Annotated in this window: 55 protein-coding genes and 3 pseudogenes (2 of these 58 running past the window's edge); 18 read left to right on the top strand and 40 right to left on the bottom strand. The window is 40.7% G+C overall.

Going from position 1 to position 57,671, the window contains the following annotated elements:
• The 4 genes in view from NQ550_RS08250 to NQ550_RS08235 are tightly spaced (at most 27 nt apart) and all read right to left on the bottom strand, a layout consistent with a single transcriptional unit that may run on beyond the window.
• Positions 1 to 684, bottom strand: the 5' portion of a protein-coding gene (locus tag NQ550_RS08250; protein WP_008704466.1) for a sodium ion-translocating decarboxylase subunit beta. It extends 465 nt beyond the left edge of the window; the window shows 684 of its 1,149 coding nt (coding positions 1–684); the start codon lies at positions 682 to 684; its stop codon lies off the left edge, out of view.
• Between the two features lie 16 nt (positions 685 to 700).
• A complete protein-coding gene (locus tag NQ550_RS08245) occupies positions 701 to 1,069 on the bottom strand; it encodes a biotin/lipoyl-binding carrier protein (RefSeq protein ID WP_008704467.1) in 369 nt (122 codons plus the stop codon).
• A 27-nt stretch (positions 1,070 to 1,096) separates the two neighbouring features.
• Entirely contained in the window at positions 1,097 to 1,849 is a 753-nt protein-coding gene (locus NQ550_RS08240) for an OadG family transporter subunit (RefSeq protein ID WP_029676920.1), read from the bottom strand.
• A gap of 14 nt (positions 1,850 to 1,863) precedes the next feature.
• Positions 1,864 to 3,300, bottom strand: a complete 1,437-nt coding sequence (locus NQ550_RS08235) for an acyl-CoA carboxylase subunit beta (protein WP_025578371.1) — start codon at positions 3,298 to 3,300, stop codon at positions 1,864 to 1,866.
• 663 nt (positions 3,301 to 3,963) lie between these two features.
• Here NQ550_RS08235 and NQ550_RS08230 point away from each other — a divergent pair.
• The 3 genes from NQ550_RS08230 to aroD all read left to right on the top strand — a co-directional run bounded on the left by NQ550_RS08230 (position 3,964) and on the right by aroD (position 7,909).
• Complete coding sequence (locus NQ550_RS08230; protein WP_025578373.1) at positions 3,964 to 5,961, top strand: oxidoreductase; 1,998 nt, start codon at positions 3,964 to 3,966, stop codon at positions 5,959 to 5,961.
• Between the two features lie 39 nt (positions 5,962 to 6,000).
• Positions 6,001 to 6,879, top strand: coding sequence for a shikimate dehydrogenase (locus NQ550_RS08225; protein WP_025578375.1), 879 nt, complete (start codon positions 6,001 to 6,003; stop codon positions 6,877 to 6,879).
• Positions 6,880 to 7,147: 268 nt separating this feature from the next.
• A complete protein-coding gene (gene aroD / locus NQ550_RS08220) occupies positions 7,148 to 7,909 on the top strand; it encodes a type I 3-dehydroquinate dehydratase (protein ID WP_025578377.1) in 762 nt (253 codons plus the stop codon).
• 201 nt (positions 7,910 to 8,110) lie between these two features.
• Here aroD and NQ550_RS08215 read toward each other — a convergent pair whose 3' ends face one another.
• The 8 genes from NQ550_RS08215 to NQ550_RS08180 form a co-directional block, all read right to left on the bottom strand.
• Complete coding sequence (locus NQ550_RS08215; protein ID WP_025578379.1) at positions 8,111 to 9,430, bottom strand: L-cysteine desulfidase family protein; 1,320 nt, start codon at positions 9,428 to 9,430, stop codon at positions 8,111 to 8,113.
• Positions 9,431 to 9,500: 70 nt separating this feature from the next.
• The gene (locus tag NQ550_RS08210; RefSeq protein ID WP_025578380.1) at positions 9,501 to 10,418 is read right to left on the bottom strand and encodes an aldo/keto reductase; all 918 of its coding nucleotides are present in this window, start codon (positions 10,416 to 10,418) and stop codon (positions 9,501 to 9,503) included.
• Positions 10,419 to 10,478: 60 nt separating this feature from the next.
• Entirely contained in the window at positions 10,479 to 11,882 is a 1,404-nt protein-coding gene (locus tag NQ550_RS08205) for a Sapep family Mn(2+)-dependent dipeptidase (protein WP_025578382.1), read from the bottom strand.
• Positions 11,863 to 13,410 carry a response regulator transcription factor gene (locus tag NQ550_RS08200; protein ID WP_025578384.1) on the bottom strand — a complete coding sequence of 516 codons (1,548 nt, stop codon included), beginning with the start codon at positions 13,408 to 13,410 and terminating at the stop codon, positions 11,863 to 11,865. The genes NQ550_RS08205 and NQ550_RS08200 overlap by 20 nt, the downstream gene beginning before the upstream one ends.
• 45 nt (positions 13,411 to 13,455) lie before the next feature.
• Positions 13,456 to 14,301: a carbohydrate ABC transporter permease gene (locus NQ550_RS08195; RefSeq protein WP_029676922.1), complete on the bottom strand. Its 846-nt coding sequence runs from the start codon at positions 14,299 to 14,301 to the stop codon at positions 13,456 to 13,458.
• Positions 14,301 to 15,185: a carbohydrate ABC transporter permease gene (locus tag NQ550_RS08190; protein WP_025578387.1), complete on the bottom strand. Its 885-nt coding sequence runs from the start codon at positions 15,183 to 15,185 to the stop codon at positions 14,301 to 14,303. Before NQ550_RS08190 ends, NQ550_RS08195 begins: the two co-directional genes overlap by 1 nt.
• Before the next feature lie 140 nt (positions 15,186 to 15,325).
• Positions 15,326 to 16,576: an ABC transporter substrate-binding protein gene (locus tag NQ550_RS08185; RefSeq protein ID WP_025578388.1), complete on the bottom strand. Its 1,251-nt coding sequence runs from the start codon at positions 16,574 to 16,576 to the stop codon at positions 15,326 to 15,328.
• Between the two features lie 22 nt (positions 16,577 to 16,598).
• Complete coding sequence (locus NQ550_RS08180; RefSeq protein ID WP_025578390.1) at positions 16,599 to 17,546, bottom strand: uroporphyrinogen decarboxylase family protein; 948 nt, start codon at positions 17,544 to 17,546, stop codon at positions 16,599 to 16,601.
• A 206-nt stretch (positions 17,547 to 17,752) separates the two neighbouring features.
• Between NQ550_RS08180 and NQ550_RS08175 the strand changes: the two genes are divergently transcribed.
• The gene (locus NQ550_RS08175; protein ID WP_259839748.1) at positions 17,753 to 19,594 is read left to right on the top strand and encodes a sensor histidine kinase; all 1,842 of its coding nucleotides are present in this window, start codon (positions 17,753 to 17,755) and stop codon (positions 19,592 to 19,594) included.
• Positions 19,595 to 19,658: 64 nt separating this feature from the next.
• Here NQ550_RS08175 and NQ550_RS08170 read toward each other — a convergent pair.
• Both NQ550_RS08170 and NQ550_RS08165 read right to left on the bottom strand, forming a co-directional pair.
• Positions 19,659 to 20,473, bottom strand: a pseudogene (locus NQ550_RS08170) (tyrosine-type recombinase/integrase).
• An 87-nt stretch (positions 20,474 to 20,560) separates the two neighbouring features.
• Positions 20,561 to 20,791 (bottom strand): MerR family transcriptional regulator, encoded by a 231-nt coding sequence (locus NQ550_RS08165; RefSeq protein WP_025581166.1) that lies wholly within the window; start codon positions 20,789 to 20,791, stop codon positions 20,561 to 20,563.
• An 815-nt stretch (positions 20,792 to 21,606) separates the two neighbouring features.
• Here NQ550_RS08165 and NQ550_RS08160 point away from each other — a divergent pair.
• The 6 genes from NQ550_RS08160 to NQ550_RS08135 all read left to right on the top strand — a co-directional run bounded on the left by NQ550_RS08160 (position 21,607) and on the right by NQ550_RS08135 (position 25,296).
• Positions 21,607 to 22,341 (top strand): AAA family ATPase, encoded by a 735-nt coding sequence (locus tag NQ550_RS08160; RefSeq protein ID WP_226840168.1) that lies wholly within the window; start codon positions 21,607 to 21,609, stop codon positions 22,339 to 22,341.
• Positions 22,338 to 22,925: a DUF6652 family protein gene (locus tag NQ550_RS08155; RefSeq protein ID WP_025581169.1), complete on the top strand. Its 588-nt coding sequence runs from the start codon at positions 22,338 to 22,340 to the stop codon at positions 22,923 to 22,925. The genes NQ550_RS08160 and NQ550_RS08155 overlap by 4 nt, the downstream gene beginning before the upstream one ends.
• A 74-nt stretch (positions 22,926 to 22,999) precedes the next feature.
• Positions 23,000 to 24,112 (top strand): hypothetical protein, encoded by a 1,113-nt coding sequence (locus NQ550_RS08150; RefSeq protein WP_025581170.1) that lies wholly within the window; start codon positions 23,000 to 23,002, stop codon positions 24,110 to 24,112.
• Between the two features lie 80 nt (positions 24,113 to 24,192).
• Positions 24,193 to 24,651 (top strand): hypothetical protein, encoded by a 459-nt coding sequence (locus NQ550_RS08145; RefSeq protein WP_004613373.1) that lies wholly within the window; start codon positions 24,193 to 24,195, stop codon positions 24,649 to 24,651.
• Positions 24,652 to 24,699: 48 nt separating this feature from the next.
• Positions 24,700 to 25,044, top strand: a complete 345-nt coding sequence (locus NQ550_RS08140; protein WP_025581171.1) for a DUF2185 domain-containing protein — start codon at positions 24,700 to 24,702, stop codon at positions 25,042 to 25,044.
• 27 nt (positions 25,045 to 25,071) lie between these two features.
• The gene (locus tag NQ550_RS08135) at positions 25,072 to 25,296 is read left to right on the top strand and encodes a hypothetical protein (protein WP_025581172.1); all 225 of its coding nucleotides are present in this window, start codon (positions 25,072 to 25,074) and stop codon (positions 25,294 to 25,296) included.
• 170 nt (positions 25,297 to 25,466) lie between these two features.
• Here NQ550_RS08135 and NQ550_RS08130 read toward each other — a convergent pair whose 3' ends face one another.
• Both NQ550_RS08130 and tnpA (NQ550_RS08125) read right to left on the bottom strand, forming a co-directional pair.
• Positions 25,467 to 26,795, bottom strand: a complete 1,329-nt coding sequence (locus NQ550_RS08130) for an IS200/IS605 family accessory protein TnpB-related protein (protein WP_259839744.1) — start codon at positions 26,793 to 26,795, stop codon at positions 25,467 to 25,469.
• A gap of 81 nt (positions 26,796 to 26,876) precedes the next feature.
• Complete coding sequence (gene tnpA, locus NQ550_RS08125; protein WP_259839742.1) at positions 26,877 to 27,203, bottom strand: IS200/IS605 family transposase; 327 nt, start codon at positions 27,201 to 27,203, stop codon at positions 26,877 to 26,879.
• Between the two features lie 142 nt (positions 27,204 to 27,345).
• Between tnpA (NQ550_RS08125) and NQ550_RS22810 the strand changes: the two are divergent.
• Positions 27,346 to 28,684, top strand: a pseudogene (locus tag NQ550_RS22810) (IS30 family transposase).
• 407 nt (positions 28,685 to 29,091) lie between these two features.
• Here the strand turns inward: NQ550_RS22810 and ltrA are convergent.
• The 8 genes from ltrA to NQ550_RS08075 all read right to left on the bottom strand — a co-directional run bounded on the left by ltrA (position 29,092) and on the right by NQ550_RS08075 (position 35,990).
• Positions 29,092 to 30,480: a group II intron reverse transcriptase/maturase gene (gene ltrA, locus NQ550_RS08110; protein ID WP_259839739.1), complete on the bottom strand. Its 1,389-nt coding sequence runs from the start codon at positions 30,478 to 30,480 to the stop codon at positions 29,092 to 29,094.
• Positions 30,481 to 31,049: 569 nt separating this feature from the next.
• Positions 31,050 to 31,298, bottom strand: a complete 249-nt coding sequence (locus NQ550_RS08105; protein ID WP_025581352.1) for a response regulator — start codon at positions 31,296 to 31,298, stop codon at positions 31,050 to 31,052.
• A gap of 13 nt (positions 31,299 to 31,311) precedes the next feature.
• The gene (locus NQ550_RS08100; RefSeq protein WP_025581351.1) at positions 31,312 to 31,779 is read right to left on the bottom strand and encodes a hypothetical protein; all 468 of its coding nucleotides are present in this window, start codon (positions 31,777 to 31,779) and stop codon (positions 31,312 to 31,314) included.
• A gap of 326 nt (positions 31,780 to 32,105) precedes the next feature.
• Complete coding sequence (locus NQ550_RS08095; protein WP_259839737.1) at positions 32,106 to 33,386, bottom strand: IS4 family transposase; 1,281 nt, start codon at positions 33,384 to 33,386, stop codon at positions 32,106 to 32,108.
• Positions 33,387 to 33,539: 153 nt separating this feature from the next.
• Positions 33,540 to 33,719 carry a hypothetical protein gene (locus NQ550_RS08090; protein WP_044997019.1) on the bottom strand — a complete coding sequence of 60 codons (180 nt, stop codon included), beginning with the start codon at positions 33,717 to 33,719 and terminating at the stop codon, positions 33,540 to 33,542.
• Positions 33,720 to 33,723: 4 nt separating this feature from the next.
• Positions 33,724 to 34,488 carry an ABC transporter permease gene (locus tag NQ550_RS08085; protein WP_025581308.1) on the bottom strand — a complete coding sequence of 255 codons (765 nt, stop codon included), beginning with the start codon at positions 34,486 to 34,488 and terminating at the stop codon, positions 33,724 to 33,726.
• Between the two features lie 15 nt (positions 34,489 to 34,503).
• Entirely contained in the window at positions 34,504 to 35,229 is a 726-nt protein-coding gene (locus NQ550_RS08080) for an ABC transporter permease (RefSeq protein WP_025581307.1), read from the bottom strand.
• A complete protein-coding gene (locus tag NQ550_RS08075; protein ID WP_024739067.1) occupies positions 35,226 to 35,990 on the bottom strand; it encodes an ABC transporter ATP-binding protein in 765 nt (254 codons plus the stop codon). The genes NQ550_RS08080 and NQ550_RS08075 overlap by 4 nt, the downstream gene beginning before the upstream one ends.
• A gap of 169 nt (positions 35,991 to 36,159) precedes the next feature.
• Between NQ550_RS08075 and NQ550_RS08070 the strand changes: the two are divergent.
• From NQ550_RS08070 to NQ550_RS08060, 3 genes and pseudogenes are all read left to right on the top strand, one after another.
• Positions 36,160 to 37,522 (top strand): annotated as a pseudogene (locus NQ550_RS08070) (transposase); the annotation flags it as partial.
• A 389-nt stretch (positions 37,523 to 37,911) separates the two neighbouring features.
• Complete coding sequence (locus tag NQ550_RS08065) at positions 37,912 to 38,613, top strand: response regulator transcription factor (protein ID WP_025580856.1); 702 nt, start codon at positions 37,912 to 37,914, stop codon at positions 38,611 to 38,613.
• 4 nt (positions 38,614 to 38,617) lie between these two features.
• Entirely contained in the window at positions 38,618 to 40,006 is a 1,389-nt protein-coding gene (locus tag NQ550_RS08060; protein WP_025580854.1) for a HAMP domain-containing sensor histidine kinase, read from the top strand.
• 183 nt (positions 40,007 to 40,189) lie between these two features.
• Here the strand turns inward: NQ550_RS08060 and NQ550_RS08055 are convergent, their stop codons facing one another.
• The 5 genes from NQ550_RS08055 to NQ550_RS08035 form a co-directional block, all read right to left on the bottom strand.
• Complete coding sequence (locus tag NQ550_RS08055; protein ID WP_025580852.1) at positions 40,190 to 40,603, bottom strand: sigma factor-like helix-turn-helix DNA-binding protein; 414 nt, start codon at positions 40,601 to 40,603, stop codon at positions 40,190 to 40,192.
• Positions 40,604 to 40,874: 271 nt separating this feature from the next.
• Complete coding sequence (locus tag NQ550_RS08050) at positions 40,875 to 41,582, bottom strand: hypothetical protein (protein ID WP_025580849.1); 708 nt, start codon at positions 41,580 to 41,582, stop codon at positions 40,875 to 40,877.
• Positions 41,575 to 42,498 (bottom strand): ABC transporter ATP-binding protein, encoded by a 924-nt coding sequence (locus NQ550_RS08045; RefSeq protein WP_025580848.1) that lies wholly within the window; start codon positions 42,496 to 42,498, stop codon positions 41,575 to 41,577. Before NQ550_RS08045 ends, NQ550_RS08050 begins: the two co-directional genes overlap by 8 nt.
• A 98-nt stretch (positions 42,499 to 42,596) precedes the next feature.
• Entirely contained in the window at positions 42,597 to 43,538 is a 942-nt protein-coding gene (locus tag NQ550_RS08040; protein WP_025580847.1) for a HAMP domain-containing histidine kinase, read from the bottom strand.
• Positions 43,535 to 44,224, bottom strand: a complete 690-nt coding sequence (locus NQ550_RS08035) for a response regulator transcription factor (protein ID WP_025580846.1) — start codon at positions 44,222 to 44,224, stop codon at positions 43,535 to 43,537. The genes NQ550_RS08040 and NQ550_RS08035 overlap by 4 nt, the downstream gene beginning before the upstream one ends.
• Before the next feature lie 609 nt (positions 44,225 to 44,833).
• Here NQ550_RS08035 and NQ550_RS08030 point away from each other — a divergent pair.
• Positions 44,834 to 45,091, top strand: a complete 258-nt coding sequence (locus NQ550_RS08030; protein WP_025580844.1) for a DUF6061 family protein — start codon at positions 44,834 to 44,836, stop codon at positions 45,089 to 45,091.
• A gap of 194 nt (positions 45,092 to 45,285) precedes the next feature.
• On the opposite strand, the gene NQ550_RS08025 is transcribed toward NQ550_RS08030, so the two are convergent.
• The 3 genes from NQ550_RS08025 to NQ550_RS08015 all read right to left on the bottom strand — a co-directional run bounded on the left by NQ550_RS08025 (position 45,286) and on the right by NQ550_RS08015 (position 47,771).
• Positions 45,286 to 46,479, bottom strand: coding sequence for a site-specific integrase (locus NQ550_RS08025; RefSeq protein ID WP_025580843.1), 1,194 nt, complete (start codon positions 46,477 to 46,479; stop codon positions 45,286 to 45,288).
• 78 nt (positions 46,480 to 46,557) lie between these two features.
• Complete coding sequence (locus NQ550_RS08020) at positions 46,558 to 46,761, bottom strand: excisionase (RefSeq protein WP_002607397.1); 204 nt, start codon at positions 46,759 to 46,761, stop codon at positions 46,558 to 46,560.
• Positions 46,761 to 47,771, bottom strand: coding sequence for a replication initiation factor domain-containing protein (locus NQ550_RS08015; protein WP_025580842.1), 1,011 nt, complete (start codon positions 47,769 to 47,771; stop codon positions 46,761 to 46,763). Before NQ550_RS08015 ends, NQ550_RS08020 begins: the two co-directional genes overlap by 1 nt.
• 546 nt (positions 47,772 to 48,317) lie before the next feature.
• Between NQ550_RS08015 and NQ550_RS08010 the strand changes: the two genes are divergently transcribed.
• From NQ550_RS08010 to dfrF, 3 genes are all read left to right on the top strand, one after another.
• Entirely contained in the window at positions 48,318 to 48,989 is a 672-nt protein-coding gene (locus tag NQ550_RS08010) for a helix-turn-helix domain-containing protein (RefSeq protein WP_002322214.1), read from the top strand.
• 310 nt (positions 48,990 to 49,299) lie between these two features.
• Positions 49,300 to 49,779, top strand: coding sequence for an MGMT family protein (locus NQ550_RS08005; protein WP_002322212.1), 480 nt, complete (start codon positions 49,300 to 49,302; stop codon positions 49,777 to 49,779).
• 307 nt (positions 49,780 to 50,086) lie between these two features.
• On the top strand, positions 50,087 to 50,581 hold the full coding sequence (gene dfrF / locus NQ550_RS08000; protein WP_002322211.1) for a trimethoprim-resistant dihydrofolate reductase DfrF: 495 nt from the start codon (positions 50,087 to 50,089) through the stop codon (positions 50,579 to 50,581).
• A gap of 295 nt (positions 50,582 to 50,876) precedes the next feature.
• On the opposite strand, the gene NQ550_RS07995 is transcribed toward dfrF, so the two are convergent.
• From NQ550_RS07995 to NQ550_RS07955, 8 genes are all read right to left on the bottom strand, one after another.
• Complete coding sequence (locus tag NQ550_RS07995) at positions 50,877 to 52,307, bottom strand: 6-phospho-beta-glucosidase (RefSeq protein WP_025580807.1); 1,431 nt, start codon at positions 52,305 to 52,307, stop codon at positions 50,877 to 50,879.
• A gap of 98 nt (positions 52,308 to 52,405) precedes the next feature.
• Positions 52,406 to 52,723 (bottom strand): PTS sugar transporter subunit IIA, encoded by a 318-nt coding sequence (locus NQ550_RS07990; protein WP_025580808.1) that lies wholly within the window; start codon positions 52,721 to 52,723, stop codon positions 52,406 to 52,408.
• Between the two features lie 42 nt (positions 52,724 to 52,765).
• Entirely contained in the window at positions 52,766 to 54,079 is a 1,314-nt protein-coding gene (locus NQ550_RS07985) for a PTS sugar transporter subunit IIC (protein WP_025580809.1), read from the bottom strand.
• A 58-nt stretch (positions 54,080 to 54,137) separates the two neighbouring features.
• A complete protein-coding gene (locus NQ550_RS07980; protein ID WP_044996848.1) occupies positions 54,138 to 54,446 on the bottom strand; it encodes a PTS sugar transporter subunit IIB in 309 nt (102 codons plus the stop codon).
• Positions 54,447 to 54,706: 260 nt separating this feature from the next.
• The gene (locus tag NQ550_RS07975; RefSeq protein ID WP_243874986.1) at positions 54,707 to 55,465 is read right to left on the bottom strand and encodes a MurR/RpiR family transcriptional regulator; all 759 of its coding nucleotides are present in this window, start codon (positions 55,463 to 55,465) and stop codon (positions 54,707 to 54,709) included.
• 821 nt (positions 55,466 to 56,286) lie between these two features.
• Positions 56,287 to 56,757 (bottom strand): IS200/IS605 family transposase, encoded by a 471-nt coding sequence (gene tnpA / locus NQ550_RS07965; RefSeq protein ID WP_025580812.1) that lies wholly within the window; start codon positions 56,755 to 56,757, stop codon positions 56,287 to 56,289.
• 295 nt (positions 56,758 to 57,052) lie between these two features.
• On the bottom strand, positions 57,053 to 57,514 hold the full coding sequence (locus NQ550_RS07960; protein WP_025580813.1) for a hypothetical protein: 462 nt from the start codon (positions 57,512 to 57,514) through the stop codon (positions 57,053 to 57,055).
• Positions 57,515 to 57,519: 5 nt separating this feature from the next.
• Positions 57,520 to 57,671: the final stretch of an ABC transporter permease gene (locus NQ550_RS07955; protein ID WP_025580814.1), read on the bottom strand. It continues 664 nt past the right edge of the window; 152 of the gene's 816 nt are visible here — the last part of the coding sequence; the start codon falls outside the window, past its right edge; its stop codon occupies positions 57,520 to 57,522.

The raw sequence follows: 57,671 nt of genomic DNA, 5'->3' as shown, positions 1-57,671 counted from the left end.
CAGGCAGACAACGATTGTGATAACGATCGGGAACAGGATCTTCTCCAGTTTGGAAACCGGGCGAAGCTGATCCATTTTGATCTTACGTTCTTTCTCTGTTGTGCAGAGTTTCATGATAGGCGGCTGGATGATCGGAACCAGTGACATATAGGAATATGCTGCCACTGCGATCGGTCCCATCAGTGCAGACTGTCCAAGTTTACCTGCAAGGAAAATGGAAGTCGGGCCGTCAGCACCACCGATGATGGAGATAGCTGCTGCTGCTTTTCCGTTGAATCCAAGGAAGATTGCAAGGAAGTAAGCTGCATAGATACCAAGCTGTGCCGCAGCACCCATCAGGAAGCTGATCGGGTTTGCGATAAGCGGACCGAAGTCTGTCATGGCACCTACACCCATGAAGATCAGGGATGGTAAGATACTCCACTCATCAAGGATGTAGAAATAATGAAGAAGTCCACCTACACCATTGGACATATCTTCCGGGTTTGCCATAATGTCCGGATAGATATTTACAAGCAGCATACCGAATGCGATAGGAACAAGCAGAAGCGGCTCGAATCCTTTCTTGATAGCAAGATAAAGGAATACGCAGGCTACTGCGATCATCAGGTAATTGCCCCATGTCAGATTGAAGAATGCTGTCTGGTGAATCAGGTTGGACAATGTTTCTGTTACATAAGACATTTGACTACCTCCCGTCTTAGTTCATTGTTGCTAAAGTATCTCCGTTTTCTACAGAGGCACCTTCTGCAACATCAATGCTTGCGATAGTACCGTCCTGAGGAGCTACTACAGGGATTTCCATTTTCATGGATTCAAGAATAACTACGCTGTCTCCGGCTTTTACTGCCTGTCCAACGCTTGCTGCTACTTTGACAACTTTACCAGGTACGGAAGCAGTTACTTTTACTGCGCCGGCGCCTGCTGCAGGTGCTGCTGCTTTCGGAGCTGCTGCAGGTGCAGCCTTAGGTGCTGCTTTCGGAGCTGCTGCAGGTGCGGATACGCTTCCTGTTTCTTCAACAGTTACTTCATATGCTGTACCGTTTACTGTAATTGTATAGCTTTTCATTTTAAAATCCTCCTAAATAAATGACAATTATCTTCTATTTCTTTTTACTTTACGGATGGAACGAACTACGAAGCCGTCTGTTGTAGTTCCTTCTGCTGCTGCGATTGCTGCTGCGATAACAGCTACCAGTTCTCCGTCATCTGCAAGGTTCTCTTCTGCCTGTGCAGGTGCTGCTGCGATTGCTGCTGCCTCTGCCTCTTTTGCAGCTTTGGCTGCTTTTGCTTCTGCTGCTTTCTTTGCTTCCTGGTTCGGAATAAATCTGAACAGAGAAATCAGAAGGCTTAATAAAATCAGCATTACGAATACAGTTCCAATACCCATCAAAGTATTAAGACCTGCTCTCTGAAGAGTCTTGCCCATACCATACTGTACATCTACAGACATGGAAGTCGGTGTTCCCTTTGAGTCAAAGACATATACAAAGTTTGCATCTGCTTTCTCAAATTTAAGAGGAACAGTAACTGTGTACTGATCATCTTTGAAAGTTACAGTAGTTTCACCATTGCTGTCCTTCTTTGCGCCAAGTTCATCCTTGGATGTCTGCCAGGACTGCATGGCACTTGTTGTAAAGTCATCTCCTGAACTCATGTAATTCTCGATGTCTTCATCTTTAAGCTGGACAATGGCATCTGTCAGTCCTTCTGCTGTAGTTACCAGTGTGGACTTAACAGTATCATCAACCTTATCTGCGGCAAATACCACAGAGGTGCTGCCGATCACCAGCGCAGCCATTACGAGAAATGTCATGAATACAGAAGTTATTTTTTTGATCATTTTCATATGCGTCACCCCGCTTAGACCGTTCCATGTTTCTTAGACGGACGATCTTCTCTCTTTGTGAACAGCATCTCAAATGCACCGATTACATATTTTCTTGTGTCAGCCGGGCTGATTACAGTGTCAACATAGCCTCTTGCTGCTGCGGAAGCAACACCATTCTGAAGCTCTCTGTACTGAGCAGCTTTCTCATTCAGTTCAGCAGCATCTGCATCTGCATACATGATCTTGGCTGCCAGGGAAGCATCCATCATACCGATCTCTGCGTTATCCCATGCATATACAAGGTCTGCACCGATAGATTTGCTGTTCATTGCCACGTAAGCTGTACCGTAAGCTTTGCCGATGATCACGTTTACCTTCGGAACAGTTGCATCTGCGAATGCAGCTACCAGTTCACCTACGGATTTCGCCATCATCTTCTCGCTGCATAAGGTTGCCATGAAGCCTGTTGCGTTTGTAAGTGTAAGTACCGGAATATCAAAAGCGTCGCAGAATTTCACGAAATCTGCTGCTTTTCTTGCGCCTCTTGCAGAGATGCTTCCGTCAAATGTTTCTGTTTTCTTGCCTTCTGCGTCATATACTTCGCTTCTGTTTGCAACAGCACCTACTGTAGCGCCGTTTAAACGGATAAAGCCTGTAACCATGTCTTTTGCATAGTCTGCTTTTGTCTCGAAGAATTCACCGTTGTCAGCGATCTGGGAAAGTGCGATTGCTGTGTCACCTGCACAGTTTGCAAGATCTGCGCATACGCGGTTAAGATCATCTGTACACTCTGTGTAATTGTCTGTGTCTTCATTATTAGAAGGAAGAAGTGATACTAAGGAACGGATCTGGCCAAGAATCTCATCCTCTGTACCAACGCCATCGATCAGACCTGTCTCTTTGCTCTGGAAATCAGCAGCTGCTGTGTCGCATTTGTCTGTGTTGTTTCCTTCCAGTGCGTTTGGTGTGTTGACGAACATTTTTCCTTTTTTGGATTCCATGAATGTGAAATCTGTCAGGGACGGGATAACTGCCATACCACCGCCGCATGTTCCAAAGATTGCTGTGATCTGTGGGATCACACCGGATGCCAATGTCTGTTTCAGATAAATCTGTCCGAAAGCTTCCAGTGCGTCTGTTGCTTCCTGAAGACGGATACCTGCACAGTCAACAAGTCCGATAACCGGAGCGCCTGTTTTCATGGCAAGATCATAAAGTCTTGTGATCTTCTTTGCATGCATTTCACCAACAGTACCGTTTAATACAGATGCATCCTGGCTGTATACATAAACCAGTTTGTCATCGATCACACCATATCCGGTGATAACACCGTCAGATGGTGCCTTGTTTGCAGTCATGTTGAAATCTGTGGATCTGGCTGTTACACCCTGTCCGATTTCGACAAAACTGTTTGCGTCAAGCAAAGAAGTAATTCTTGTGCCTGCTAAGCTTTGTGTTGCATTACTCATTCTTGTTTGCCCTCCATCTTTATGAGAATATTTAAAAGTTAACCCAAAAATTTAGCCGATTTTAATTTTACCTTTTCCGGCAGAAAATTTCAACATTTATTTGTCATTTTCGTTAAAAATATAGCAGAAAAATTTGTCAGGTTTCTCCAAATTTTGTTTTTTTAAGCATTTCTTCCTATTTAATAGAGGGTATTACGGTTATTTTGTATTGTCCTGTATTTCACCCTCTCCTGTAAGCCAGTGTGTCGACAAATTGATTTCTCGAACAAGCCTGCGTCTGAATTTCTTATTTCTATCCTGCAAGACTGTTTCAAGAATCAACTTGTCGGCACACCAGAGCGTGTTTGAGGTAACTATACCACTCACTTGTCTGCGAATCCGACTGCACAGGTATAAAAGTCTCAGCGCAGCTCGGTGAAAAAATACTATAGCCATACAGGTTCAACAGGATTTTCCCATGATGTGGATGCAGTTGCGAATGCTTTCATTCAGTACGCGGACAGTGCACGGAAAACCATAGATGTTTTTTATTATATAGCACGAATTATCAATTAGATTTATGGATTATCCCGTTATATAATTAACACATCAAAGAAATTCAGGCCACAGCTTAAGCACTGAACAATTATAGATCCAACAGAAAATTTCAGGAGGAAAGACGTAATGAAAAGCAATTACCAGCATATTTTCACACCACTCACAGTAAAAAATATGACTATCAAAAACCGTATCGTTATGATGCCTATGGGAACCAATTACGGGGAACAGAACGGCGAAATGAGTTTTCTTCACATTAATTATTATAAAGAGCGTGCCAAAGGCGGCACAGGTCTGATCATCGTAGAGAATGCAAGCGTAGATTCTCCGCAGGGTTCCAACGGAACTACTCAGCTTCGTATTGACCACGACAACTATCTGCCGCGTCTGTACAAATTCTGTGAAGAGATTCACAAATATGGTACCTGTATTGCGATCCAGATCAACCACGCAGGTGCTTCCGCTGTTTCCGCACGTACAAATATGCAGCCGGTTTCCGCATCTGATGTTCCGTCCAAAGAAGGCGGAGAAATCCCGCGTACGTTATCAGTGGAAGAAATCCATCACATTGTAAAGAAATACGGCGAGGCTGCAAAGAGGGCACAGGCTGCAGGTTTTGACGCAGTAGAGATCCATGCGGGACATTCCTATCTGATCAGCCAGTTCCTCTCTCCTCTTACAAACAAACGTACAGATGAGTTCGGCGGATCTGTGGAAAACAGAACACGTTTCTGCCGTATGGTCATTGAGGAAGTAAGAAAACAGGTTGGACCTTTCTTCCCGATCATGCTCCGTCTCAGCGCAGATGAGCTGATGGAAGGCGGCAATACTCTCGAGGATACTCTTGAATATCTGGAATATATTCAGGATGAAGTTGATATCTTCGATGTTTCCTGCGGTTTAAACGGTTCTATCCAGTATCAGATCGATGCCAACTACATGAAAGACGGATGGCGTTCCTATATGCCTAAAGCTGTCAGAGAGAAATTCGGCAAACCATGTATCTCCATGGGAAATATCCGTAACCCGAAGGTTGCCGAGCAGATCCTCGCTGACGGCGATGCAGACCTGATCGGTATGGGACGTGGTCTTATCGCAGAACCTGCATGGGTAAACAAAGTAGCTACAGGCAGAGAATGTGACCTTCGCAAATGTATCTCCTGTAACATCGGATGTGCAGGAAACAGAATCGGCTTTAACCGTCCGATCCGCTGTACTGTAAACCCAGCTGTTCTGGAAGGTGATGTTTATAAGAATCAGAAAGTGAACAAGAACTGTAACGTTGTAGTAATCGGAGGCGGTACGGCCGGACTGGAAGCTGCCTGTACAGCCGCAGAAGTAGGCTGTAATACCTTCCTTCTGGAAAAAGGTGAGACTCTTGGCGGTCTTGCTTCTGTGATCTCTAAGATTCCTGCAAAGAAGCGTCTGGCTGATTTCCCGAACTATCTGATCCACAGAGCAGCGCAACTTGAGAATCTTTATATCTTTACAAACACAGAGGGAACACCGGAAAATATCCGCAAGTTCCATCCGAACCTGATCGTAAGCTCCACAGGTTCCGCACCACTGCTTCCTCCGATCAAGGGACTTCACGACCGCATTGACAAAGAAGGCAGCAAGATTGCTTCTATCCTGGGAATGATTAATCACATCAATGATTATCCGGAAGACATGACAGGCAAGAAGGTTGTTGTTGTGGGCGGCGGCGCTGTTGGTCTTGATGTTGTGGAATTCTTTGCAGCAAGAAATGCCGAGATTTCTATTGTGGAGATGATGGATCAGATTGGACGTGACCTGGATCCTGTTACAAAGAATGACATGAAGGACCAGATGAAGAAACATCATGTGGCTCAGCTTACAAAGACAGCTCTTCAGGAAGTAAAAGACAGCTCTTTCCTTGTAAAAGATGTAGAAGGTGAACGTGAGCTTCCATTTGACTACGGATTCGTATGTCTTGGTATGAGAGCTCAGGGACAGCCTTTCACAGAGCTTTCCGATGCTTTTGTTTCTGATGATGTTGAGATTCTGAACATCGGAGACAGCAAACGTGCAAGAAGGATCATCGACGGAACTCTGGAAGGAAGAAATATCCTTAATACACTGACTCAGATGGGATACCTTTAATAAAAACCTTTACAACAAAATACGAAAGGGGATATTATAATGGCTGAAAGAATTACCGGACATACTGAATTAATCGGCCTGATGGCTTACCCGATCCGTCACTCCAGCTCTCCTGCAATGCAGAATGAGGCTTTTGCAAAACTCGGGTATGACTACGCTTACCTTGCTTTCGAGGTTGGCGCAGATGAGATTGAGGATGCAGTAAAAGCAATCCGCACTCTGAAAATGAGAGGATCCAATGTTTCCATGCCAAACAAAACTCTGGTTGGAAAATACCTGGATGAGCTTTCTCCTGCAGCAGAATTATGCGGTGCAGTTAACACGATCGTAAACGACAACGGTCATCTAACAGGTCATATCACTGACGGTATTGGATTTATGTCTGCCCTGAAAGATAATGATATTGATGTGATTGGAAAGAAAATGACTATCGTCGGTGCAGGCGGTGCTGCCACTGCTATCGAGATCCAGGCTGCTTTGGACGGCGTTGCCGAGATCACAATCTTTAACCGCAAGGATGAATTCTGGAATCGTGCAGTATCCACAGTAGAGAAGATCAACACAAAGACATCCTGCCATGCAGTTCTTTATGATCTGGCAGACCTTGATAAACTGAAAGCCGAGATGGATGACAGTTTTATCTTTGTCAATGCTACAGGTGTGGGAATGAAACCACTGGAAGGCCAGTCCGTTGTTCCGGACAAGTCTTACTTCCGTCCTGAGCTGATCGTTATTGATGTTCCTTACTCTCCTCTGGAAACAAAAATGCGTTCCATGGCCAAGGAAGTTGGATGTAAGACAATGAATGGTCTGGGAATGATGTTATTCCAGGGTTCCGCTGCATTTGAGTTATGGACAGGCGAACCAATGCCTATCGAACATATGAAAGAGATTCTTCACATCTCCTATGATGACTGATACCTGATGGTATCTTCAGTAAAGATATCTCATATTGTGATGCAGAACAAATCATTTCACTGATCTTTCTGCACATAATATTTGATATATACCGCTTTTCGGCGTACTGCAGGAGATGTACTGATATATTACTCCGCGCAGAATGTACATATCCTGCAGTTTGCTTCAAAAAGCTGTTGATCATGCGGTTATGTTACGGTTATTCTTATAACAGTTCCATAATAATCCAGAACTACTATAATACAACAGAAAATATGAGGATAAACAGATGAACACAGTTCAGGTAAAAAACACTGTGATCGGCGAGGGCAGACCTAAGATCTGCGTTCCCATCGTAGGAAAAGCAAAAACAGACATTCTCGAAGAAGCCAAAAAGATCACTACTCTTCCTGTTGATGTAGTTGAGTGGCGTGTAGACTGGTTTGATGATGTCTTTGCTACTGAGAAAGTATTAGAAACCGCTAAAGAGCTTCAGGAAGTTTTAAAAGACATTCCTGTTCTCCTTACATTCCGTACTTCCAAAGAAGGCGGTGAGAAAGAAATTTCTGCAAATGACTATGCTGCTTTAAATATTGCAGCTGCTCAGAGCGGTTATGTAGATTTAATTGATGTAGAAGCATTTACAGGTGATGATATTGTAAAAACGATCATTGACGCTGCTCACGAGGCAGGTGTGAAGGTAATTGCTTCCAACCATGATTTCTTTAAGACTCCTGAGAAGGAGGAGATTATCAGACGTCTTCGTATGATGCAGGATTTCGGTGCTGATATTCCCAAAATGGCTGTTATGCCGACCTGCAAACAGGATGTTCTTACGCTCCTCTCTGCTACTCTGGAAATGTCTGAGAAATATGCAGACCGCCCAATCATTACCATGTCCATGGCAGGAACAGGCGTTGTAAGTCGCCTGACAGGTGAGACATTTGGCTCCGCTCTCACCTTCGGCGCTGCTTCCAAAGCTTCTGCTCCGGGACAGGTCGGTGTGCATGAATTAAAACAGGTGCTGGATATCATTCACAGCAGCCTGTGATCTGTTGATGAATGATGTGATATCGGATGCTATTTTGCCCATAGCTTCTGATATCATTCATATCCGGCAGCAGATGATTGTTATCCCATGAGATATATGACAATAAATATTTACTCAAAAAATACTCCTTAAAACTTCATGCTGAAAATTTCCATGACAAAGGACCTGTCGAAAACCTGACAGGTTCTTTGCTTTTATTCTTTATACTTTTTTCTGATTGATCATCAAATTCAGGATTGTAACATCTGTATCTTTCATTCCAACTCTTCCTACATATCCCATATTTCGGATTGTATCCTCAACATTATCACGTACCAATCCTTCCCCTGCCTGAAAACAATGATCTGCATCCTCCAGAGCGTATGCCATAATTGCTGCATCTACTGCTGAAGCGATTTTGGCAGCACATGAAGACTTAGCTCCATCACATACAATGCCACTTGTATTTGCAAGAGCATTTGTGATTGTTTTAGATATTGCATTGTAATCACCCCCGTTTAACCAGGATATGGCAGCTCCTGCTCCACATGCGGCACTTACCGCTCCACAGTAAGCTGACAGACTTCCAATATAAGTTTTCTGATGAATCGCTACTAAGTTGCTTACAACCAGTGCCCGATACATTTTCTCTTTAGGAACTTTAAGTTCTCTGGCATATTCGATGACTGGCAAAGAACAGGTCATTCCCTGATTTCCGCTCCCGGAATTAATAACTACCGGCATAGAGCATCCATTCATTCTTGCATCAGATCCAGCCGCCGCCTTTGCTCTGGCACGTACTTTGACATCATCACCATATGCTCGAAGCAAGGTACGTCCAACTTCTGCTCCGTAATGATTACGCAGGCCTTCTTCGGAAATTGCTGTATTCATAGCAATTTGGCGTCCTATAACCTCCTCTATCTCTTTTATATCCACAATTTCTGCAAACTCCAGAATATCTGCTACATTCAGCAAGTCTCTTTTATCCTGGTTTTTCTCTGTTTTTTTCTGCTGAAAGCCCTTCTTTTCCAACAGTATCTCATCGTCTTTTTTGATCAGGACAATATTCGTATGTTTATTTTCTATAACCACAACTGCTCTATGTCCATTTTGCGTAAGTTCTGCACGGATATAAAGATTCTCTACTCCTTCTTCAAGATAACATGTACAGAATTGTGCTTCAAGAAGTTTTGCTGTCTGAATGCGTTCAGCTTCTGTAATTCCCTCCAGTACTTCCAGTTTCCGTTCTGCCTGACCCCCAACCATTCCAAGAACTGCAGCAGCTTCAATACCTCTCATTCCTCCTGAATTTGGTACTGTAACACTTTTTACATTTTTTATTATATTTCCACTGCAATAAAGATTTAAATGTCCATCATATTTTTTATTTCCATCATCATCTGTTTTTATCACTTTTTCCAGCACAGAAGCTGCTGTTGCAGTTGCATATGCAATTGCAATAGGTTCCGTACATCCCAGAGCAGGAACAAGTTCTTCTCTGAGAATCTCCAGATAACTCTCATACACTTTTTTTTCCATGAATGCGCGCTCTCTTCTCCTAACTGTCAAGCAAAGTTCTTTACCATCTGATTCAGATGATATGTTTTTCTTACGGCAGCATTTTTCCTGCTGCAAGATAAATTTCATACCATTCTTCACGGCTCAGAACAATATCGGATGCTCTACTTATATCCTGAATTCTTTTCAGATTTGTACTTCCTACAATTGTCTGGATTCCTGCGGGATGACGCATAATCCATGCAACTGCGATTGCATTCTGTGTTACCCCATATTTCTCTGCCAGACGATCTAACACTTTATTCAGTTCCGGAAATTTCTCGTTTCCAATAAATATTCCCTCAAACATTCCATACTGGAACGGAGACCATGCCTGCAATGTCATTTTCTTCAGTCTTGCATACTCGATAATACCACCATCACGATCACATCCTGCATCATTATGGATGTTTACATTTAGTCCTGCATCAATCGTTGGACAGTGAGCCGCTGAAAACTGTATCTGATCAATACAGATTTTTCCACCACAGTATTGATTTAGTAATTCAATCTGCATCGGATTGTGATTGCTTACACCAAATGCTTTTACTTTTCCGCTTTTTTCCAGAATTTCAAATGCTTCTGCTACCTCTTCCGGCTCCATCAACGCATCCGGACGATGAAGAAGTAATATATCTACATAATCTGTTTTTAAACGTTTCAGACTTCCATCTACAGAATTCAGAATATATTCTTTTGAAAAATCATAACAGATACCCGGACGTATGGCACATTTTGTCTGAATCACCATCTTTTCACGCAACTGAGGTGTCAGCGCATTTCCAAATACTGTTTCGGCTTCTCCGCCTGCATAAATATCTGCATGATCAAAAAAATTAATTCCACACTCCAGTGCTCCTTCAGTCAGACTTCTTACCGCTTTTTCATCAGATAAACCTGTAATTCTCATGCATCCAATTCCAATTCTTGATACATTGTCTATTTTGTCACTAATCTGAAACATTTTCATTTTGTATCCTCCTGTATTATACTTAATTTTATTATACTTAATTTATGTATTTCTCTTTAGTTAACGTATTTCTTTTATTCTTTTGTCCAGTTTTTTAAGTGCAAAAACATATATTTTCACTGCATTCTTCAGATTTTCAAACAATTCTGCTTCATCCGCACAATGACAGTTTCCATGTCCTTTTGGAAGTCCGAGCCTGTCTAGATTTCGCTCCTGTCCAGGGCCAAATGCCACTGCATTGGGAATTTTCCTCGCATAAGTTCCTCCTCCCATAACAAATGGTCTGCCTTCAAGACCTGTAACCTCCCTCCATGCTTCCATCAGAGTCTGTATGAAAGGCTGTTCCGGATTCATATAATATGGTCTGCTGTCTTCAATACCAATGATGTGAATTCCTGATTTAGCAGCTTCTGTTTGCAGCTTCGGAAGAAAATCTTCTGTTTTTTTAGTAACTGGATAACGGATGTCAATCACTATTCTTAAATGTCCTTCGTGCAGAAATGCCTGACCTATATTGCATGTCAGTCTACCAGAACATTCATCAGAACAACAAATTTCTGTTTTTTCCCCATAACCGCCTTCTGAAACTCTCTCCACAAATTCTAATGCTCTTTTTGTCTGTTCAGGAAAATTTTGCATTTTCAACTTTCCACAAAGTATACCTATTGCATTTTGAGTTCCATCCGGAAAAGCTGCATGTCCACTGATTCCCACTGCTGTTTCTTCGCTCTTTTGTCCTATTTTGTTCTCCGCAACCGCATGAGCAAAAGACGGCACGCTGTTAGGCGCAGTCCCTCCGTCAAATTCCCGAATCCCCTCTACTGCACTAACAGTTTCCATCAACACAATACAATGTCCTTTTTCTCCGCAACATACGGGAAATCCACAATCAGCAACAAAAGAATATTCCGGTGCTTTTTTGTATTTCAGATAATATTCTACATCTGTCATACCGCTTTCTTCCTGACATCCAAGAATCTGCCTTACTTTAATATTATTCAGAATTTCTTTTTCCCTACAATATTTCATTGCATATAAAACAGCAACTGCGGGACCTTTATTATCCTGTACTCCACGCCCAATTAAATAGCCATCCTTTTCTGTACACGTATAAGGCGGATATATCCATCCTTTTCCTTCCGGAACTACGTCCAGATGATTCCATATTCCAATCTCAACATTCCCTTTGCCTGTAGCAATAGTCAGACAGTGTCCGTCTATATCTTCTGTCTCCATCTGTTCTCTCAATCCAAATGCTCGCATCTGTTCCAGTGCTTCCCTGCATTTTTTTCCATATGGTGCCCCCGGAATTGCTTCCTGCTGATCAGCAATACTCGGGATTCTGATCAATGCTGCAATATCTTCTCGCATCTGATCTTCCTGTCTGGAGATCCATTGTTCTAATAATTCCATATCCGGCTGCGGCTTATTTTCTTCATTCCATTCAACTTTCCCTGGATTCATTTTCACTTCCTCCATTTTTCAGAAATATTCGGTATTTCTTTGGTGTCATTCCTGTTTCCTGTCGGAAAATACGTATAAATTGTGAGGTATCGTTATAACCCGACATCAATGCAACATCTGTTACGGACCATCTCGCATCTGCCAGAAATTCCTTAGCATGACAAATCCGAATCATTCGCAGAAATGCAGAAAAACTAATTCCTTTCTTCTCAGCAAATAAGTGGCTGATATAACTCTGATTCATGAAAAATACATTTTCCGCAAGATTCCGGATTGTAATGTCCATATTATAGTTATTGACTGCATATTCGCTCATCTTCTCCACAATGTCCATTCCCGTATTTGTCAACTCATCTGATTGTCTCTGCGGCTGCATATGACAAATATTTTCCGCAATCCTCCTGAGATAGCTTTCAATCTCCAAAACAGAATCAAACTTCAGAAAACTTTCTGACAGATTATCTAATTCTTTATCATGATTTTCCATTCGAATCGTCCTTCGGTATATAAGGATAATCTGCGAATACAGAAGTTCCATACATTCTATTCGAATTGGGAGAACTTTCTCAATATCTTTAAAAAGTTTATCCAGCGTTGTCCCTGTTTTGCTTTCATCCCCTTCCTTTAGATATTGTTCCAGTTCTCTTTCTATTTCTTTTTCAAGGTAATATTCTGAAAAATCTTCCTGTTTTATTTCCTTCGCAAAAATCAGAGATTCCCTTTTATAAATTCTGCTCTTTATCGCGGTAACCGCTTCTCTAAAAGCATCCAAAACAGAAGCATTTGCACCATACACATTACTGATTCCTATCTTAACCTGGGAATCCTCTTTCTCCAGCAGTTTTCTGATACGTCTCCAGAAAAACAGCATATCTCCCTCCGGTCTTACAAGCAATACCCACATATTCGGTTTCAATTCTACAAACCGAATCTTCGTCAGCATGATACTTCCGCAGCTTTCTTCCAATTCCGTAAGAAAGATTTCCTGTCTGGGCTTATCACGAAGAAACAGAAAAACACCTAGCTGATATTGCGGAAACACTCTTTCAAACATATTTTTCTCTATAAAACCGGAATATTTTGATTCCTGAATGCTGTTCAAAATATATTGTGTTGCCATATCTTTTCTGGATAGCATAGCTTCTTTTCGTTCTATTTTATGCTGAGTGACAAACTTATTCAGACATTCTGTCAGAGCCGTATCATCAATTGGTTTCAGTAAATAATCTGAAGCTCCATTTACAATTGCACTGCGAGCATATTCAAAATCAGAGTAAGCACTCAGAATAATTACTTTTATTTTTAATTCATTATTGCGGATCTCCTGAAGAAGCTGTATCCCATCCATTTTAGGCATACGAATATCTGTCAAGACAAGTTCTGGTTTATATTTTTCGCAAAATTCCCAGCCTTCCTCTCCATTAGATGCCTCCGATATCTCAAAAAGTCCATCCTGATCATATTTTTTGATTTGTCTTATCATGGCTTTTCTTGCATAAAATTCATCTTCTACAACCAGCACCTTCACTTTTCATGATTCTCCTTTCGCCCGCAATATACTACTTCTACAGGATCAACCTTTTACAGATCCTGCTGTCAGTCCTTTGACTATGTATTTCTGTCCCATACAATAAATGATCAACATAGGCAACATAGCAAGTAAGTATGCCGTAAACGCCATTGTATAGTTAAAAGAATATTCTGTCTTAAAATTATACTGAAAAAGAGGAAGCGTCCAAATAGCCTGTGAACGGTTTAAAATTAGTAAAGGGAGCATAAAGTCATTCCAGATCCACAAAGTATCCATGATCAGCAACGTAGAAATCATAGGCTTTACCAGAGGAAGTACTATTTTTACATATGTCTGAAATACACTGCAACCGTCAATCTGTGCAGACTCCTCAATTTCGTAAGGAAGACCTCTGATATAATTTACAAACAGAAATACTCCCTGCGTCAGGCCAAATGCCGCATACAGAATAATCAGTCCCGCATGATTAAGCATATTTAACTTTGACATCATTTTGGTTACAGGCAACAATACTACCTGCGACGGAACAAATAACCCCATCATAATATAAAAATAAATTGTTTTGTAATACTTCCGGTTAAAGTTTCTTGCAATAGAATAAGAAACAGACGGAACAAAAATCAAAATCAAAATGATGGATATTACTGTTATTTTAAATGAATTTTTCAAAAAAATCCAGTAATTACTGTTAGTAAACAATTCAATATAATTTTCCAGATTCAGTTTTGAAGGAAGCGCAAAGAAATTTTTTCCGGCCTCCTCCAATGTTTTAAATGAGTTGATCAGCACCATCCAAAGAGGGCATAAAATCAGGAGTAATCCACCGATCAAAATAATATTTCTAAAAAAAAGCCATACTCTTTCGTCATTTCCTGCTTTTATCTTCATCAGTCCGTCCCTCCTTTACTTGTCAGTTTCAACTGCGTAAGTGAGAATATCGCAACAATCACAAATAATATACATGCTTCTGCATTTGCCATGGAAAATCGCATATTTTTAAACGCATCATTATATATCAGAATTCCTATTACTTCTGTTGCCCGGACAGGTCCACCTCCGGTAAGTGCGTACGGAAAATCAAATGAGGTAAATCCCTGTTTAATTGTAAGTATAAGATTTACTGTTACTGTTGGAAGCAAATAAGGAAATGTAACATACCTGAAACGCTGAAAAGCTGTGGCACCATCAATTTTGGCAGATTCATACTGCTCTTCTGGAATCTGCTGCAAACCGGCTATAAAGATTACCGTTGGCATCGCAACCGCCTGCCATATCTGTACAAATACAACTGCAGGCAACGCCGTATCTCCAGACATCAGAACGCTGTTAGATAACCAGGAAATTCCCAGTGCTTTCCCGATTACCGGAATCACTCGATAATAAATCTGATCCCAGATCAGTGCAATTGTAACACCACCAATCATTGCTGGAACAAAATACACGGATTTTACTAATGTCTTAAACTTTTTCAGTGAATTCAGTGAAATTGACAAAATCAGTGATGTTACAATTACCCCAATCACCAGCAATACACTGTAAATCACCGTTGTTTTTATAGCATTCCAAAAGTTCGGATTTTTGAGCAATATCTTATAATTCTTCCACCCGATAAAATTCATTTTCTGAGCCATTCCATCCCAGTCTGTAAAACTGTATCGAATACCATTGATTACAGATACCACGTAAAAAAATGTATAAAGCACTACCGGTATCAGTGTAAACAGAAAAAACGTCACTCTGCCCGATAACTTTTTTCTTTTTGTATTATTCATATAGCACTCCTCTTAAAAGGCTTTGTTTATTATTATCAAATCCAGGTTCAAAAAAAGATTGCTGCCAATGAATCATTATTCTTACGCAGCAATCTTTTTTTGAACGTATACGGTTTTTCTACATTGAGCCGTTTAATATTTTACTGTGCGCTTGAAATTTCAATTGATACATCCATGTCTTTCATAACGGCATCTACATCTTTATTTGCCCAGAATCCCTGCACTACATTATAAAGATCAGTAGTTACATTGTTATCAATTGTAGACGCCATCCAGTCATGTGTTTTTCCGGCATTAATCATATCTACCATAGGTTTTATTCCATCATCATTGCTTGTAACACCTGTGATACAGGATGGTGCACCGTCATTATCGCAGAATATCTGTGCATTTTCAGGATCAGCAAGATAAGAAAGGAATCTATATGCTGCATCTTTTTCCTTATCACTTGCCTGTGCAGATACACAAATTGCAGCATCAATACCGGATAAGCACTTAGTATCATCATAAGAATCATTTGGAAGTGGGAATACACCAATTTCCAGATTCGGGTTAATAGACTGGATAGTTCCTCTCGCATAAGAACCTGTAATCGTCATTGCATATTCACCATTTACAAAATTTTCGTAACATGTTGTATCAGAAAGTGCCAGTGCATCTTCATTCGCATAGGAAAGAAGTGTGTTCATCTTTTCAAATACATTTTTAAATTCTTCGTCTCCTTCAATTTTTGCCTCTCCGGAAACAACTTTTCCGATAGTTTCCACACCATCCGGTGCCCATGCAACAGTTGCTGCCTGGAACAGATGTCCTACACGCGCCGGATCTTTTCCATGCATTCCAACAGGAGTAATTCCTGCCTCTTTTAACTTATCACATACTGCAGTAAACTCTTCCCATGTAGTCGGGATTTCTAATCCATTATCTTCAAAGGTCTTTTTGTTATAGTAAACTCCAATATAGTTTCGGCTGTAAGGAAGCGCATAATATCCACCATCTTCCTGTTTTGTCATTTCCAGTGCGGATTCATTGACGTTTTTTAGGAAATCCTGATCAGAAAGATCCTGTACATATCCATTGGCAACTTTCTGTTTAAACTGTGTCTGTGTTGGATAATCGGAAAAAATCACCGGAATATCACCAGAAGAAATTCTGGATGTAAGAACTGTTCCTGCATCCGGAACTGTATTCATTTCAATCTCTATATCTGAATTTTCTTTATTGAACTTATCAATAATCTCCTTATATCCCTTTTGAGGTCCTTCTTCTCCCTTCTGCTGAAAGAATTCAATTTTTAATGGTTCATCTGCCATTGCTGCTGTTGCAGGTAACATACATGCTGTCATTGCCATTGTTGCACAAAGTAATGCTGCCAAACTCTTCTTACCCATAATATAATTCTCCTTTTACTTTTTATTTCTTGTATGCATGTGCCGCTTCCACTGCTGTTTTAATCAGATCAAGGCTGATATTTTCGCCCTGAATCGTACAGTCAGCTCCAATCATAATTCCTTTTGTTCCAAACGCGTCCAAAATTCCTTTTACTTCTTCTCGGATTGCATCTTCAGAGCCATTCAATACATTACCCTTATTATTCATTCCACCAAGAATCGCGCTGCTGTAAAGTTTACGTCCCTGCTCCAGACTGAAATGATTATCTTTCACTGACCAATTAATCAAATCAGCCGGATAATTCTTAAACCATTCTACATGTGTTTCAAACTGATATTCCGGTTCACCACAAATATGAAGAATATTATATTTCTCTGGCATTTCCTCTGCTACTTTTAAAATCTGAAGATCATATGGGCGCACAAGTTCTTCCCATTCATTTTTTTCAAATCTTCCGATTTCACCAAACTGTGCAGAATAATATATGCCATCTGCTCCTGCCTCCAGATATCCCTTTGTCCACTCTTCCAATGCATCTGCAATAATCTTAACACCAGCCACAACTGCCTCTGGAGCTTCTTTACTGTATTTCATCAGAACATCATCACCAAAAATCATAGATGCAGCTTTAAAAGGTCCAAACATTGTCTGGAAGATCAAAACATCTTTACCTGCTTCTTTTCTTATTCCTCTTATGATCTCTGCCATTTTTGCAAATTCTTCAGAGTCTGTTCCTTTTACCTGGATATGGTACCAGTCATCCGCGCAGGTTATCTTTCCAGAAATCGGATATGGGTAATCCTGCATAATTTTAATAATATCCATATCTGTAGTTCTGAATAATTTCATATGCTCATCAATCATCTGCTGCACTGTATAATCTGATTTATAATGAAACCAGAATCCAGCCGGAATCATATCCACCTGCTCTTTTTTCATTACTGCCAGTACACGCTCTTTCTTTGTCATCTTTCTCTAACCTCCTGAATTTTCTACTGTCTTCTGCTTTGCAAAGTTCCCTGACCGTTAAAAACAGTATAATAAACTTCTTTTCAAAAAAATAGAAAGATTGTTTTATAAAAATAGAAAATTTCTTAGGATATTTTCTATTTTTTCCAAAAAATACATGCTATAATTCTTTAAAAATATTCTATCACAAATATCTGGAGGTTTTTATGAAAAAAATACATCAATTGTCTTTTCGTATGCAGATTTTTCTGTCATCACTTATTCTCGTTATTTTTCCAACGGTTCTTCTAAGCACAATAAATGCCATTTCAAAAACCAGTACAATCACTTCAGAATATAATACTTCTACTGCAGCAACACTGACGCAAATGAACCAGTCTCTTGATACACTTCTTGAAAATGCACTAAAAATAGCGGATACTCCTCTTCTCAACGATGACGCACGCAAAGCCATGATAACTAATTACGAAAAAGATTATCTGTCATATGCTCAGGATTTCAATGTTTTTCGAAATTTAATGCGCCAGACAAATCAATTGAACAGTTCTATGCTTACCGTCTATTTTCAAAATAGATACGGTTACTCTTTTGAATATAATGTAAAGACAGCGCAGCAGCGTCATACAATTGAATCTAATATGGAAAAATGGAAAAAAATAGCTGAAACTTCTAAAAACCGGACATATTTTGCACCTCTGCAGACAGATTCCAGTACCGGACACAGTATTCTTCCAATGGTCAAAATTTTACTGGATAGATACGATTACCGGGAAACAGGACTATGTTATGCAGAAATAGATTTTACTCCAATTATGGAAATCCTATCTTCATCCTGTGAAACACAAAATACACTTTTAATCTATAATGCAGATAACAAACTTACATGCACAATTAATCTTGCATCTTTTTCAGAAGCAGATATATCTTCCTCTGTTTTGTCCAAACTTGAAGACTTCAGCAATACTCTAACTTCACAGGATGCAATCGGTCAAAGTACTCTTAAGACATCTCTGGGGCAGTTTGTAATTAATGGATGCATTAATAATACTACCCAGTGGCATATTGTTCAGATCATAAGCAACGAAAAAATCGCTCATACTTTTCATGACACTATCATCAGTTACCTGGGAATTTTCCTGTTCTGCGCATTGCTTGGACTTATCCTGGCAATTTTCCTGTCCAGAATACTTACCCGTCCGGTTTCCAATCTATGTCATGAAATCGATATTCTGGATCCTTCCGATGGAACACAGATTGATCTGAAATCCTGCGGTTCCAACCAGGAATTGCGCAAACTGATTGACAGCTTTAACGGAATGAGCCAGCGTCTCTTTCTGAGCCTGAAACAAAATTATGAAATTCAGATTGCCGAACAACAAATGCGGGTTCAAATGCTGCAATTTCAGATAAATCATCATTTTCTTCATAATACTTTAAATGTTATCAAGTCACTTGCTGAAATTCATGATGTACCTGAAATCGAAACCATTGCTACTTGTATGTCTGAACTTGTACGGTATAATCTGGAAAAATTTCCTGTTGCAACTCTTCAGGAAGAACTCCAGCAGGTTCAGCGCTATATGACTATCCAGAACATACGCTTTCCCGGAAAATTCTGCTATGATATTAATGTCCCGCCTGAATTCCTGCAGATGAATCTTCCTGTATTTTTGTTCCAGCCACTTGTAGAAAACAGTGTGGAACATGGTTTTTCTAATAAAGAAAATGAATGTTATATCAGTATTTCCTGTCAACTTGAAAACGAATTACTTCATTTCCTGGTTGCTGATAACGGAAGTGGAATGTCTCAGGAACAATTAAAAACTTTTCAGTGTTCCGGCAAAACTTCTCCAAAAGGGCATCACTCTATTGGACTTGCAAATGTAAATCAAAGGTTACACAGTTATTATGGAGAGGAATATGGACTTTTGGTAGAAAGTATACCTGGCGAAGGTACTATTATTGATATTGTACTGCCTTCCTCAGCCATTAATATAGAGCCTTCCTTTTTCCAACCTGAATTATCCAAAACTATCTCTTTATCTTAGAATCCTTCACAAACAAAGAGCGAGACATCCTTGCCTCGCTCCTGCTTTATTTCCTATTTTATTATTACTGTGCTGCGTCCCAGCTTGCAAACGCGCAGCTCATTGATCTGACCAGCTCATCCGGCCTGTTATACTTAACCTTTGCATAGATGTCCATGGTAATCTTGCTGCTTTCATGGCCTGCCAGGTATTGAACCGTTTTGGGATCTACCGACGCATGAATAAGGTTGGTGATGTAAGTATGCCGCAACTGATGGGGTGTTACCTCAACGTCCAGGCTGTAAACCACTTTTCCGTTATGAGCGGCCTTTTCTCCCAAGACAGGTGTGACAGTATACTTTACTCTTTTTCCATCTTCATACCGATAATAGCTCCGTTCCTTGACCGTTCTCGTAACAATATACTGCCACAGCCGCTTAAACTGCGTATAGGACAGCGGTTCGCCATCCCGGTTTGAAACTACATATTCCGAAGTCGAAGTTTCCTTTGCTGCTTTCAAGCACTCGGCCAAACAAACAGGGAGGGGGATATTTCTCTCCGCAGCCTTGGTTTTCAATTCATCCGTTTATCTCCCAATTCCGCTATAATATGCCGCCTGACCTTTGAGGTGTAATCCGTCAAAGTAGTAGCTCGTACATGAACCGACTGCATCAGCAGCCACTTTTCACAATACTCTGCAACTGTGGGCGTTTTCCGATGAAAAGTGGCATTCTCAATCTGTTCCAATGCAAGCGTTTCTTTGTTATATAGTTCTTCAGGTGTTTTTGCGTAGAGAGCTATGAGCTTTCCATTCGCATCTTTGATTCTGGTCCTATAATATAGGACACCTCTTTTCATAACTGTGCCATATTGGGGAAGCATTATTTTTCTATTTGCCAATTCCTCCACCTCCTAAGAATAGTCTCCAGCGCTGTACCTTTGTTTTATCAGACACTACTCCTGATTCCATCAAGAATACGGACCGGCTCACGATCTTCCGCTCCGAGGCTTACGGTAAGTTGTGCTTCTCTCAACAGGCTTTGCCCTGTGCGTACATTTTGCGATATACTCCTGGAGACCCGCCGCAGTAAAATACACACAGCTATTCTGAACATACTGCACATAAGAGATCAAGCCGTTGTTACGGGCGGCATCCAGCGTTGCGATGCTGATTCCTAAGATTTCAGCAGCTTCTTTTCGTGTAATGAGTTTTTCCATAGTCCATATTCCCTCCAATCTGTCAAGGTTATCGTCGTGCTTTCAAAATCAGATACCATGCGCTGGCAGCCGTAACTGCCAGCGCATGGTATCTGATTTTGAATAAAAAACGACCAACAAAGAAATCAATCGCTTCCTATTTTAATATGACTCAATTCTCGTCACATTTGCCACGCAACCCTGACGATGGGAACATAGCAGGTCTCCGCTGGCGCGGTTGTCATAACTCCGCAGCGTCGTTTTACTCGTGCGCCGCAGGGTTCCCCCCAAGTCTTTAGGAGGCCGTGAGGAAGTATCTTTAAGCCCCCGTGCAGTCCTCGCGCCGAATCTGCCACCATCCGTTTTGTGAAATCGTAGATCGCTCCAAAACAGCTTTGTTCATCACCTCCCTGTCTGCTCTATCTTCGCGGCGTTCCACACTCGCTCGTACACGGGTTATGTACCTGTTATGCTGTCTATGAAATTGTAGCAAAGTGCTGTTGAAGGGGGAAAACTTGTCCTTCTTATTAACACTGACAAAAAGAGCAAAAAACAGACGCTTCAAACAAAATTTTATCAAAATATTTTTGTTATAAGATGCAAAATAAGAACTCATCCAGTTTTATCTCCACTCTGATTAGTAGTACAATCTAAGAAAGAACGAAAATAGTTTTTATCTAAATTTATTCATAATTTGTTTACAATCAAATTCCTAGCCATACAGCAGAAAAATGATGACGAAAGATCATGCAAATGCTATAATGTTTGCATATAGATATGACAATTTGACCATATCGGAATCTTTATTCAAACAGATGATTGGAGATATTGCTATTATGAGAAATCCATGGCCAATTTTCAGCATTGCGGCTCTCTCTGGAGCTGCATGCCTGATTTATGATCACTTTTTTTCTTACGAGACTATGTGGATTGCTGTTGTAGTGTTTCTTGCGCTGCTTGCTCTATGCTTTTTCGCATATTGCAAATATGAACACTGGCTGGCAAAGAAATTGAACCCCTATGTGGTGTCATATCAAAGCGACCATAATCTTGAGAATTTGAAACAGGGATTGGATCGCTGGCGTCCCTGGGCATTCAGCAAACATTCCAAAAACATCATTACAGCGAACTGGTTCTCCGCTCTGCTGGACCAACAGCGCTGGACAGAAGCGGAAGAAACTTTGGAGCAGTTTTTGCATCGAGCAAAAAATACGCAGGATAAAATAGGGTATCACCTGCTTCGGGGAGATTACGCAAGGGCGATCGGAAATACCAAATTAGAGGAACAGGAACGACTTATAAGCGAACAGCTAAAAACCAAGCTTGGAAACAAAAAGGGAGAATCAAGAGTACTCGCAAGCGCCAAAGAGAGTAAATATGCTTTCTTTTGCTGGCTCTCTTTCAGCGTTGGTCTGGCACTGTTCGGAATCATCAGCAATATCTCCACCGGGGACTCAATCCTTGGATCGTTTGGAGCCGGAGTTTTTATTTTGGGCTTGTTCTCGTTCCCAGTCTGCTTGATCTGGCTGATTCTCTGGTTGATCCGGCGCAGAAAGGAGGTTGTTAAATGACTTATATCCTCCCGGTACTCTATGTAATTGTGTCTTATACATTCTTCCTTTTGGCAGGCTGTTTTGACAATGCAATCAAATTGCAGATAGTATTGATCCTTCTGCCCTTTATCATGGGAATCGTCAATTTGATTGTTGTGCTGACCGTAGGAAGAAAGTGGTCTAGAAAGACATTGCTGAACTGCACTTTGATCATCAAGTATGGACTGATCCCGTTCTTCCTGATCGGAGGGAGCATCACCGTATATGTAACGCTGATGGCATTCTTCCCATTGCCGCTGATGGCGTTGTTTGGACTGGTAACCATTGTTTTTTTGATTTTTGGATACGGGATTCTATTAGGGGCAGCTCCCTATGCTATCGCTTATCTGATAAAGTCATACAAAGACGGCATTCATCCGAAATGGTTGGCGGTTTTAGCTGGAATCTGCCAGTTTTTCTTTTCCTTTGATGTACTTGCAATGATGGTTCTGACATTAAAGGAGCGGCACAGGGTCAAAACGACGATTGCCGTTTTCTGTGCAATGTGTCTTGCTCTCCTGCTTATCGTACTCTATGTGGTCATGACGCTGATCGGAGCATAATCGACCTTTATATAGGATATGAGTTGTTCATACATAAAACAAATTTGATAGAATCGCAGAAAGGATTTACACTTATGAAAAAACAATGGATTGCTTTACTAACAGGATGTGTGCTGGTATGCAGTATGCTGGCCGGATGCGGCTCAAAACCTCAGACATCAGCTCCGGCAGCTGCGGGCAGCGATAAAGGCTATACGGATGAGGCCATTCTGTCTCAGCTGAAAAATGACGGGACACCTGAGTTCATACTGGATGGCACTTACTACACACTTCCTTTGGAAACTTCCCAGCTGATACAAGCCGGCTGGAGTTTGGAAACGGAAGAATATGATGCAGCAGAGGTTTCTCTGCAACCCGGCGAGCGTATTTATGGGGAACTTTCCAAAGACGATCAGGAAATAGATGTTGCAATCGTAAATGCCGGGACAGAGCCATGCAAGCCTGCTGAGGGCGGAACGGTGGTAGAACTGGAATACTCTGCCGATAAGGATCAACAAAATCCTGATTTCTTTGTAACGCTCAATGGGATCAACTGTGCGATGTCCAACGCAGCTTTACAAAAGGCGCTGGAAGGTGTAGACGGATATGAACTGAATTCCGCAGGAAATATCGACATCAATCGTACTGTTGATGATGATGAAATTGCTGTTTATAAAGTCATTCTGGATGATGACTACACAGCAATCACGCTTGCTTCGGACAATGTTTTTGAATACAAGGATTATCAGCCGCAAGAGGTAAAAGAACAGGCATCTAATGAAAAGATTGCCGCTTACAAGGATACTACAAAAGCCGAGATGGAGCCGTATGCTCAGGATTTCAATGCGATCATCGAGGGATATGAAGAAAATATGGCCGTTGGATTTTACAGTGAAGGTACTATTTGGGGCGAAGAAGTCGGTGAATATAAATCTATTGCCGGAACGCCGCTCGCTTCGGATGTGTCTCTCTACATCTCAGAGGATACAACCGGCCAGCTCTACTGTATTGCTAACCAGATTTTGAATGAAGATGGTACTGTAAGCACTGCCATTGAGCTTGAGGAAGGCGATCAGGTCAAGGTTTGGGGTTATGCTTCACAGTATCTGGAATTGCAGGAAGGTCTGAAAATCGTCGTGGTTCAGCCTGGTATCATTGAACGCAACGGCGAACTGGTGATCCTGGACAAAAATTTGAAAGTAGACTAATGCTTTTGAACGCCGGGTGCATATATCAAAGGATTGCATCCGGCGTTCTCAACTTAAAACAATAATCAGGAGGAACAATTATGCTTACAATGAATGAAAAAGATAAAAATGAAATGCTGGAAGCCATTTTGAACGAAAACGAAGCCTATCAGTGCAAGTTATGGGCAGTCATCATGGCCGGGGCTGATACCTATGCACTGATTGGAGGACTTTCTACACTGACGGGGGGCGCTGCCGCTGCATTGGGCGCACTGAGCAATGCTTACTGCTATCTGGGAGTTACCGAGCAACACCTGAATATGGTCATTGTAAATTCCGTTAATGTCTCCAAAATTGAAAACCGGCTTTCTCTGCCCCTAAGCAGCATAACAAAGGCAGAAGTCAAGGGTGGACTGCTGCCCGGAAGAAAAGTCGTAATGCTGCATTTTGGAAAAGAGAAAATGAAAATTTCTTTGATGAACAATGCGATTGGCTCTGATATTCAGGGGCAGAAAGAAAATGTTGAGATGTTCTGCCAGATTGTTTCCAAACTCGGATAATAGAGCGGATTATATCAATGCCTTATAAACACGGAGGAGGTAACGCTAATGGGATTTTTCAAAAAGAAAAATAAACAAATTACTTTTATTGAAAATGCTGGCGGAATGATTATCACGAAATCAATTTATGAGGGAACTTCTAAGCTGAAATGGTTTTTTAGAGAGGAAAGTGTAAATCCTTCTGATAATGGCTGGCGGGCAATCGGGGATAATGATACACAGGAATACTTAAATAACCCGGAAAATTCCATAGTTGTAGACTTTAATACCCTTGCAAACATTGAGCCGACAGTTTTGGCTGTATATGATATGCCGGTAGGTACGGATTTGGAATTCTGTTTTGACAATACTAGAAGATATTTTATCGACACGAATACCGGAAAACGGATATAACAGTGATTTTATAGGAAAACGACGAAGATGGAGAAACGAAAACTTTCAGGAAAAACAATTTTGAAGCTGGTAGGGGCACTTTTGGCTTTGGCTTATTTGGGATTTTGCCTCTATGCAGGTATTACCGGGAAATTTCCGAATATGCACAAAGCCGAGCATGTGATGCGTTTCGGTGACCTTAAAAACTGGGTGTCCGGCGGAATATCGGCTGTGATGATTTTTGCCCTGTGCATTACTTCTACTGTGAATTAAAAACTTTATCCTCACACGACTGAAGTCGCGTGCTTCCAGACGCTTTAGGCGTCAGACTAAATATCGGCGGATACGCCTGTAACTTAGGCCAGCGCAGTTATGCGCATTTTTCCATGCCAGATATGGCAGGTTCCCACATTGCAGGTAGTCCGCTGTATATCTGCCTGCATTTATGCTGCCTTTAAGATTTCCATTTGTAAATGAAGTTCTTTCAGATCTGCATAAACACATGAGGTTCTACGCTTTACCGAAGGGACTTTTGCCTCCAGCAAAGACCTTTCCGTTACCGGAAGGGGTTTTAAAAGTTCTCTGATAAAATATCTTGCTCCGATATTATACGATGCCGACAGGTCACAGCTATATCTTTTTCCTGTCTGGAATACACAAAGACTGTGATTTTTCGGGTCACGGGACACACTTCCTGAGCCATCGTATGCAAGACTGCTCGTATTCCATGCGCAGACTCTGGATACCCGCATTCCTTTTCTGTGTGCCTGATGCTCACAGCGTTTCTGGATATCCCGTTTTCTCCACAGATGCAGTTTCTGTTTTTTCTTTCCGGATATCTTTCCCTGCATTTCCAGATACTCGAATACGATCACATCTGCATGGTTCTCTTCTGCATTTTTTACGATCGCACCTGCAATTTTTCTTCCCAGCTCTATGTTCAGACGTTTCGTATATGCCCACCTTCCCCGTGACTGCGCAGAGCTGTGTTCCCTCTGGAATCTTCGGATCCGGCCCAGTGTGCGGTACATCCGGTCTTTTTCACTGGGATGATCGATAAATTTTCTCCCCAGGACAGTTCCGTCTGCCCGCATAATGGTACAGACCGCATCGGTATTGATTCCCAGGTCCACACTACAGATGATCTGTTCTTTTACCGGTGTCTTCGTAAGTGTCACTTCTTCCGTATAAGAAAAACGCAGGAAATATTTATGGTGCCTTTTCTCCAGTGTCGGGGCTGATGCCTTTTTCCCCGACCAGTTCCTGCGCAGATATTCCATATCTGTGTGATTTAAACGCACACAAAACCATTTCCAGTCATGACCATCATACAGTTTCAGGTATGCTTCGTCTTTTCCTTCTTTTTCCTCTCTGTACATGACATCACGATAAAAAACAGGCATGGCATGATTCTCATACGCCAGTCTGGGTTTCCCTGCTTTTTCTCCTGACTTTTCCCACAGATCCATCCGTGTTTCGTAAGAAGATACACTTCCCAATGCATGCTGGATTGCGGCTCGCCTCAGGTAGGACGGCATCTTCGGAAAGCGAAGATCAAAATCAAAGCGTGCAGGATTCTTTTTTGTAGTATGCACCAGATGCTCTGCAGCATTAAACCGCCTTTTGGCATCCGGTATCTCTGCCAGTTCTTCCCACACCTGCTCATATATTTCTGTCAGGTAACAGACCGCAGACCGGTAGATTTCCAGTGTCTGGCGGACTGGGATATTCTGTTTTCGTAATTCTACGCCATAGCTGGATACGGTCTGCATCTCTTTTCCTCCAACAAATCATTTCTTCTGTCAGGCTTTTTTCTTTTCTTTTTCCTTTTGTCCTTCGATGTAGGCAAGCACCTAGTCTCTGCTCCTGTCACTGACCGTTATGGCACAGTAAGACGGATTCCACAGATGCCCACCCCACAGTTCCTTTTTTAACTCCGGATACGCAAGAAACATCTGGCGTGCATGATTTCCTTTCATGATCTTGATCATATCTGAAATATAAAACTGAGGTTTACAGTCCACAAGCAGATGGATATGATCCGGCATCACCTCCATTGCCAGGATCTGAAATTTATATTCTTCTGCAAGATTCTGTAACATTTCTTTGCATTCTGTATCGATTCCGTTTTTTAAAACCTTTGTTCTGTATTTTGTACACCAGACAAGATGATACTGCAAGGAAGGTTAAATGTATTTTTTAATTCTACCTTGCAAGAGTAAATTCTATACCTGTAGAAATTACTTCTGCATGGATTTTTCCTTCTTCTTTTTATAAAATACTACTGCAGATGATCCCCTGCCTGTGCAGAAGGAGGATAAAATGAATACAGGAAGACCAAAAGGCAACCAAAAACATCTTGACTTATCTGCACGTATTATAATCGAACAGCATTTAAATAACGGTGATTCATTTAGAAGTATTGCAATAGAATTAAGCAAGGATCCAAGTACCATATCCAAAGAAATCAGACGTCATTCCATTATCAGGGAAAGAAGCGCAGATGCATTTGCCCCTATTCCCTGTGCAAACAATTATGATAGTTCAAAGCCGCGGACAAATATATGCAATGTCATGCATATGTGCGGTGATAATGAATGTCGGCGCAAATGTGTCCTCTGCAGAAAATTCAGATGCAGCGATGTCTGTAAATTTTATAAACCAAGAGAATGTGAAAAATTAAATAAACCTCCTTATGTGTGCAATGGATGCAGCAAGAGAACGAATTGCATGATGGACAAAAAGATCTATTCTTCAAAATACGCTCAGGACTCCTATGAAGCCCTTAGGACTACCAAAGAGAAGGGATCAACCAGACACCGGAAAGTATACAGAAACTGGACAACCTGTTGTCACCGCTTCTCAAAAAAGGACAGTCCATTGCCCACATCTACGCATCTCATGCTGATGAGATCGCCTGTTCCAGAAGAACCATATACTCTTATATAGACCGTGGCATTTTTCAAGCCAGAAACATAGATCTGCGCCGTAAAGTGGTATACAAGCAGAGAAAAAGAAAAACCACTACCAACCTTAAAGACAGAAGTTTTCGAAAAGACCGGGGCTATAAAGAATTCCTGGAATATATCGCAGCGAACAAATCTGTTTATGTAGTCGAAATGGATACTGTTGAAGGAGCAAAAGGTACCAGTCCCTGCTTTCTGACTATGTTCTTTCGAAACTGTAGCCTTATGCTTATGTTTCTTTTAGAAGAACAGACCCAGAAAGAAGTAACTAGGATTTTTGATCATTTAACAGAGTTACTTGGAATTGAACTGTTTCAGAAACTTTTCGAAGTAATACTTACAGACAACGGGCATGAATTTCAGGACCGGCAGAGTCTGGAATATAGCAAAAATGATGAAGTACGCACACGCATTTATTATTGTGATCCCAACCGTTCTGATCAAAAAGGTGCTCTTGAAAAGAATCATGAATATATAAGGTATGTCCTGCCAAAAGGAACAAGCTTTGAAAAAATGACAGACAAAACAACGCTGCTGTTATTAAATCATATCAATAGCGAAAAACGGGACAGCCTCAATGGACACAGTCCATATGAAGTATCCCGTCTCCTGTCGGATAACAGACTTCATAAAGCATTAGGATTAGCAGAGATACCACCGATGAAGTCACATTGATACCAAGATTAATAAAATAATAATAACAATACAGGCACAGGCAAGTTTCATTGCATAGAATTTAGTCTTTCCAACAGACATGTGGAATTTAGTCCTGCACACTATTTCCAGATGTCCTTTTATCATGCAAAAAACTATGCTGTTTATGCCGTATAAAAGCATTATATACTAAAAAAATCAAGTTGTATATCTCCGAAAATAGAATTAAATCCCGCATAAAATCAAGGTATATTAGAATGTAGAATTTACTTTTTCATTCAAGCATACTGCAAGGAATAGACATATCCCCTACCATATGAAAGTTTGTTTTTATCTATATTAAATATATCTTTTTCTCTAGTAGATATGGGGATTACTCCCCATACCCCTACGCAAAACCGTACGTGCGCTATTAACGCATACGGCTTTTCACTTTATATTTCATACTTTATCTATAAAACAAACTTACCTTAATACTTGGTTCTAACAATGGGAATGTTCGAAGCAGTCCATTAAAATAGGTATCCGACGTATAACTTCTTTTCTGGCTTCTCCGATTCAGCCATTTATACAATAACCATTTTGTCTGTACTAGGAAATTCTTCACTTCCCTTGTATTGTCGGTCACTCCATAATACTGGTAATGTCCCCGCAATTTTGCATTCACTGTTTTAAATATCAGTTCCAATGGCATTGCTCGATGTGCCTTTATCCATTCTTTCATTGCTTTTATCTTACTGCGAAATTTCTTCTTGCTGGTCTTTACCCTACAACGGAAAAACTCTCTCTTTCCGTCCATTCCGCAATAAAATATGAAACCAAGAAAGTCAAAGGTATCTGGTTTTCTCTCTCCTCTTGCTTTTCTGTTGTGCCTGGCAAACCTCCCGAATTCCAATATCTTCGTCTTTTCTCCTGCCAGTTCCAATCCGTATTTTACAAAGCGTTCTTCCAGCCTCTGCTTAAATATTTCTGCTTCATACTGGTTCTGAAAACAACAGACAAAATCATCACAGTATCGGATGAGATAACATTCTCCTTTACACTGTCTCTTTACGATTACATCAAACCAGTTATCCAATACATAATGCAGGTATATATTTGCAAGTATCGGACTTGCTCCATTTCCCTGTGGGGTTCCCCGTTCGCTGTCGAGATATTTGCCATTTTCCATGACTCCGGCTTTCAGGAATTTCTCTATAATCTCAAGAAATTTCCGGTCTGCTATATCATGTGCCAACATCTTCATCAGCCATTCATGGTCTACATTATCAAAGAAACCTTTAATGTCTGCTTCTACCACATAGTTTGTCTTTCGATACTGCACCATCTCTATGATTTCCCTTACTGCCTGATGGCAGTTCCTGTTCGGGCGGAATCCAAAGCTCTCATTATAAAACTTCGGTTCATAAATCTGCTCCAGTATCTGTGCAATCGCATTTTCCACCAGTTTGTCTTCATAACAGGAGATTCCAAGCGGTCTCATTTTGCCTTTTGTTTCCTTCGGAATATAAACACGCCTTGTTGGATGCGGGCGATAACTTCCGTTTTTCATCCTTTTCACAAGATTTGCGAGATTTTCTTCCAGATTCTTTTCGTAATCTTCTTTTGTCACCTTATCAATCCCATACGCTTTCTTTCTGTCCATAGTCTTATGGATTGCTCTCAGCGTATCCGCATTGATGTAGGCTGCAAGATTCTGAACCTTTCTGTCGGTTCTGTTTGCTTTTGCGATATTATACTGTATTCCAAGTAACTCATTCACCATGTTCATCAGCTCTCTTTTGTCTGCATAGTTCTTTGTTCTTGAAGCTATAAAGTGCACAGCCCTTTTCTCCATCTGCTTTCACAGACTTCTGCGATAATATGGCTGTGTCGGACTTCCTGCCATTCATTTGGATTCCTAACGCATTTCTTTGTTTTGGTTTCCATACCTTTTTTAAGGAAATGGCAGGATCTCAGCTGTTCCGATAACATACTTATCATCAACCTCGCCAAGCTCTCAGACTGGGGGATGCCGCTATAACCTTGCCATATCGGTCATAACAGTATTGTCTGCTGTGTAATAGAGCACATCGACCATTTCCAACCTCATAATAATTTCCCAGCTCAATCACTTCACTTTCGTTTCGGCTCTGTTGCTCCCTGTCCTACGCTTAAACCTAATGTTACCATTTCGGTTCCAAGGACTCGGTACAGGCGGTTGGCTAGACCTTACCTGATAGGATTTTTTTTTTCCTATTGTATGATTATCAGCTTACCAAAGCGTACAGAATTTCTTCCGCTCGCTAGGGGAAATCAACTATGCTGATTTCACAGCTCGCACCCATATAAATATTATACCATATGTATTGGTTTATGTAAACATTTGTTCTGTTGTTTAGTAAAAAAATTTGCGCGTCTAACTCATCACTGAAAGTAACGAGAATGCGACGCGCAGTTATTCAAACCTTGTTGACGGATTTTTTCAAGTAAATCCAACCCCGTGCCATCTTTCATATTGAAGTCGGAGCAAATTGCATCTACTGTGATTGTTTGAAGTGTATCCAATGCGTCCTCAACGCCCGTAGCCGTAATCGTTTCAAATTCACCCGATAGCACGGATGACAGGATTTGCAGATATTCCGTGTTATCATCCACTATCAATATTCGTTTCATATCATTCTGCCGCTTACTCCACGGTAATCTGGATTGTGCCTGAAAAGTCTATACCGGTAATTCCGATGTAGTTCGCTCCTGCTTGAAGCTGAACGGCAACACTTCCGCTGGCAGATTCAAAAAGCACTTGCTCCTCTAAGTCCGGGGAAATGTAAATGAGCTGACAGTTGCCGTCAAGGGAATCAAGCTGGTATCGGATTACAATTTCACGGCACTCATTTTCCTTGAGGTCAGTGTCTGCAACTAAAATATCCTGTCCGTTAAATCCAGTTACAGAAGCGTCATAGGTGGCCCGAAAAAAATCATTATCCGAAGTTCGGCTACCCTCAAAGGACTGATAAGGAGTTATAAGAGCGTTGCTTAATTGCTCTGCTCCATCCTTGAGATTTTCACTTAACCTATCGAGGCCGGAGCAGGCAGTAAAGGCCAGCAAAGAAACCGCAATCAGACAGCATCCAATAATTTTTCCAATTTTACACATAGCCGTTTCCTCATTGAACGAAAGTAAGGAACAAGGCAAGTGCAACGATTCCCACCATCAGCAGTGCCCAAAAAACGCTGATCGCTGTGGATGCGATATTGATAATGCTGCGGCTTTCCTTGCTCCGCACACATACCACTGAAAGGGTCAGACCCCAATGTGGTCAACCTAGCGTCAACTTAGGGGCATATTAGCGAATATCCTCTAATGCAAACTACAAAATTAATCGGTTTATGACAGAAAACAGTTGCTGTTTTGTTGGAAACCAGAAGATTCATAAAAATTGCCACACTTAAATAAGCCTATTGATGAATGCTGGCTCTATTTTAAAAAGAAGCTTTTTTATTTCGGAAATGTGAACGTCCCTTGGATTTCAATTTCTTCCTTGGAAACGACCTGCCGGGCAGGAGCTGTGATCTGCAGCGTACAGCATCTGTATATAACTGTTCAATAATTGAAAGCTCAAACAGTCCGCAGAGTATTTTGGGAACAATACTTTTGATCCGTCCAATGATAAATGCACGATTGGCCTGATAACGGAACTTATTTGTGCTTTTGGCAGAAATCTGTATTTCTTCATCTGCTTCATTTTTTATAAGAGAGGCCAGATTCGATAAAAGCATATTTATATAAAATTCCTGCTGTATAGACACTGCAGTAGCACCGGAAAACTCTTCCATGGCAAAGCGGCTTTTTAGTTCTTTGTACTTAAGTTCTACCGGCCATCTGTAGAAGTAAAGTTCCCGGAACATATCTTTTGTAACAGCAGGATCAAACAGGTTTGTTGCAAGATATTCTTTTGTACCATCATCAAGCGGAATCTCAAGGACACGTATGGGTACATCGGAAGTACCTTCTTTTGAAGTTCTCTGAAGAATGGAAATCATATCACCATTGCATTTTTTAGATAAATTGATTCCCTCTTTCAGTCTCATAACACAGAGATGCCCATGCTCTACACAGTAGCGGAACATATCTTCTGAATAATAACCTCTGTCAAAAATAATAATACTGTTGTTATATAGTCCCATATCTTCAAGAACTTTAAGATGTTCTAATGCAGCTGCTCGTTCAGAGGAAAGAAATTTATGGATAGATGCATGAAGGATATAATCATCCAGAACATCATAAATTATTGAAGCCAGTCCCATGGTATAACGTCGGTTTGGATCAGGATAGCTGGACATTTCGCCAAAGAAATCAAAAGTTGATTTTGAATTCGGAAGTTCGATCCTGGAACCATCTACTGCAAAAAGATGATAACCCTGCCACAGCTTTCTTGAAGGGATCTGGCTGTAAAACAGATCAACAGAAAGATAATAAAGTTCCTTGAACAGTGAAGGATTAATGAACTGTCTGGCTTTGGAAAGTGCCTGTTTTGAAACATCCGGAAAAGAAAGCGTGCCCAGTTCTTCTCTGATCTGTGAAAGATTCTGGAACATGGAAGCTTTTGAAGAGAAGAACAGATAAATAATAACTTGCAAAAGGGAAAGTTTTCTTCGCCGTACAAAATGTTTTTCCACCCGATGGGGTTCCAGTTTAACTTGATCTGTGATATAATCTTTAATGGATTGGACGATATTTTTACAAATATTAGTTCGATTCATATGGCATACCTCCTACGTATTGGAATAGATAAATATTTGGTAACGTAATATTGCTTAATCTATAAACCACATATTTAGGAGGATATGTCAAGATATTTATATAAAAAATCCAGAATATAAGCCCAGAATGGTTGAATTTTCAGCATTCTGGGCTTAAGTTGACCACATTGGGGTCAGACCCAGCAGGACAAAAACGATATTGGCTCCGGCCCAAGCAGTTCGGATTCCAGCCGACAGCGAAAAATGCAGGAGTGACGGGGCAAGAGCAGCCAGTGGCAATATGCTCACAATGAGCGCGGCGATACTGACTGATTGAAGTTTTTTCTTTTCCATAGTTTTACCTCATTTCTTTTTTCCCAAATTGGGTGACAGCCAGCGCGAAAAACAGACCAAACACTACAATCGCACACGGCAAGAACGGAAACATCGAAAATGCGGCATCGGAAGTTTCTGCTGTAAAATCATGGAGCGAGCAGGATACGAGATAACCGCTGTAACAGTACGGGTAAACAATCCACAGCGGCGTATTTGCAACCAATACACCGGGAATCACAAACAACAAATTCAATCCCACGGAAAGAAGCGGCTTTTCAAACAGTACGGTGATTGCCCACATAGCCGCAATACATGGCAGCATTGTCAGAAACAATCCTAAGCACCATTTCAACAGATGCAGGATCGGTAAGGTTTCTGTTATTCCCATTGTCTGTGTCGCAACCACCCCAGCGATTACGAACACAACAAGAAACACCACCATCTCCATGAACAGATAAAAGGTAAGCACACAAAACTTTGCAATGGATAATGCATAGCGGCTGACCGGCAATGCCAACATTTTCAGAATCCCGTTATTTCCTGTTTCTCTCCCTGCGATCATCACGCAGACTACAATCATGCTGAACGGGAGCAGATAGTAGGCGTAGACAAGCGCACTTTGAATGAACATGGCAGGCCACGCATTAGTGTATTCCGGCGTAAAATAGTTGCTCAAACTTGCAACCCCGGAAATCACTACCAATAAAGGCGCAATGAAAATCAAGGGTATAATTTTGGAGCGTCTTACTTTCATAAACTCGATTTTGAGTAAATCCCAAAAATTCATTTCTATCATCCCTCCTTACTCGTAGCGTCTGTATTTCGCTAACCACAAGCCTACGGCAAGGAACAACAGTGTTTCTGCCAAAGCAACAAGGGTAACTATCAGATCTGGCTGGGCGCTCATAGCTACCGCCGGTTTCAAAATAATCACAAAAGGATGTACCAGCAAAAGTGCCACCTCCGAATTTGCAAGAGCCATACCACTTAGAAAACCGGCGACATCAATTCCAAGCGGCACCCACATATTTTCAAAACGCGAGGAAATCAACAACATAAACGACAACACCGGCATGGATGTAATAAAAGAGTATCCGGCAAAGCGCACCAGCGTACCCATTTCAAATGCTCCGTCCGGTAAGTCAGTCATGCCAATCTGTGCAAGTACCAAATTTTGCAGCATGATTGCAACCAGAAACATGACCGTCAGAATCAGAAATTTGCTCAGGTACATCGCGGGAACGCTTACGGGAAGCATATACATCTTCTTGACAGCGCTTCCCTTAAACTCTATGTTGTAGATCATGCAGGCCGCAACTACGATGCCGAACAGGTTCAGCACCATAATCATGCCGTAAAGCTGGGTCAGCAGGACATCCATCGGAGCCAACGGCAGATTCAAAAGCGTGTCCTTCCGCACAATGAAATTGACAAATGCGTAGGCAGCTCCCAAGATGCCAACAGCCAGCAACACGGGGATTACGCCGGTTCGCTTTTCTTTCCGAAGTTCGATTGCCAGCGTTTTCATAATTTTGCCCTCTGCTTTCTATCCATGTTGTCTTTCTCAACCATAGAAAGGAACACATCTTCCAGATTGTCCGCAGCGAAGCCAGATTGCAGGGCGTATTGACGAAGATCATTCATGCTACCCTCAAACAGCAGCCGCCCGTGGTTGAGAATTCCAATGTCATCCGCAATCAATTCAATTTCAGACAGCATATGGGACGAGATCAGCACCGTGCAGTCGTAAAGGCTGGGCAAAGATTTTACCAGATTGCGGATTTCGTGGATGCCGGACGGGTCAAGGCCGTTGGTGGGTTCATCCAGGATCAGAATCGGCGGACGCCCTAACAGTGCCCCGGCAAGGCCCAAGCGTTGCTTCATCCCCAGCGAATACTTCTTTGCCAGCCGGTCGCCAAACTCGGTCAGCCCCACCAACTCCAGAGCATCTTCCACATCGGCTTTTGGCAACCCCAAAATGCGGCGGATAATATCGAGATTTTCCCGCCCGGTCAGGTTTGCGTAGAAAGACGGAGCTTCAATGAAAGAGCCTATCTCTTTGAGAATGGCAATCCGATCACCCGGAAACTGCTTCCCGTCAATGGTAAAACTGCCCTTTGTCGGTGCAGTCAGGCCCAGCAGCATTTTCATGGTCGTGGATTTTCCCGCACCGTTGGGGCCAAGGAAACCGTAAATGCTGCCCTTGCGAATATGAAGCGAAACATTGTTGACCGAGATGAAATTTTTGTACTTCTTTGTCAACTGTTCCGTTGTAATGATATAGTCCATAGAAACATCTCCTTTCGATGTTTTTATGATTAGGCGTTTGCGAAACGCCAAAAGCCGCATAAATACGGCATTTTTTTGTTGTTAAAATAAAATATCTCCTCAAGGTTTATGGTAAAATAGAATTGCCTAGAAACTAATTAACCAATCCACCTAAAGGAGATATACCTACATGATAACATATAAACAGCTCACTTTGGCAGAAATTTTTGAAGATTGTCAAAATAAATTCGACAACGACAAATATCAGTTCCTTTCGCTTCTTGATGAAGCCATTGACCTTGATGAAATTATTCCTGTTTCTTTTATTTCTCATTTTTACGCCAGTACCGGAAGACCTCGCAAACATCAGCTTTATCCAATGCTTAAGGCACTTCTTATCCAGCGTATTTTCTCAATCCCGACGGACACACTCCTGATCGTATTTTTGAAATTTTCCCAGGAACTGCGTGATTTCTGCGGTTTTGATGTTGTTCCGGATGGTTCCAAATTTACACGTTTCAAACAGGATTTTTTATCGGACTTACAATCTATGTTCGATCATCTTGTTGATCTGACCGAACCGATCTGCCAAAGTCTTGATCCTGCCCTTGCTTCCATGACAATCTTTGATACCTCTGGCATTGAAGCATGGGTTACAGAAAATAACCCAAAATATGCCAACCGTATTATCAAGCAGCTAAAGGCTTTCAAAAAGTCCCATAACCTTGATGATTCCTATGATCCTTATAAAGCTGCTTATGGCTCTATGCCAACTCATGCGGCTTCCAATCAGGCAATCCAGCAGATGTACATCAATGGACATTTCTGTTACGCCTATAAATTTGGTATTATTACGAACGGGCTTGGTATTGTTCGTGACATCACTTTCTACAACAAGGACTTTCTAAAAAAACATCCTGATATCGTTGTAGGGAAGAAATCAGATTCACCGGATGAGGATAAATCCCTTGCCGATTCGAAAGCACTTCTTCCAGTTTTAATTGACTTTTTCCAGAAACATCCTTTAATAAATTCAAAGACGTTTCTTGGAGATGCTGCGTTTGATGCCATTAACATTTACAAATCCCTCTTTGAAGAAATTGGCTTTCAAAAAGCTTTTATCCCTTTAAAAACAAAGCTTTCTGTGGAAGGAACCGACTATACTGTCAATGAAAACGGTATTCCCTGCTGTCCTCACGATCCATCACTTCCGATGCGGCGTGAAGGAAGCAGATCCCATTTGCGGAGCAAACTTCCTACCATGAAGTTTGTATGTCCAAAAATGAAATGGGAATACAATCCTGCCGACAAGTCAAAACATCGCGTATGTCATTGTGACAATCCATGTACATCTTCTTCCTGCGGACGAATGATCTACATTTATCCTGAAAAGAACCTTCGTGCCTATCCTGGTGTAGAACGCGGCTCACAGGAATGGGAGGATACTTACAAGATCCGTGTAAATGTTGAAAAGTCAATCAACCATTTCAAAGATAGTTTCTGCATTGCAGATCGTAAAACACAGAATGAGAAAACACTTCATGCTGATTTACTGCTTGCAGGAATTACCCAGCTTGTTACTGTGCTTGTCGCTGATAAGATTCATCAATACCAATACATCCGGAGTTTGAAGCCTTTGATTGCCTGATTATTAATATGCATACAATCTTTTCTTCGCAGTTTATCTGGGAAGTCTTTTAGTCATGTTCAAATTTAGAAGTACCTATTTTTCATCTTAAGAATCCTGCGTTGCAAGATTCTTACCGCTTTTTAGTTAGGATTGCGAACTTGTTTCGCAATTACCTATTTTTATGATACAACTTCAACCTGACATCTACATTCTCCTGTCCTTACTTTTACCTTACTTTTTAAGAAGCGAGGCTGCAAAGTGGACAGCATATGATATAATAAAAATAAAGAAAATCAGATTGGAGAGGATGCTATGGATAATTCCTTTTTGCATAGTAAAAGGCTCTTGTTGGTAGATGACGAGCAGGAGTTATTGAAGATGGTATCAGATATATTGAAAGATGCGGGATTTGAAACTGTCCTTACCGCTACGTCGGTCAAAGAAGCTATTTTGACCGCAAAAGAGGAAACTCCCGATTTAATTGTTTTGGATGTCATGCTGCCGGATGGGGATGGCTTTTCTCTGATGCAGCAGCTCCGCACTTTTACCAATGTGCCGATTATTTTTCTGACAGCAAAAGACGAAGCATCAGACAAACTATCGGGCTTGGGGCTTGGGGCAGACGACTACATTTCAAAGCCCTTTATGCCACAGGAATTATTACTGCGTATCTATGCGGTGCTGCGCCGAACTTATAAAGAGGATTCTCCGCTGCTTGTTTTAGATGGGTGTACGATTGATTTCAGTAGAGCCGAAGTCCATAAGGGTAGTGAGATTATTTCTCTAACTGCCAAAGAACACACCTTGCTGGAAACCCTTGCCCGCAATGCGGGAAAAATTGTTACCGTAGATACTCTTTGTGAAGCATTATGGGGTGATAACCCTTTTGGCTATGAAAACAGCCTAAACGCTCATGTCCGGCGTGTCCGGGAAAAAATTGAAACCGATCCATCAAAACCTGTGTCCCTGATAACCATTAAAGGATTGGGCTATAAGCTGATAGCAAGGAAGTGATGCCATGAGATCATTTGCAAGTTATATATCGAAACATCTTGCGTCTTTTGCTGCCTTTATCCTGATATTGCTGTTTCTTAACGCAGTAGTATTTAGTCTAACTTTTCAAAAGATTGTGACTGAGGATTATGGAAATTCTTCCCCGCAATCTATGTTGGAAATGACTGCTGCCGCCGCTACACCGGAGCGATTATTAGACAATGCGGTACAAAAGCTCCGGCAGAATCATATTTGGGCAATTTATCTCAACGCTGATGGACAATGTTATTGGTCGGTTGATTTGCCCGATGAAGTGCCGGAAAGTTACACTATTCAAGATGTCGCATTGTTTTCAAAAGGATATATTGAAGATTATCCGGTTTTTGTCTGGAACACCGATGATGGACTGTTGGTATTGGGTTATCCAAAAGACAGCTATACAAAACTCACCAGCAATTACTATTCCATTTCAGCACTTCGACGGCTCCCCGTCTTTGTGCTTGGAATGTTGGGATTGGATGTACTGTGCCTCTTTTGTGCCTATTATTTCTCCAAACGCAAAATCATCCGTAATACCGAACCGATTGTGTCTGCTGTGGAAACTTTAGCAGACGGAAAGCCGGTTTCACTTCATATCAGCGGCGAACTATCGGAAATTGCCAATAGCGTGAACAAGGCTTCTTCTATTTTGAACAGACAAAATGAGGCGCGGGCGAACTGGATCAGCGGTGTTTCCCATGACATCCGCACGCCGCTCTCCATGATTATGGGGTATGCGGGCCGCATTGCGGAAAATGAATCTGCCAGCCAGACCATCCAAGAACAGGCTGAAATAGTACGGAAGCAAAGCGTAAAAATTAAAGAACTGGTGCAGGATTTGAATTTAGTCTCACAGTTGGAATATGAAATGCAGCCACTTCACAAAGAGATGGTTCGCTTATCCAAATTGCTGCGATCCTATGTAGCAGACCTATTGAACATGGGAATTTCCGATAGCTATAATATTGGAATTGAAATTGCTACTGATGCTGAAAACACTATGTTAGAATGTGATGCCAGATTGATTTCACGAGCCGTGAATAATCTTGTTCAAAATAGTATGAAGCACAACCCGCTGGGATGTAGGATTCTGTTATCTTTAAGACGGATGGAAAATACCATTCAGCTTATTGTGCAAGACGATGGTATAGGACTCTCTGAAGAAAAACTACAAGAACTAAAAGAAAAACCTCATTATTTAGAAAGCACAGATGAGCGCTTAGATCTTCGACATGGGCTGGGTCTTGTTTTGGTTCGACAAATTGTAGCGGCACATGAAGGGACTATGACCATTGACAGTAAGATTAACTGTGGATGTAAAATCATCTTGACTTTTGACTCTATAGATACAATCCCAAAAGCCCACTTGAGTTAAGTCAAAAGCATTTTGGATATTTATCACTAGCACAAAAGAAGCCGGAAATCTGAAAAGGTCTCCTGCTTCTTTTGCATCCAAAGACAACTCTGCGAAATACTCCTCTAAAGCTACTGCAATAGATGGGGCGCAAGGTCCTGTACCAGAAGCACTTTGAGACCTTGCGCCCTTTGTTATTCTATCCTAAAAATACTTTGCCAGCTGCTTCAGACCACGCCGGATACTGTCACGAACACGGCTTGGATCTACATCCTCCGCTGCGGCAATCTCGCTTACACGCATCCCCAGGTAATACCGGGCATAGATCCGCTTAGCCTGCTTCTCCGGCAGAGCCATCACTGCGGTATAGAGCTGCTCCCGCAGCTGCTTTTCCTCCAAAAGCATTTCCGGTGTCTGGGGCTTCATCAGGATCGCATTTTCAATGCCATTGTCACAGTCCAGGGAGTAATGCGCCTTATAGCGATACATCCTCCGGTCATAGGCAGCCTCTGCGCGCTCAGCGGCTCGGATCGTCTCCAGCACATCTTCCGTTACTTCTACAAAGTGATCATTTTTGTAAACATCGGGATATAAGTCCCTAAGATTGACTTTCTTCATTATGTACCTCCATTTCGATTCACAGGCGATTGACGAGTGAACCGAAAGGAGGCGGAGATCGGCAACGACATACTTCGGGAGCTTTCCCGAAAAATCGACAACAAAAAGAAACGGCGGCTCTGATTTTCTCAAAGCCGCCGCTTCATAGGCGCGTGGAAATGTGTCTGCTGTACGACGGCTTTTTTTCTTTGCCGTCGTCCGGCAGTTTAATTAACTCTTAATATCAATTTATAATTGGCATCACTATAAGAACTTTCATTTCGTTGAGCATTTATGTCAAATCCTTAGTTTCTACATTGTAAATCGAGAGAAATGCAAAAATTAAGGAAAGTACCATAAGTACAACAGGAAGAATGGCATTATCCGCCAAAGAAAAATCGCCCACATTAGCCTGTGTCAAAAAGATCAGCAGAAAAGATGATACGATGGTAGCTTTTGAGGACTTCATAGCCATACCAATAAACAAGGCGATAAAACTCATGGTTACAATGACAACGGACTTTAAGAGTAACTGAATATAGAACCCCATACTTGCCATGTTGTAGTCCAGTGGGAATGAGGAAACCATGAATTGTGAACCAAGTAAAATGCAGCCGTAAATCAATAGTTTTGTCAGCACCAGAGCCACGAAATTGAAAATCCATACAGCTAACATTTGAGAAATGAGAATTTTCTGTCGCTTAATTGGATACGAAAACATTAAGCTCATGGTTTTGTTTTTATAGGCGCTCACAATGTATGTGGACAACATGACACTGGTAAACACCAGAAAAGCCATGCTTGTAAACAGCTCGATAGAGGAAGAAATCGCACTGTTACCCGGCGCCGCATCAGGAACACCCGTATCAGGATCATTGGCAATTCCCAAATAGCAAAGGGCAAATATGAACAGGCAGATCAGAGCCGACACGATAACCACATTGCGAATGTACTTGCCTACATTATTCTTTTTCCATTCCAGCCTAATGAGTTTAAGCATGATATTTCACCTCCCCGGTCAGCTTCAAGAAGTAGTCCTCCAGCGTTTCAGATTTCTTTCCAATGCTCACAACTTCGACATCATTCAGAGCCAGTATTTTCGTCAACTGCTGGGTAGACGCTGCATGGTCATATATGCGAATTTTACCGCTGTCAAGAATCTTAAAATTTTGCAGACCCAACTTTTCAGTCAAGACATAGGCAGCCCGCTTTTCATCCGTTACAGAAAGCTCCACATAATTGAGGTTCATTTCCTCAATATCTTGCATACGAATTTCTTTCATCATTTTTCCGCGATGGATAATACCAATTGTATCCGCAATACTCTCCACTTCAGATAAAATGTGACTTGAAATCATAACGGTAATGCCGTACTCCGAACAAAGTGTTTTTAATAAATCACGGATCTGTTTCATCCCTGCTGGATCAAGGCCGTTTGTGGGTTCGTCGAGAATAAGCAGTTCTGGCTTGCACATAATGGCTCTTGCAATTCCGAGGCGTTCTTTCATGCCGAGGGAATAACTCTTGACCGGCTGATCGGCGGCTGCGGTCAAGTCCAACATTTGCAGCGCACTCTCAACACTGTCAACATTGTAATAGCCCATATACTCACAATGAAGCTGTAAATTCTCACGCCCGGTCATGTGGTCATAAAAGGTTGGGAACTCGATGATACTTCCCATTCTTTTTAAGACTTCATAGGATTTTGGCGTCAATACCTCTCCAAACACCTCAATCGTACCACTGGTAGGTTTCCAAAGGTTAGTAATCATCTTCATCACCGTGGTTTTACCAGCTCCGTTAGGACCGAGAAAACCATAAATTTCCCCTTTGGGGATATGAATATTAACATCAGTGACAAGTGTCTTACTACCGATCTTTTTAGTAAGCCCGTTTGTTTGTAAAATAAATGGCATTGTTTTGCCCTCCTTTCTACTGACATTATAGAAAGTTCGATTTTCAAAACTCTTGAATAATTCTTACAAATTTCTTTCTTGAAAAAATGACCTATGTTTTAATAGGCCATTTTCTTGAGCGTAATAGTGAAAACCGTTTTCTGGTGCGGATGACTTTCTAAAGTAATATCACCACCCAACTGCAATGCAAGGTTTTTTGCAATCGTCAGACCAAGACCATTTCCTTGCATGGCGCTATTTCGAGAATCTTCCATTGTAAACAGTCGATCAAAAACAGACGCAGCAAATTCTTTTTCAATTCCACGGCCCCTGTCCACAATGTCTATATAGATATGTGCCTGATCTGCCCGCAGAAACATACCTAAATATTTTCCATCGCCGCCATAGCGAATTGCATTGGAAATTAAATTGAACATTATTCTTTGTAACGCATCTTTATTGGCATTTGCATACAACGCTTGATCGGGTATGTCGAGTTCAACTTGAAAGTCTTTTTGTGAAAGGAGTTCATAGAAATCCAAAATATTTTCCCGGCAGGCTTCGTTCGCATTCAAACGCTCCAATGGCATATCTATATCGCCAGCCTCTAATTTAGCAAGCGTAAAGAACTGTGTAATCAATCCCATTACCCGACGAGCAGTGCTTTCTATCTTTTGCAACATTTCATTACTTTGGGTTCCGTTTAGACGCATAATCTCCAAATAGCCAAGAATCACTGTCATGGGTGTTTTAACGTCGTGGGAAATGTTAGATAACATCTTTTTGGATGCCATTTCAGTCCGCCGATACTCCACTTTTACTTTCTGCCGATCTTCTAACATTCGATTGATTTGTGTCGCAAGCTCTATCAGTGCCCTATTATCAGTAAAGACGGTCACCTTTTCGTCGCTACCGGTGTCAAGAAGTTCCTTCAATTTGCTGCTGATCTCATGTATTTTTGCTTTTGTTCCGTTATGGAATACAAACTGCTGATACACAATGATACAGACTAAAATCACAATACAGATGGTCAATAAAAAGATAATTGTCGCATTGCTCATTTCTGTTCTCCCAGCTTATAGCCAATCCCCCATACGGTTATAACAACTTGCGGCTTTCGTGGATCATCCTCAATTTTCGTTCGTAAACGGCTAATGTGGACATTGACGGCATTTTCATCCCCCATATAGGCGTCGTTCCAGATCAAAGAATAGATTTGAGCCTTTGTATAGACCCTTCTGGGATTTTCCATCAGCAGCCGTAAAATATTAAACTCTTTTGCGGTTAGTTCGACAATCTGGCCTAATTTTGTGACGGTGTGATTTTCCAGGTTCATAACCAATGTTCCACACACAAGTTTTGTTTGCTCTAGCTGTACGGCAGCATATTCGGTATTTCTCCGTATGTTTGCTTTAATACGCGCCATAACCTCCGTTATGGAAAACGGTTTTGTAATATAATCATCCGCGCCAAGGCCCAATCCTAAAGTTTTGTCGGAATCCGAATCCTTTGCAGAAATGATGATAATTGGCACCGTACTTTTTTGACGAATATACTTCATTACATTCATACCTGTAATTTGGGGAATCATCAAATCCAATAAGACGATACTATAAGAACCAATATCGAAAGCCTCACATGCCTTTTGGCCATCAGCAGCACAGACAACTTCAAAATTTTCTGCTATAAGATAGCTACATAACATTTCACTTATTTCTATATCATCTTCGATTAAGAGAATTTTCATTATTCTTTTTTCCTTCCTTTCTACGCCTATCAACCGGCTTCTCCGCAGTTTTAGGGTGTGTCGACTTCCTGCCATTCATTTGGATTCCTGACGCATTTCTTTGTTTTGGTTTCCATACCTCTTACGAGGAAATGACAGGACCTCAGCTGTTCCGATAACATACTTATCATCAACCTCGCCAAGCTCTCAGACTGGGGGATGCCGCCATAACCTCACCGTAGCGGTTACAGCAGTGTTGTCTACTGTGCAATACAACACATCGACCATTTCCAACCTCATACTAATTTCCCAGCTCAATCGCTTCACTTTCGTTTCGGCTCTGTTGCTCCCTGTCCTACGCTTAAACCTGGTGTTACCACTTCAGTTCCAAGGACTCGGTACAGGCGGTTGGTTAGACCTTACCTGATAGGCTTTTCCTACTGTATTGTTATCAGCTTACCAAAGTTTGCAGAATTTCTTCCGCTCGCTAGGGGAAATCAGCTATGCTGATTTCACAGCTCGCACATATAAAACAGTATAACACAAAATAAAAGTGACATGGTGAACTGATTGAAATGCTTCTGATTTTTGCAACAAATGATTGATTTAACGATAAGGAGATTTGATATGATGAGAACAATATTTGCAGAATACAATCCCAAGCACAACAGTATTGATGTTTACACCTCTGTTGGCTATATGCTCCGCATTGACTGTTGGGAAGCTGAAAAGGACTTAAAAACCACACCAGGATCAGACTGTGCATTAAACGCACTCACCATTGATGAACCTCTTGAATATGCAAGATTATATCTTGATGGAAACTTGCTTGATGTATCGGTTAGTCAAAGTGTCTATATCAGAACCTTTTATCGTTCCTTGATATAGACACTTTTTTTAATAGTCATTCAATTAAATTATATATGTCTTTTTGACTATCTTTTTATATCTTCTTAAATGTCCGCAAAGCCTTATTTTATCGGCTCTACGGGCATTTTGCTTTTGTGGTAAACCTCACATATCTAGGTCTATCTTCTTATATTTTCGCTATCAAGCGTGGTTAAAATCGTGGTAAATACTTCTTATGCGATTAGACGCTGAACCTCTGATTTTGCAGTATCTATGGACGCATGAGCATACCAGTTCATTGTAATACTGATATTTGAATGCCCCATGATATACTGTAAATCTTTCGGGTTCATATTCTTGCTTGCCAGCCTTGTACAGAACGTATGGCGTAGTGTATGCGGTGTGATATGTGGCAATGGGTTGTCCTTATGGTTCTTATTGTATTTTTTTACCATACGGACAAAAAGCATAGTGTAATCAATGGCAACTTTGGGCTTGCCTTTGTGATTGACAAATAAGAAGTTGCCCCGTCCGTCTATCACAAATGGTTCTGCCTTTGGGCGTTTCTTCATAACCCGTTGAAATGCCTGTATCGTTTCTCTGCTTAATGGTACTTGCCTTGTTCCGCTTTTTGTCTTAGGCGTTTCAATGTAATAGCCCTGTTCCTTGCTTTTTAATAACTGGTGGTCGATAATCACAACTTCATTTTGGAAATCAATATCGGCTACTGTCAGTCCGCACAGTTCCGAGATACGAAGTCCTGTCTTTAACAGTATCAGCACATCATCATAATACTTGTGATACACATTGTCCGTCTTGATGAATGAGAGTAGGGCTTGTTCCTGTTCCTCTGTCAATGCGACTTTCTCTTTGGTATCATTTTCTAGGACTTCACTCAACTTGAAATCAAAAGGGTTTTTCCTTACGCAGTCGTCTTGTATGGCGATATAGAACGACGCTTTTAACGAGCGTTTATGGTTGTTAATGGTGTTATAGGAAAAGCCTTTATCTTTCATGCGTAATGCCCATTCTTTAGCGTCAGAGGGTTTTATCGTATCAATGCTCCTAGCACCTAACTTGTCCTCTTTCAATAACCGCATGAGCTGTTCCCGTTGTTTCTGTGTGCTTTTCTTCACGTTTGCCCTCTGTACGTTCTGTTTGGCATAAAGTTGGCAAAGCGTCATTTTCTTGCCTGTGCTGTCGATACCGTCCTCAATATCCCGTCTTATCTGCTGTTCCAGTTCACGAAGTGAGGATTTTTCCCGTTTTCCCTTTGGTGTCGGGTCTGTGGGTGTCAATCTCCAAGCATACACATATTTTGTGTTTCCAAATGCGTCTACATATTTATATAAGTATTTTCCGTCTGTTCGTTGGCTCTCTCCAGTATGCAGGATACGACCTTTGCTATCCCGTCTTTTTTCTTTCATGGTGTCTGCTCCTTTCCTTGTTGGAAAGAGCCTTGATATGACTTGTGTTCATCATAACACATACAAGGCTCATTTGCATTAGATTGCGTCCAATTTATCAATAACCTGTTCAAACTGTCGGCGTTTAATCTGTATGCGGTTGCCATTCATAATGAGCCAGCCAGCGTCCTTGTTTTCCTCTGCCAAGCGTCTTAACTTGTTTTCTCCGATACGGAAATACTTTGACGCTTCTTCAATGGTAAGGGTGTATTTTTCCCATACAGGAATATCGTTGTTATTCATCAGATGCCCCCTTTCCCATGTTTCGTGTCATACTGGATATAGGGGATAAGGTCGGTGCGGTCTATCCTCTGTAAGTGGGCGGTTAATTTACTGGAAAGGGAAGTGCTGTATCTTGCCTTATCGAGCATAGTTCCCACTTTTTCCAGTCCGCCTAATGCGTCATGTTCTTCTAAGAAGTAAAAACTTTTGACAGCGGAAATCACGCCACCCTCTGTAAGCCATTGCTGTGTTTCCTCAAGGGAATTATGTAGTTTCGGCACTTGCAGTTTCAAGACTTCCACAGCCCCTAAAAAGCGTTCCCAAAACCGACACGTTTTCCATCTGCTCTTATTGCTTTCATTTCTGTTTGGCACGACAAAGCGTAGGTTGTTTGCCAATAGCCCGAAAGCCAGTTCCCCAAGTTCAAGTGGTCTGTCTTTGAATGTCATGGCAAAAACATGAGCCTTATCATCACGCAGTTGCATTTCTGTCCGTTTCCAACTGCCGACTTCATCAAGCGTCTTATCATGTTTTGAACAGACTTCCTTATCCTTATCATAAAAGCGGTAGGACAATCCCGATTTTCCAGCACCGATATAAACGGTTTTTGCGGTATCGAAATCGTCAAACTTGCTTTCGTCGAAGTGGTAGCCCTCACTATTCGAGATAAATTCCTCTTTTTCGCATTTTTTCTTTATCTGCTCTATGGTAAAGAATGGCTTTTCGTTCTTATCATCAATGGCAATATCAAGTCTTGTGAAATGGAAGTTATCCCGTCCGTATCTTCGCTCACAACGTCGGAACATATCTCCAAAGGTATAATTCCTACTGTCGAGAATACGGAAAATATCATCACAACCTCTGCCAGTCATAACAAGATAACAGCCTAGCCCCTGTGGGTTGTCCTCTGTCTTTCTTGCGTCCCCCGATACATAAATATCTCCAATCTGCCAGCGTGCTTGATAAGTCTTGAATTTTATCGTTGCTGGATACACATTGAAAATATCAGTCGGTAAATCTAAAATGTGCATGATTACATCTTCAGCGGTTGCGGTATCAAATACAATGCTGATGTAATCAATCTTAACGGATAAATTTTTGTGTGTAGTTATAGTGCATTGCTCCTTTCGTATGCCCCGTTTTTTGCGGGGTAAAAATTGTGTTTTTTCCTTTATTTATCACAGTTTCTAGGTACTATGACATGTATACGCAGGGCGGTGTTACATATACGCCCTTTACGAACGCCTAAAGGCGTTCCCTTTCTTCCTGTGTCTGCCCCGTTCTTAACGCTCACGAGCCTTGTAAGGCTCGTGGCTAAACGGAACAGCCCCAGTCAGAAACCTTATTTTCGGTCTGATAGTCCATGCTTATTCATGCTATCAAAGTGAAAATATATATTTTATATGCTTACTCAAGCGTGTGATTGACCCTAGCGTGCTTAATCACTCTGTCTAATACGATAATAACTCCATTAGAATTACTTGTCAAGAAGTTTTTGTTGACTTTTAGATATAGATTAAGTATGATATGCTTATAAATACCAAGAAAAGCAACGAAAGGAGCGGTTATACTAAGTTATGGAGCATTATGAAAAGAAAATCAGTTTCTTAGGAGAAAACATACAGACCATAAGAAAACACAGAGGAATGAAACAACAGGAACTTGCGGACAAAATCGGTATCAATATGCAGAGCCTTTCCAAGATTGAACGTGGCGTGAATTATCCTACCTTTGATACGTTAGAGAAGATAATGGACGTGCTGGGTGTAACGCCCAATGAATTATTGTCGGGAGAATGGAAGTATATTGACCACACCGAGCCCTATATCATGGATATTATCAAACGGGAACAAGACTTCAATGTTTCCTTAGATTACCTGTCTGAAAATGAATTTTTCGATGATGAAAAAGAATGCACATTTTACAAGGCATATAAACTCATACAGTATATCCATAACTACATTACCAATGAGGTTACGGAGTTGGAAGAACTTATGGAAATCAAGCAGTTGATACAGCGTCAAAAACTGGAACGCATGATAAAAGTGCATAAGGAAATGCGAGGGTTAGACCGATACAGAGAACAGCCCAAAGAGTATAAATACCATGACCCTTATGATGATTGGATATTTCGTCAGCTTGCGGATATAGACAACAGAAACAACATTCCCGACACTTCTCCACAAGTAGACTTCAATGAAGCAGACTATGAAGATTATCTAAAGGCGAAATGGAACAGAGGTCTTTAATTTCCTCTTGCATGGAAGATACAGCAAACAAAAAGCCCAGTAAAGAGTGCAAAGCACCACCAATGGTGGCAAGGCTCTTGACAGGGCTTTTTCTTTTCTGTTGTGGGGTAATCAAGAGGAAGAAAGAAAAAGTGTGCATTTTTGTTCCATAAATGCTAAGGGTATGCTGATTTTTATTGTGGCGGATATATGGAACTGTTATAATATGGATATGAAGAAAGCGACAAATTTGAAAGTGTTAATAATTTTCAAACAGCCTCATTGCATGGAAATAAGAAACAGACTATCCTTAAAGTAGGAGGTGGCACAAATGGCAAATGAAGATAAAAAAGATTTTAATGCTATGTTGCATGATAGTAAGGATATGCCAAAATTTCAAATTATCATAGACCAGAAAAGTATTGAGAAATATGGTGGAAACAAAATGTATTTTGCTCCCCCGATTGACTATGACAAAGTAATGAAAAAAGTTCCGTATGGTAAAGTGATTACGGTTGGAAAAATACGAGAACACTTTGCAAAATTGAGTGGTGCAGATTTTACAGAGCCGATTACAGCGGGTATATTTGTTTCTATTGTAGCGTGGGCGAGTTATCAGCGTTCCGAAGATGAAACACCCTATTGGAGAACATTAAAAGCAAACGGAGAATTAAATGCTAAATATCCAAATGGTATTGAAGCACAGAAAGAAAAATTAGAAGCAGAGGGACATACCATTATTCAAAAGGGGCGTAAAAATATACGATACTATGTAAAGGACTATGAAAATTCTCTTTTTGATTTGAAATAGGCAAATTCTATTTCACAATTTCATATCTCTATACACAAAGCAGTTAGTCTTAGGATTGACTGCTTTTTTCATACCTAAATTTCAGATTGGAGTGATGAAATGGTGTTTGTTAGAGCTGTTCACTAAGATTATCGGTGCATAAAATTTTATTGTGGTGCAGATATGAAAATGATATAATGTGGATATGAAGAAACGGACAAACTAGAATTTGTCGAGCTGGTTAGTTCGAGATAATTTTGAGTTTGTTAAGATGTGGTGCACTTGATGGAATCACAGGTACGACATCATATTATGGAGGATGAAATAGATGATAGGTTTGATTGTTGCGAGGTCAAAGAATAATGTTATAGGCAAGAATGGTAATATACCATGGAAAATAAAGGGAGAACAAAAGCAATTTAGAGAGTTAACAACGGGTAATGTGGTTATTATGGGGCGAAAGTCTTATGAAGAAATCGGTCATCCGTTGCCTAATAGAATGAATATTGTTGTTTCCACCACAACAGAGTATCAAGGAGATAATTTAGTTTCAGTTAAATCATTAGAAGATGCATTATTATTGGCTAAAGGACGAGATGTATACATATCTGGTGGATATGGACTATTTAAGGAAGCTTTGCAAATAGTAGATAAAATGTATATCACAGAAGTAGATTTAAATATTGAAGATGGAGATACATTCTTTCCAGAATTTGATATCAATGATTTTGAAGTTTTGATAGGGGAAACACTTGGTGAGGAAGTGAAATATACGAGAACATTTTATGTAAGGAAAAATGAATTGAGTAGATTTTGGATTTAGGGTGTTTTCATAAATATATTGCTTTTTATGCATATATAAATTGTTGTAAGACAAATCCCAGTTTGACAATTTCATATCCATACACACAAAGCAGTTAGTCTTAGGATTGACTGCTTTTTAAAAAGACACCATTTAGGTGTAATGATGTCTTTTGGGTGTTATTTTATAGGTCATATCAAGGCTCATTCAATCGTGGTAAATTCGTGGTAAAATGAGTTTTTTCTATACTTCAAAATACTTGAAAGTATAGTGTTTATGCGGATAATCGAAAATTAGATATAAAATTTAAGAGAAACTAATTAATATTTTCGCCGTTTGTTGAAATAACTTCTTTATACCACTCGAAAGAATCTTTCTTTCTTCTGGACAAGTCTCCTGTTCCATCGTTATGTTTATCCACATAGATGAATCCATATCGCTTATCCATCTCACCGCTTCCTGCACTGACAAGGTCGATGCATCCCCATGGTGTATAACCTATCAAATCTACACCATCTTCCTCTACTGCCTTTTTCATTTCTGAAATGTGGTGCTGCAGATATTCCATACGGTATGAATCGTGAATACTTCCATCCGCTTCTAACGTATCATATGCTCCAAATCCATTTTCTACAATAAATAGTGGTACTTTGTATCGATCTGTAAACCAATTCAATGAATAGCGCAGTCCGATCGGATCAATCTGCCATCCCCATTCACTTGTCTTTACATACTGGTTCTTTATACGATCCTTTTCTCCACGGTAATCATATTCCGGATTGTCTGGTTCTGCTTTTGTACAGAAAGACATATAATAACTGAAACCGATATAATCGACACAGCCCTGTTTTAACACTGCAAGATCTTCTTCTGTTACGTCAATCTTAAGGTCTTTTCTTTCCCAGTATTTCAAAATATTTACAGGGTATTCTCCTTTTACATGCACATCTGTATAATAATATCTTTTCTGCATGGCTTTTTCAGCCTGCAGTATATCTTCCGGACGGCAGGTGGCCGGATAGATCGGGCACATTGCGATCATGCAGCCAATCTGAAATTCCGGATTGATCTCATGTCCTGCTTTTATCGCTTCGGCACTGGCAACCAGTTCATAGTGTGATGCCTGATACATCAATTCTTCCGCATTTTCTTCTGGTTTAACTACAATCCCGGAATTAGCATAAAGCATAAATCCATCACCGATATCTGCCTGGTTATTAATCTCATTAAATGTCATCCAGTATTTTACTTTGTCTTTGTATCGTTCAAAGCAAGTTACTGCAAATTTCACGAAGAAATCAATCAGTTTTCTGTTTCTCCATCCACCGTACTCTTGTACAAGATACAGAGGCATCTCAAAATGACTCAGTGTAATTACTGGTTCGATCCCATATTTCAGACATTCATCAAACATGTCATCATAGAATTTTAATCCGGCTTCATTCGGCTGTTCTTCATCACCATTTGGGAAGATACGTGTCCATGCAATACTTGTACGGAAACACTTGAATCCCATTTCCGCAAATAAGCGGATATCTTCTTTATAGTAATCATAAAAATCGATTGCTTCATGATTCGGATAATTCTCGCCTTTTAGTATTTCACCTGTTATTCTTCTTCTTGTATTTACATCTCCGCTGGTTACAACGTCCATAATGCTCAAGCCTTTTCCATCTCGATCATAGGCACCTTCTAGCTGATGGGCAGCAACTGCGCCGCCCCAGAGAAAATCTTTTCGAAATCCCATTGTTATTTCCTTCCTGTTATCTTAATTGCTTTGTATAATAGTGTTGGGAGCTTTTGCCCCCAACTTTTCTGTTTCTATATTCAATTACATCTTGATGATTATTTCTCATCAATTCTCTTATACAGTGCAATGAATTCATCTGCAAGAATGCGGAATCCTTCTGCACTCATAAGCTGATCTTCTGCATGCATCAGAAGCATGTATCCATTGGAAATTTCACCATTTGCATCCATTGTCAGAAGGTCTGCATGAGCGTTGTGTCCAAGTGAAAAGGCTTCATCTCCTTGTTTGATCAGCTCTGCTGCCTCATCATATTTTCCTTCTTTCGCACACTGGATCGCATTGATAAAATGTGTTCTTGCTGTACCTACATATGTAATAATCTGAAAACATGCCAATTCAAATTTTTCGTCCATTTTTGTCTCCTGTCCTGCTTTTATTATTTTTAAATTCTGATCTTACCAGTCTTCATCCTCATCTTCTACCGGCTGATTCTTCTCCTGAACCAGATTCATCTTGTCAATCTTCTTAATGAATGGCAGATAAACAAAGAATGAAACACAAAGGATCACTAACTGAAGCAAAGCACTTTTCCATCCTCCTAAAAGGAATCCTGAGATAATCGGTGGACAAGTCCATGGGATCTGTGTTGCTCCATATAATGGGCAGATTCCTGTATACAGTGCAAAATACTGGATTAAACATGCGATCACAGGCATTCCAATAAACGGAACTGCAAGCATTGGATTCATAACGATCGGAACACCAAACAGGACTGGCTCATTGATTCCAAATAATGCCGGAATAATTCCCACTTTACCAAGTGCCTTCAACTGTTTTGATTTTGCAAAGAAGAACATATACATTATAAGTCCAATTGTGATACCTGCACCTGTTATATTGATAAACTGATCATAAAACTGCTGTGTTACAATATGGCCTCCGTTTGCTATTGTAAGTTCTACACCACTGTCAATAATAGCCTGATTTGCAAGGCTGTTTGCCTGTAATAGTCCTGTCATGATTCCACCAACTACTGTTGAACCATGAACTCCGAAGAACCACAGGAATGGTCCTGTAAAGCACATCAGAACTGCTCCACCAAGGGAGTCTGTCATTTTCTGAAGTGGTGTCTGAACGGCTTTATAAATAATTTCCATTCCTGTTGTGTTGAATCCAATAGAACAGATACCATGAATTACTGCAACCCCTGTCAGGATTACAAATGCTGGGATTAATGCTGAGAATGCATTTGTTACACCTTCCGGAACTCCGGCCGGCATCTTAATACGTATATTTTTCTTCAAGAACCAGCAGTAAACAAGTGGTACGATTAATCCAACAATGATTGCTCCGATCATTCCCTGTCCTGCTGTCCATGTCTTATTAATGATTCCAGTAACAACTTCTCCACTTTCTGTTGTTATGGATGAAGGCATCAGGATCAAGAATGATGCCAGTGAAATAATCGCACAGTTGAGTGGTTCCTGATTTTCCAGTTTCGCATAGCTATAGCTGATACCGATAACTGCGATCATCGCACTGATGGAGAATGTTGCACCACATGCCTGATCTAATACTGCTTTAATTCCTGTAGACTCTAATACATCGACAACTGCCTTTATCGGAAAGTTTGACAGGATCAAAAAGATTGATCCGATGATCAGCGGAGACATGGAAGTTACCATACCATTTTTTATTGACTGTATTCCCTTTGTATTAATAAACTTAAGGATTACAGGGATTACTTTTTCGTTAAATTTTTCTTTCATTTGCTACTACCCTTTGCTCTGTTTTATTTTTCTTTAAATTGTGTATCTTTATTTTCTCTTATTTATTTTTTGCAAGCTTATATGCAAATTTCAAAACATTCATTCCATTGCACATTCCATAATCCTGCATTGGAATCACATCTACCGGAACCCCTTTTGGATTACAGATTTCTTTTGCTCTGCCAAGCTGATATCCTACCTGTGGTCCGAGCAGTGCTACATCCACACCTTCAATCATGCGTTCCATATCTGTAAATGGATATGCTGCGATATCCGCATCTTTTCCTTTTTCCTTTGCTGCCTCTTCCATCTTCTTTACGAGAAGACTGGTTGACATTCCTGCTGCACAAAATAATCGAATTACCATGATTGTTTCCTCCCTATTTCTCATTTGCTTTGATGGTGCTAGTATAACAAGCATTTTCCGTTTTGTCAGTACTTTTTCCTGTTTCTGGTTTCTGTTACATATAGACAGAATTTGTTACATAAAAAAAACAGGACATTCTACTTTATTGTGTAAAATGCACTGTTTTTCTTTTCTTTTTTGTGTATTATGATGCTTTTTCGTATATTCTGTTTTTTTTGTTACTAATCTGGTTACTATTCGTACCATTACACCCTATGACCTTAATGAAATAAATCTTCCATATCATTTTGAAACAGATCATCTGTATCGTTATTGACGCCCTTCAATTCTCTTCCGATTAATTCCAAAATAAAAACGACTGCCATCTGTGATGTCAAATCATAATTTTCGTCTTTCTTATACTCTGAAACATAATAATTTATATTGCAGTCACTCATCTTCGCTAAAGAACAGTTTGCCTTATTTGTAATAGATATCAGGCTGCTCCCTCTTCTTTTCAACTTTTCTGCCAACATCAGGGTCTGCTCCGTCTCTCCTGATACAGACAATGCGATTGTAGCTGTTCTCTCACCTTTTCCACGAAATACTGGCGTGAACGGATCATCAATAGCAAATGAAAACCAGCCTACATTATTAAAATATCTTGCTCCATACTTTCCTATAATAGAAGAATTTCCCACACCTACAAATATAATTGACGATGCCTTTATAAGCAACTTCACAGCTTCCTGGATATTCTCAGCAAATGCCTGTGTCTGCACCCTCTCAAAGAAATCTTTAACCGCAGTAAGATCCATATTGATTTTCTTCTGTTCCTTGCTGTTGACTTCCTGTTTTAATTTCAAACGGAATTCAGAATATCCCTCGCATCCTACCTTTTTACAAAAGCGAAGGATCGTTGTTGTCGAAACATGAACCTCCTCTGCCAGTTCACGTACTTTCATATATACTACTTTCTCTTCATTGCTGATGATGTAATTATACACATCCATCTCCAACTGATTAAAAGATTTTATCATCTCATGCGTAAACATATGAATTCAGTTCCCTTCTGTTTTTCTCTCTATTCCATAATCATATTATGTTCTTTAGAAGCAGTGTTTATCCCGCATTTTAATCGTGTTTTTCATTACTTCATCGTCTTCACCAGTGAATTGAGAAATGCCCACATCTCTGGATTAGCCAATACTTTTGCCAGAAGTTCCGAATCGACTTCATCAGCAACGATTATAAATAGTAGACCTACTGACTCCTAAGATTTCCTGTAACTCTTGAACTGTATAACATCTTTTTTCTGACATTTCTTTATTCTCTTTTTTGAAATATGAAAAAAACAATATCATATCTCGTTTCCGATGGTATTGCTGTACATTGCCTGTGCATTAACAATTTCTGATTTTGAAATTGTGTCTGTTGTAACAATGCTTATCTGGATCAGTATTCCAGCTCTTGCTATATATATACGACATGATTTCGGGCATGTCAAGAGCAGACGTCAAAAACGTCCTTCATTTCTATCTCCACAACTTTTTCATCATGGTCTCTCTGTTTCTCACTACCTATATTCATGTTTGACCTCCTTTTCCCTGGACTAAAAAAAAGCCCAGACTAGATTTTTTGTAAATCTAATCTGAGCGTTTTATATCTCTCAGGTCTGATTTCTCAGACAAGAAAACCAATTTTACAGATTTTTCCACCCAAAAATCACGACCACCGGCTTAGCCGGTGGTTTGCTTTGACCCTATAAGGGTCTATTACCGGCACTGGAGTCTAAAGACTCATCGAAATAGGTTCGCCAAGCGCAACATCATTTACCTACAAAGCCCTTTCGGGCTTATCTTTATTTGTTACGTTTTACTGGCTCACCCGTAAACGGGTCAATATACTCTTTCAGTGTCATTTGATCATATTCCAGATCATCCTGTAACTGATTTGCTATATATTCCTGCATTTTCTTTGCATTTTTCCCTACCGTATCTACATAATATCCGCGACACCAGAAATGTCTGTTTCCATATTTGTACTTCAGATTTGCATGTCTTTCGAATATCATTAATGTACTCTTTCCTTTTAAGTACCCTACAAAATACGATACACTTATGCTTGGCGGAATTTCTACTAACATGTGTACATGATCTGGACATATCTCTGCTTCAACAATTTTTACACCTTTTCTTTTGCATAACATACTCAAAATATCTGCTATATCCTGTTTAATTTTTCCATATGCTACTTTTCTTCTATATTTTGGTGCAAAAACAATATGATACTTACAATTCCACTTTGTATGTGATAAACTATTATTATCCATATGGATACCTCCTGTGTATATTAGTGCGGTTGGCGAACCTACATTAATTATACCACCGGAGGTTTTTTTCTGTAAGCTGAAGCAATGCTGACTCACCTGCATAGCAGGTGGTTTATTTGTTTTCCAAAGCTCCGTTTTTCGGATCAGCGAAAAACTCCACAATGGCAAACAGGGCTTTGCCCTAACAACGAAAAGAAACGGCGGCTCTGCAAATCAAAGCCGCCGCTTCATAGGCGCGTGGAAATGTGTCTGCTTTACGACGGCTTTTTTTCTTTTGCCGTCGTCCGGCAGAATGTTACTCCATATTCAATTCAATGCTTCCAGTGAAATTTTCACATTCAATGCCGATATAGTTTCCACCTTCAGGGAGTGTAATTGTATCACTATATGTTCCGGTTGTTTCAAGCAAAGTGACTGTTTCATCAGATCCAGAAATCCAAAATACTTTTGCAGTTCCCTCCGTAACCTCCAAAGTGCAATCAATAGACAACTCCTTACCAGCTTCTCGCTTTATAGAAGTTCCCCCAAACAAATACTCTGTATCTGAAAAATTCTCATAGTCGGCTGTATAGCATCCGGTATAATCATCAATCCCTTTTTCTTTCGTGCCTTGTAAGGACGAATTTCCGGTAAGCGCTATGGAACCAGCAGACTGCACAATATTATTATACTGATCGAGAACTTCATCTTTTGTACAACCGGAAAGTATAGAGACACCACACAGTATCAGGCATAGTGATAGAACTATTTTCTTCACAGGTATCACCTTCCTTTCCTGCGTACAGCACGCTTTCCTCTTCCCTTGGCCTTTGTCTGTTTACGGGCTTTCATTTCTTTTTTGTTGCTGGACATCACTAATAAAAGCACAGCCCAGAGAACCATGATGCCAACCCCAATGACCGCCAGCAAAGAGT

The organism is Blautia wexlerae DSM 19850 (genome assembly GCF_025148125.1).
In the GTDB taxonomy this organism is placed as follows: domain Bacteria; phylum Bacillota; class Clostridia; order Lachnospirales; family Lachnospiraceae; genus Blautia_A; species Blautia_A wexlerae.
The sequence above is the reverse complement of the archived record's forward strand: the minus strand, read 5'-3'. Positions and strand labels throughout refer to the sequence as shown.

Excerpts from the sequence above, each read along its gene's own strand:
- NQ550_RS07980 (WP_044996848.1), bottom strand. The coding sequence starts at position 54,446 with ATGGTAATTCGATTATTTTGTGCAGCAGGAATGTCAACCAGTCTTCTC.
- NQ550_RS08155 (WP_025581169.1), top strand. The coding sequence starts at position 22,338 with ATGACTTATATCCTCCCGGTACTCTATGTAATTGTGTCTTATACATTC.
- NQ550_RS08135 (WP_025581172.1), top strand. The coding sequence starts at position 25,072 with ATGGAGAAACGAAAACTTTCAGGAAAAACAATTTTGAAGCTGGTAGGG.
- NQ550_RS08075 (WP_024739067.1), bottom strand. The coding sequence starts at position 35,990 with ATGGACTATATCATTACAACGGAACAGTTGACAAAGAAGTACAAAAAT.
- NQ550_RS08140 (WP_025581171.1), top strand. The coding sequence starts at position 24,700 with ATGGGATTTTTCAAAAAGAAAAATAAACAAATTACTTTTATTGAAAAT.
- NQ550_RS08015 (WP_025580842.1), bottom strand. The coding sequence starts at position 47,771 with ATGCACATTTTAGATTTACCGACTGATATTTTCAATGTGTATCCAGCA.
- NQ550_RS08020 (WP_002607397.1), bottom strand. The coding sequence starts at position 46,761 with ATGAATAACAACGATATTCCTGTATGGGAAAAATACACCCTTACCATT.
- NQ550_RS08055 (WP_025580852.1), bottom strand. The coding sequence starts at position 40,603 with ATGAAGAAAGTCAATCTTAGGGACTTATATCCCGATGTTTACAAAAAT.
- NQ550_RS08040 (WP_025580847.1), bottom strand. The coding sequence starts at position 43,538 with ATGAGCAATGCGACAATTATCTTTTTATTGACCATCTGTATTGTGATT.
- ltrA (WP_259839739.1), bottom strand. The coding sequence starts at position 30,480 with ATGGAGAAAAGGGCTGTGCACTTTATAGCTTCAAGAACAAAGAACTAT.
- NQ550_RS08100 (WP_025581351.1), bottom strand. The coding sequence starts at position 31,779 with ATGTGTAAAATTGGAAAAATTATTGGATGCTGTCTGATTGCGGTTTCT.
- NQ550_RS08240 (WP_029676920.1), bottom strand. The coding sequence starts at position 1,849 with ATGAAAATGATCAAAAAAATAACTTCTGTATTCATGACATTTCTCGTA.
- NQ550_RS08190 (WP_025578387.1), bottom strand. The coding sequence starts at position 15,185 with ATGAATAATACAAAAAGAAAAAAGTTATCGGGCAGAGTGACGTTTTTT.
- NQ550_RS08025 (WP_025580843.1), bottom strand. The coding sequence starts at position 46,479 with ATGAAAGAAAAAAGACGGGATAGCAAAGGTCGTATCCTGCATACTGGA.
- NQ550_RS08185 (WP_025578388.1), bottom strand. The coding sequence starts at position 16,576 with ATGGGTAAGAAGAGTTTGGCAGCATTACTTTGTGCAACAATGGCAATG.
- NQ550_RS08085 (WP_025581308.1), bottom strand. The coding sequence starts at position 34,488 with ATGAATTTTTGGGATTTACTCAAAATCGAGTTTATGAAAGTAAGACGC.
- NQ550_RS08130 (WP_259839744.1), bottom strand. The coding sequence starts at position 26,795 with ATGCAGACCGTATCCAGCTATGGCGTAGAATTACGAAAACAGAATATC.
- NQ550_RS08005 (WP_002322212.1), top strand. The coding sequence starts at position 49,300 with ATGGCAAATGAAGATAAAAAAGATTTTAATGCTATGTTGCATGATAGT.
- NQ550_RS08090 (WP_044997019.1), bottom strand. The coding sequence starts at position 33,719 with ATGGAAAAGAAAAAACTTCAATCAGTCAGTATCGCCGCGCTCATTGTG.
- NQ550_RS08045 (WP_025580848.1), bottom strand. The coding sequence starts at position 42,498 with ATGCCATTTATTTTACAAACAAACGGGCTTACTAAAAAGATCGGTAGT.
- NQ550_RS08235 (WP_025578371.1), bottom strand. The coding sequence starts at position 3,300 with ATGAGTAATGCAACACAAAGCTTAGCAGGCACAAGAATTACTTCTTTG.
- NQ550_RS08205 (WP_025578382.1), bottom strand. The coding sequence starts at position 11,882 with ATGAATCCAGGGAAAGTTGAATGGAATGAAGAAAATAAGCCGCAGCCG.
- NQ550_RS07995 (WP_025580807.1), bottom strand. The coding sequence starts at position 52,307 with ATGGGATTTCGAAAAGATTTTCTCTGGGGCGGCGCAGTTGCTGCCCAT.
- NQ550_RS08245 (WP_008704467.1), bottom strand. The coding sequence starts at position 1,069 with ATGAAAAGCTATACAATTACAGTAAACGGTACAGCATATGAAGTAACT.
- NQ550_RS08030 (WP_025580844.1), top strand. The coding sequence starts at position 44,834 with ATGAGAACAATATTTGCAGAATACAATCCCAAGCACAACAGTATTGAT.
- NQ550_RS08165 (WP_025581166.1), bottom strand. The coding sequence starts at position 20,791 with ATGGAAAAACTCATTACACGAAAAGAAGCTGCTGAAATCTTAGGAATC.
- NQ550_RS08060 (WP_025580854.1), top strand. The coding sequence starts at position 38,618 with ATGAGATCATTTGCAAGTTATATATCGAAACATCTTGCGTCTTTTGCT.
- NQ550_RS08225 (WP_025578375.1), top strand. The coding sequence starts at position 6,001 with ATGGCTGAAAGAATTACCGGACATACTGAATTAATCGGCCTGATGGCT.
- NQ550_RS08050 (WP_025580849.1), bottom strand. The coding sequence starts at position 41,582 with ATGCTTAAACTCATTAGGCTGGAATGGAAAAAGAATAATGTAGGCAAG.
- NQ550_RS08160 (WP_226840168.1), top strand. The coding sequence starts at position 21,607 with ATGAGAAATCCATGGCCAATTTTCAGCATTGCGGCTCTCTCTGGAGCT.
- NQ550_RS08210 (WP_025578380.1), bottom strand. The coding sequence starts at position 10,418 with ATGAAAATGTTTCAGATTAGTGACAAAATAGACAATGTATCAAGAATT.
- NQ550_RS08215 (WP_025578379.1), bottom strand. The coding sequence starts at position 9,430 with ATGGAAAAAAAAGTGTATGAGAGTTATCTGGAGATTCTCAGAGAAGAA.
- NQ550_RS07985 (WP_025580809.1), bottom strand. The coding sequence starts at position 54,079 with ATGAAAGAAAAATTTAACGAAAAAGTAATCCCTGTAATCCTTAAGTTT.
- NQ550_RS08180 (WP_025578390.1), bottom strand. The coding sequence starts at position 17,546 with ATGACAAAGAAAGAGCGTGTACTGGCAGTAATGAAAAAAGAGCAGGTG.
- NQ550_RS07975 (WP_243874986.1), bottom strand. The coding sequence starts at position 55,465 with ATGATAAAATCTTTTAATCAGTTGGAGATGGATGTGTATAATTACATC.
- NQ550_RS08195 (WP_029676922.1), bottom strand. The coding sequence starts at position 14,301 with ATGAAGATAAAAGCAGGAAATGACGAAAGAGTATGGCTTTTTTTTAGA.
- NQ550_RS08095 (WP_259839737.1), bottom strand. The coding sequence starts at position 33,386 with ATGAATCGAACTAATATTTGTAAAAATATCGTCCAATCCATTAAAGAT.
- NQ550_RS08080 (WP_025581307.1), bottom strand. The coding sequence starts at position 35,229 with ATGAAAACGCTGGCAATCGAACTTCGGAAAGAAAAGCGAACCGGCGTA.
- NQ550_RS07990 (WP_025580808.1), bottom strand. The coding sequence starts at position 52,723 with ATGGACGAAAAATTTGAATTGGCATGTTTTCAGATTATTACATATGTA.
- NQ550_RS08230 (WP_025578373.1), top strand. The coding sequence starts at position 3,964 with ATGAAAAGCAATTACCAGCATATTTTCACACCACTCACAGTAAAAAAT.
- NQ550_RS08105 (WP_025581352.1), bottom strand. The coding sequence starts at position 31,298 with ATGAAACGAATATTGATAGTGGATGATAACACGGAATATCTGCAAATC.
- aroD (WP_025578377.1), top strand. The coding sequence starts at position 7,148 with ATGAACACAGTTCAGGTAAAAAACACTGTGATCGGCGAGGGCAGACCT.
- tnpA (WP_025580812.1), bottom strand. The coding sequence starts at position 56,757 with ATGGATAATAATAGTTTATCACATACAAAGTGGAATTGTAAGTATCAT.
- NQ550_RS08150 (WP_025581170.1), top strand. The coding sequence starts at position 23,000 with ATGAAAAAACAATGGATTGCTTTACTAACAGGATGTGTGCTGGTATGC.
- NQ550_RS08035 (WP_025580846.1), bottom strand. The coding sequence starts at position 44,224 with ATGAAAATTCTCTTAATCGAAGATGATATAGAAATAAGTGAAATGTTA.
- NQ550_RS08145 (WP_004613373.1), top strand. The coding sequence starts at position 24,193 with ATGCTTACAATGAATGAAAAAGATAAAAATGAAATGCTGGAAGCCATT.
- NQ550_RS08010 (WP_002322214.1), top strand. The coding sequence starts at position 48,318 with ATGGAGCATTATGAAAAGAAAATCAGTTTCTTAGGAGAAAACATACAG.
- NQ550_RS08065 (WP_025580856.1), top strand. The coding sequence starts at position 37,912 with ATGGATAATTCCTTTTTGCATAGTAAAAGGCTCTTGTTGGTAGATGAC.
- NQ550_RS08175 (WP_259839748.1), top strand. The coding sequence starts at position 17,753 with ATGAAAAAAATACATCAATTGTCTTTTCGTATGCAGATTTTTCTGTCA.
- dfrF (WP_002322211.1), top strand. The coding sequence starts at position 50,087 with ATGATAGGTTTGATTGTTGCGAGGTCAAAGAATAATGTTATAGGCAAG.